This window comes from Candidatus Zixiibacteriota bacterium (assembly GCA_034439475.1).
Taxonomy (GTDB): Bacteria; Zixibacteria; MSB-5A5; order GN15; family FEB-12; genus JAWXAN01.
Window position 1 is genome coordinate 1 of sequence record JAWXAN010000031.1, and the last position, 57,671, is coordinate 57,671.

Here is a 57,671-nt window from a genome sequence, read left to right on the forward strand (position 1 = left end):
CACTGCTTGCGGTGTGATCTTTATCTTGGCGAATATCGGACGTCAGTCCGCCGCGGCGGGACTGACCTACAAATATCGTTAGTGTGGTGTCGGGCGCCCCCTGCTGGGGATGCTATCCCTCGCCCGACTCTATGGTTGAACTGTCAGGCGGGGGCTTTCAAGTCCGCCGAAGGAGGACGCCTGACTGCATTTCTGTAAATCTGTGCAGACTAGAGATTTTCGAATCCGCCGACGGTGGACGGCTCGCACGAAGATGAATTCTCCGCCACGGAGGACGGTGGGTTCTTTTATTTCCCCCTCTCCCACTGAGAGAGAGCGGGCTGATTTCGTATTTTCTTGACATGTCCCGCGCCCTGACGTAGTTTTATCCAATTGCCGGAGTGGTGAAACTGGTAGACGCAGAGGACTCAAAATCCTCCGGTAGCAATACCATGTCGGTTCGATTCCGACCTTCGGCATATTTCAATATACACGGACACTCCAAATTTCTATATACTAACGCGTATGCTTGAAATTAGAATGATCGAGAAGCTTGGGAGGGGCGTGTTTGCGACCGAAGCCATCGCCGAAGGGCATATTCTTGAATCTGTCCCTACGGCATTTTTGTCGGCGGATCAACGCGGTATAATCAAGAGCACGGTCGTCTTTCAATACTGCTTTGTGGAACCTGATTCCTATAAAACGAGAGGCGAAAACAACGCCTATCTGGTGTTTGGGTTGTCATCGCTGTGCAATCATTCGGACCAGCCTAATGCGTCGATGAAATGGGAAAAAAGAGAGACCGGAATGTGGGCGAGCCTTGTTGCTTCGCGCGATATTGCAGTTGGCGACGAGATAACGCTTTTCTATACGGATATAGACGAGTATCCCGATGCCGAGCAGTTTGTCTGAGAAAGAAATCTCATTCCCCATGTCATTCCAGTCTGCCGAGGCGAGAATCCATTTTAATCTTGGTGCAGGCCGTCCACCGTCGGCGGATTCGAAAATCTCTGGCCTGCACCAAAAATACAAAATATTTGTAGCCCGCCTAACAGGTGGGTTTTTGTCAAAACCGCGTTCGCTCTTCGGTAGAATCAAGAGACTCCACCACTCGCGGTTCATCGCGGGGCACATATCGTCTCGACGACGGATGAAGCGAGCAGGTCTTATTGGGCTGATTGTCGAGAGTAAAAACCTCATAGCCCACATTCATGCATTTATCCGTTGCGACCTCGCCTGATTCGAGGCAGGCATAGGCATGGACAATGCCTACCGGCTCCTCAAAACCTATCAGAGGAAGAGAATCATGAGCGGCAATCATAAAGTCAGTCCAGGTCGGAACCGCGTTACGACCGCCGTCCTCGCTTGACCCGAGGGATGTTTTGTCATCAAATCCAACCCATGTTCCGGCGGTGAATTGCGGTGTAAAACCGACAAACCAGTTATCGCAGAAATTGTCCGATGTGCCTGTTTTGCCGCCAGCAGGGCGAGTGAAACCCATTGACCGAGCGCGACGGGCTGTGCCGTTATCGACAACCGAGCGCATCATATCGGTCATGATGTAGGATGTCTGTGCCGAGAGCACTTCTTCTTTTTGTACGGCGCCGTTATCTTCAAGTACCCTTCCGTATCGGTCGATGACTTTGAGCACCATTCGGTGCGGGATATGCAGGCCGCCGTTTGGATAAACTGAAAACGCCGACACGAGTTCAATCAGCTTAACTTCGCTGGCTCCAATGGCAAGCGACGGAACTGCTGCAAGAGGGGTTGTAATCCCAAGTCGTTTCGCGTAAAAAATTACTTCCTGCGGCGTGATCTTCAGGATAAGCCGAATAGCCACGAGGTTGCGGGATTGGCGCAAGGCATCGCGAAGCGTGATCGGTCCCAAAAATTTATCGTCATAATTGTGCGGTCGCCATTCTTTGGCGCCTGGAATTTCAAGCACAATAGGATTGTCATCAATTATATCTGTTGTGTGGTAGCCGTTATCAATACAGGCCGTGTAGACAAATGGTTTAAAAGATGATCCGGGCTGGCGCAAAGCCTGAACGGCGCGATTAAACTCGCTCTCCTGAAATGAGCGTCCGCCGACCATTGCGATAATATCGCCGTTGGCGTTATCAATCGCAACAAATGCTCCCTGGACTTTCTTATAGACCCGTATCGAATCGCCCGGCTTGCCATTGGTATCTGGGACAAATTCTGAATAATTCGGATTGGTGACCGGGTATGTGCGTTCAATCTGCGCCCGGAGCGAATCAATCCGACGGTGGATAGAACTCTGGGCGACTTCTTGCAAGCGGCTGTCTAGTGTTGTGAATACTCTCAGCCCGCCCGAGTAGAGAACTTCTTCGCCGTACTTTTCGAGCAGATATTGTCTGACCGCCTCGGAAAAATATGGAGCAGTGCCGGCCTTTTCGCCCGGCGATGCCAGCTTGATCGGTTCGCTGCTGAGTGAATCATATTCTTCGCGGGAGATACCCCCGACATCGAAATACGAATATAACACCCGATTCCTTGCTAAGAGTGACTTATCTATATTATTCAGCGGCGAATTTATATTCGGTCCTTTGAGCAGGCCGATAATTGTCGCGCATTCATTTTTGTCCAACTCAGCGACAGACTTGTCAAAAAATAATCGCGCCGCTGCTGCCACTCCATACGCTCCACGACTGAAATAATGTTGATTGAGATACATCTCCATTATCTCTTCTTTGGAGTAAGTCCGTTCAAGTTTCACGGCAGTCAGGGCCTCTTTTACTTTTCGCGACAAAGTCTGTTCAGGAGTTAGAAAGAGCATCCGCGCAACCTGTTGGGTAACTGTCGAGGCGCCTGCACGAATATCCCAATGAACAAGGTTTGTGACGGCGACAATGGCAGTCCGCCGAATGTTTAGTCCCCAATGGGTACTAAACTCGCGATCTTCGCTCGCCTGAAGCATACCGGTCAGGTACGGGGGGAATTCTCGAAACGGTGTCAAGGCGCGGTTTTCAGAGAAGAATTCATCAATGATATCGCCGTTTCGGTCATATACTTTCGTATTGACACTCGGTTCGATATTATGTAACTGTTCAAACGAAGGCAGGTCTGATTGATAAATCTCATACGTCCGGTATAGCAGAACGCCAAAGAATACCAGAGACAGCATCGCCAGTGCGACTAATGAGTTGCGAAGCCTATGGCTTTGCTTGTGGGGAAAGATTTCATTGGGCATTTTAGTTTCCATTGGGCGCCAGTATGAGGTAGGACATGGCAGAAGTCAACTTAAATTGAAAATTCGAACTATTGTCTTGTCGTTGATTTTTGCCGATTAATTTGGTATTGTCGAGGCATGAAAGTAAGCATATATCGTTCGTGACGATTGTTATACTCTTAGTCTGTTAAAAAGTCTTGTTTGAAGGAACTAATTTGAGCGTCTCGTTTGATGATAAAGCGGTGAAAAAGGAGTTGGAACAGCAACTTTCGATATTGGAAAGGGGTACTGTTGACATTCTTCCCATGGATGAATTCAAACAGAAAATATACTTCTCGATAGCTCAAAAAAAACCACTCCGCGTCAAGCAGGGTTTTGATCCGACATCGCCGGATATTCATCTGGGACATACAGTAGGCTTGCGGAAACTTAAACAATTTCAGGAGCTTGGCCACCAGATCGTCCTTATCGTTGGCGATTATACTGCCGCGGTAGGAGACCCATCGGGACTGTCTGCAACTCGACCGACACTCTCCTATGATGATATTATGCGGAATGCAGAGACATACCAGACACAGTTTTTTCGGATATTGGACAAATCCAAAACCGAAGTCAGATTCAACAGCGAATGGTTCAAGAAAATGGAGTTTCTTGAGGTTATCCATCTGACATCCAAATTCACAGTCGCGCGGCTGTTGGAAAGAGATGACTTCACCAAACGCTTCAAAGCCAATATTCCCATCTCAGTTCATGAACTTCTGTATCCGCTCATGCAGGCGTATGACTCCGTCGCTATAAAGGCCGATATCGAGCTTGGAGGCACCGAGCAGAAATTTAATCTTCTTGCAGGCCGGACAATTCAGGAAGCGTATAGTGTGATCCCGCAGTGTATTATGACACTGCCCATCCTTGTTGGTCTCGACGGTGAGAAGAAAATGTCGAAATCACTCGGCAACTATATCGGAATAACCGAATCGCCAAAAGAAATATTCGGCAAAGCGATGTCAATCCCCGATAACCAGATCATTAAATATTTCAAATTGGCGACCACCCTTGCCTCAGGTGATATCGATAAAATCGAACGGAGTATGAGCGTCTCAAATGCCAATCCAATGCCGTTCAAAAAAGAACTGGGGGAGACGCTGGTGGATTTGTTTCATCCTGAAGGGTCAGGGAGAGCCGCGAGGGAGGAATTTGAGCGGGTCTTCTCAAAAAAAGAACTCCCCGATGAGATTGAGCAGATTGATATCTCTGGCCTAACAAAACATGAAATAAACCCTGAGAAAATTTATTTGGCCATGCTGATGACCAAAACAGGCATGACCAAATCCAACAGCGAGGCTCGCAAACTCATCGAAGCAGGTGGTGTGACGCTCGGAGCTGAGAAAATCACTGACCCGGCATATGAATTCGGTATCAAAGAGACCACAATTTTGAAGGTCGGCAAACGGCGATACCTGAAGATAGTGGTATAAGCAGATATTGATTCATTGTATGAAACTATTGAGGGAAGCCGATGAGATTTGAGATAACCGCGGTGAGTAAAAAAATGATAAATCCTGCCTTTAAAATAGTGGTTCGTCTGATGTTGAGTCTCATTCTGGTCTTACTGAGTGTGAGTTGCTCGAGAACAGCTTCCAACCAACCCGAGATCGCGGAACAGACTCGAGTCATCACTCAGTCCTCTAACACCGAGATACGGAATCCGGAGAAGCGATCTTCAGTCCCCCTTGAGAAAATTGACGTAACGGCATATAACTATTATGTGAACGGCCTTATCTTCACCGACCTTGGAGATATGAACAATGCCGCTGAGAGTTTCCGGCAGGCCTGGACGCTCCACAATGATTCCTATGAGATCGGCCTTGCTTACGCGCAGGCCCTGATACAGCTCCGGAGGGTCGATGACGCGCTTGGTGCGCTCTCCAAGATCCCAAACCCCGATGCCGAAATATATCTGCTCAGCGCAAATTGCTATCGAATGAAGGGGGATGACCTCAACGCCCGTAAAGCCTATTTTAACACAATCAAAGTCGACCCGAAGAATGTCATGGCCTATTCCTTTCTGGCAGGATTTTACCGAAACGAGGGTCTGCTCGATTCGACACTGTGGGCCTTTGAGAATATCGCCCGGCTGGTGCCGGATAATTTCAGAATATGGAATGACCTCGCCGCAATTGCCCTTCAAAAAGGGGATATTGAAAGAGCCAAATCAGCCTATCTGAAGTCATTGGATGTCAATGCAGGCATTACCAACACTGCCGTCTATTTTAGTCTTGGGAAAATCCATCAGGTAAGCGGGAAGGTGGATTCGGCCGTTACGCTTTTCCAAAAAGGACTTCAGCTTGAGCCTGATAATGTCCAGTTCATGTCCGAGCTCATACCAATTTATGTGAGCCAGGATTCTTTGACATTGGCCCTCACGTATGCGCGAAAAATTACTCAGATTGCCCCAAGCGACCGCGTGGCTTCTCGACGACTCGCCGCGCTCTATGTGGCGGTCGACTCGCTTGATCGGGCCGACTCTCTATTTTCGGAACTCATATCGAATGGCGACAAGGCTACAGTGAATTACTATTATTTGGGAAGAATTGCAATACTGCGTGAAGATTACGAAGCCGCCCTGCCGAATCTTGAGCAGGTCGCGGCTATGGCAGATACCATTCCTGAAAGCTGGACCGACCTTGCTTTTGTCCACAGACAGCTTGGCCGTATAGACAAAGAGATCGAGACCTACAAGTTCGGGCTGAACCGAATGAGGGCGGAAAGCTCGGCGGTCATCCTCTCACTTGCCCTCGGTGCCGCGTACGAACGCTCGGGACGAATCGAAGACGCTGTTGTCACATTCGAAGAGATACTCACCCATTCGCCCGACCACGCCCAGACCCTTAACTATCTCGGTTATATGCTTGCCGATCGGGGAAAGCGACTCGATTATGCCCGCGATCTTATCGCTCGAGCAGTAGAACTCAACCCCAAGAATGCCGCGTTCCTTGACTCTTATGGCTGGGTGTACTATCGTTTGGGAGATTATGAAAAGGCCGTCATGTATCTCGCCAAAGCAATTGAACAAAGTTCTGATCCGGTCATCTTTGACCATCTCGGCGATGCCTATGCCGCAATGGGCAAAAAGCAGGAAGCGAAGCAGTCGTGGGAAAAAGCGCTAACGCTTCAACCGACAAACACAAAGATAAAAGAAAAGCTGGAACACTGAGACCCACTTATGCTTCCGGGGCCTCCTTCGCTTTATTTCTATCAATTATCTGCATTAGCTTGGTTTTGGCCTGCGCTGAAGTCATTGCTCCTCCCGGCGGAGAAGTTGATACCACTGCTCCGCAAATTATCAGTTCATCCCCCGAGAATGGCGCAACCGGCGTTACAAATGTGGAGACAATTGAAATTGTTTTCTCTGAAAGAATTACCCGGCCCAGAACGGGCCGCGCTGTTTTTATTTCCCCGCGTCAGGCCGAAGCTCCAGAGATAAAATGGAAAGCAGACAGATTGAGTATTACGCTGCCTGACACTTTGAAGCCTGACCAAACTTATGTAATTTCCTTCAGCAGCACCGTTACCGACCTGCGTAATAATCAAATCGACAGCGTTACCTCAGTCGCCTTCTCAACCGGCTTAATGCTTGATTCCGGGGTTGTCACGGGTGTTGTTAGCGACATCTCAGGCAAACCCCAACCGAGTCTGTTCGTGGGACTGTACGATTTTCCGGAGGGTGACACAGTGCAGTCATTTGATTCCCTTTTCCCCGAATATGCGACCACAACAAATAAAGCCGGTGAATTTTCTTTCAGATATCTGCCAATGAAAAACTTCTTGCTGGTGGCTTTCAATGATAAGAACAAGGATGAATATTTCAAACCCCGCACAGAGTCCTACGCTCTCCCCGACAGGCCGGCTAATTTGGATTCAAATTCGTCGCTCACCGGGCTGAATCTCTTGTTGGCGTTTGCTGATAGCGGCGCTGTGAGAGTCGTTTCCACAGAGTTTACTGCCGACAAAGTCATCCGCGCGAGGCTCTCGTCTCCAATCCCCATGACATATCTCAGTGATCGTTACGACGGTGTACAACTGTCTCCGGTAAATGATTCTCTGCGAATTCTCTCTGCAACCGGTTTGCTCGAACAAAATGAACGCGAATCGTCTACGCTTACTTTCGCCTTTCCGCCTCTTGACTCGGGTCAATACAGGCTGGTAGTTCCATACAGCGAAGATATCGCTCCGTTGGTCGTCGACACCTTTACAATTCGATTCAAGACGGATAAGACCATGCCGACGCTCTATACCTTCCTGCCGAAGGAGACACCCGTGTTCGAGGGAGGGAAGAAGATAGAGCTTGTATTCAGCGAACCCCTCGATACTGCGGCAATGGATGCACAGACTATCCTGTTATCTCAAAGTGACAGCATCCCGATACCGATAGTTCCTCGATGGATCGACCCCTTTCATCTTGAAGCTACGCCGCCGTCTGTTGTTGTCGGCGAAAGCTACCGGATAGATCTGAACGAATCCGAAATCGTGGACCTGAGCGGCAACAGGCTTGGGGATTCAATAATTACTCGTCGCTTCTCAATTTTTGACCCCGATTCACTTGGGTTGGTTACCGGCGAAATAATCAGCCCGCACTTAGCCGACACGGGCACACAAACTATTCTCACCTTTACCCGAATAAGTGATAAACGTGTTTTTGAATCGAATGAAGACGAGCGCATTTTTTCAATAGATCTTCCTGCCGGCAGATATTTGCTTCGGGCGATCCGTGATAGAAACGCAGACGGTCGGTTGACCGCAGGATCGCTCAGTCCGTTTCGGTATTCTGAACCGGTCTCGTCACATCGCGATACAATCGCGGTGCGGGCGAGATTTGAGACAGGCGGAATTAGAGTGGAGTTCAAATAGTTTATGGAATGGCTCCTGAAAGATATTCCGATTGAATCAGGTCTTCGCCCTCTCTTTGGCGCCGGGTTCATTGTCGCGGTTACCATCCTTGCGGCCTTAATCGTACGTTTCGTGATTTATGTAGTGGTCGTAGGATTGACCAAACGAACCAAGACCGAACTCGACAATCTTCTTCTCCTCGGAACGCGATCCTATGTTAATTTGCTGGTCTACCTGTTTGGTATGTCGGTTCTGTTTAATTATCTGGAGTCCCTTTACGGCGAATTATACGGAGAGAAAATTTTTATTGTAATCGACGGGATAAATTATGCGGCGGGAGTGATCGTCGTTGCGCTAATGCTCGTCAATATTCTCACTATCAGCCTACGTTGGAAAAGCGCTCGTTTGGTTGATCAGACCCGGAGTGCCGTGTCCGAAGAGCTTGTGCCTTTGATTGAGCGGGTCGCTAAATTAGTCGTCTTCATTGTCGCGTCGCTGACGATTCTCGACTATTTCCATGTCGATGTAAAGGGGTTGGTGGCGGTTCTCGGAATTGGCTCATTGGCCATTGCGCTGGCTTCTCAGGAAACAGTCGCAAATATGATTGGCGCTTTTGTGATTATGATCGACCGCCCCTTCCGAATCGGTGACAGAATTAAAAGAGCCGATGGGACCGTTTGCGTTGTTCAGCAAATCGGCATGCGCTCAACTCGCATGCTCACCTTTGATAACAGTCTAATAATCATCCCGAATGCAGAACTGATGAAAAGCACGATACATAATCTGTCCTATCCTACGCTTGAGTCTCCGGTGAAGATAGAACTTGCAGTCGCCTACGACTCAGATCTATCAGTCGTCAGGAAGATTCTGCTTTCGGAGGCGGCCCAGCACCCCAATGTATTGACGTCACCCGCCCCGGATTTTGCCTTTCGGTCTTTTGGAGAAAACGGACTCAATGTCACTCTTGTGTGTCGGGTGGCCGATATCGCCCAAGATTACCAGACCGGCAACGAGCTTCGCGAGTCTATCCTTGCTGCTTTTAGAGCGCAAGGTATCGAGTTCGCCTTGCCGCATCGCGTTGTCACACTTGTTCAGCCTGACGGTACGCCGGACTCCAATAAAGCATAAAAACCGCACTGTATTGATGTCAAGTCAATACAGTGCGGTTTGAAATTATGTATTCCGTGCTGGTGTTGTTTAGTTGATAGGAAGCGCGCTCTGTGATCCATCCGAATTCGGAGCAGGTCCCCAGACCTTGACTTCGACTCGGCGATTACGAGAGTTCGATCCACGTGAGTCTGCCATGGTTATCGGTTTGCTTTCGCCGTAAGAAATATCAAACATGCGATAGAGCATGACCCCAAACTGGTCGGCCAGGAAACGCTTCGAGGCATCGGACCGCCTTTGACCCAGCATCAGATTATAGTTCTGCGAGCCAGTGGCATCGGTATAACCGCTAAGTTCAACAATGGATTTCGGGGTTTCTTCCAATTTTCTGCCAGCTTCGGCCAAAACGCCTTCGCCTGTCTCACCGAGTTCATCTGAATCAAAACCAAAATTTATTTCGCCTGTCCAGAGAACAACATAATCCTCGAATCCGGTGGCCTTGTTTATGGCTTTATCCGTTTTGGCATCGAGTTCAACTGCTAGCCTGTTGAGGCGTTCGACTTCGGCAGCAGTCGCAGCAGCCTGTTGGGCTACGGTCTGCACGCGCTCTGATGTTCGCGATTCTGACGAAGAGATTTGCTGGTCGACATACGACTTTTTGACGCCACAACCCGCAAACAGGGCGAGCGCCAAAGTAATACCTATCAAGGTTGTTTTCATACTGTAGCGTCCTTTCATTAAAGAGCTTGTGTAAAGATTTCTCATAAGTGGCCGCAATAGTACCTATTGGCCTTTTGGGTTATACCCCTGGTTTGCCGTCTCCGAACCAAGAAAAATGCAAACCGGCAGCGGCAGACTATTGTTTGATGGCCCCGGCAGTGATACCGGAGACAATATATTTTTGCAATATGACAAAAAGAAGCAGAATTGGGAGGATTGCCAAAGTCGAGCCGGCCATAAGGTGTTGCCAATCAATTGCCTGATGCCCTTGGTACAACGCGAGCGCGACCGGGAGTGTGCGTAGATTTTCACTTGATGTCAAAATAAAGGGGAAGAAAAATGAATTCCAATTCGTAAAAAATACCTGTATTGCCAAAACAATAAGAACTGGTTTGCAGACAGGCATCACGACCCGCATAAGTATTCGCATCTCTCCAGCTCCGTCTATTCGAGCGGCTTCTTCCATAGCTGTGGGAATTGAATCAATATATTGCTTTACAAGGAATATCCCGATCGGAGTCACAAGCCAGGGGATAATAAGCACGGTATACGAATCATAAACCCCTGCTTTGATTGACATCAGATACAGCGGAATAATCACAATATGCGACGGAATAAAAAGAACAGCCAGTATAGTGACGAAAAGTAACTTATTCATAAACATTCGGTGTCTGGACAGGCTGTAGGCGGTCATAAAACAGAAGAGAATGTTCCCAATCGTGACCGCCAGCGCAACCACCACCGAATTGATGAACGGGCGTGCCAGATTATGGGTGGTTAGCAAATCGTGAAAATTAGACCATGTGAAAAGCGAACTGACCAGCCCATCAAAATTGAGCGATGTCCCAGTTGGCAGGAAAGCCACACGGACCATCCATACCATCGGAAAGACCATCCCCAAAAAAAGAAGCGAAAGCGACGAATACTTTGCGATATTCATAGAGAGTGAGGACTGTCTTATCATGGTTGCCCGCCCCTGCGCATGAGGAAAAACTGAATCATCGAAAAAACGGCAATAATAAGAAAGAGTATATAGGCCGCAGCTGAGGCATAGCCGAATTTGAAATCTGTAGTCAGACTTGTTTCATAAATGAAGTATACAAGCGTCGCGGTATCGAATTTTCCTTTGGTCATGACAAATATCTCAGTGAAGACTTGAAATGACTTAATCGTATTGATGACAATTATATAGAGTCCGACCGGCCTCAAAAGCGGCAAAGTAATAGAGACAAACTGTCTCCATCGGCTCGCCCCTGCTATCTCTGCGGCCTCGTATAATTCAGTCGGAATAGCCTGAAGTCCCGCCAGAAATATTAACATATAATATCCGACTGACATCCAGACATCCATCCCCATAATTGCATACAGAGCCGTCCCGTAATCGTAGAGGAAGCCATGCTCGGGAGGAGTTAGGTTAATCAATTCGGCCAGAAGTGATATGTAACCGCCACGCTGAAAGAGATTGCTGAAAACCAAGGCGATAACAACGATAGAGGTTAGCCAAGGGAGAAAGAATCCGGCTCGAAACAGGGTACGACCTCTAAACGGCTTATGTACCAACAGCGCTAATCCCAGCGCTATGACAGTTGTTAGTGGAACTGTCCCGCCGATAAAAATGAAAGTATTCTTCATTGCCTGCAAAAAACCGGAGTCCGCAAAAAGATTGCGGTAATTTTCCAAACCGATATAGTGCGACTCACGAAACAGCTGATAGTCGGTGAAGCTCAATACAAGGGAATATCCGATAGGGAAGAGCCACAACAAGAGGAAGGCAATGATCCAAGGGGAGGAAAACCCGAGAGCGGCAAGTTGCCGGTGATTCATTCGGCTTTAATCTTCGAGATGGCAATGCGGGCGTTGCGAAGCGGAGTCGCAATCAACCCGGAACCGAAAAGAGCATCTTCAACAGCTCTTTCAATTTCCTGCTCGATGGACGACCAATCAGGGTCAACCGGCGGGTATTTGCTCATTCGAATCTGACTGATGAATGACTGAAAATGGTTGTTCGAGCTGAAATATGGGTCGGCTTGGGCTTCAATGCTGGAGGGACAGGCCGCAAAGGCGGCTTTGCAAAAGCGGACCTGATTTTCAGCCGATGTAACAAATGCGATGAATTTGGACGCGGCTTCTTTATTTTCGGACGCTTCATTAATTGCCAAAAATTCACCTCCCAAAAATGATCTACCGGGAAAATTAAGTCCGGGCATGATCGTCGACATTAAGTTAATCTTCCTGTTCTCCAGCGTGATACGCTTCAAAAGCCAATCACCGGACATGACATAGCCGACCTTGCCGTCGAGAAAAGCGTCTTCAATCCCGCGCTGGTCCGCGACATAACCGCATGAGTCATGAAGCATTTTATAAAAGCGAAGCGATGCAATGGCCATATCCGACGCCACCAAACAATATTTGTTGTCTTCACTGAAAATCTGCGCTCCGGCTGTCCAAAAGAAGGGCAAAAACTTTTTATACAGTCGGTGCTTCTCGGCCGTATTTGAACCCCATCCGTATATTTCCTTGGAAAGCTGGTCGATCTTAAACGCGGATTCGCCGAGCTGAATTAAAGTCACCGGAACAAAATCCTCTCCATAGCCAGCTTTGGCTAAAAGGTCGCGGTTTCCAAAAATTACCCGCGTGCCGAGGATCCAAGGTCTTGCGTAGACAGTGTTCTTATATGTTGCGAGACCCCAGCCCTGGAATTTGTTGCTGTCGGCGGCGATAAACTGTCCCATCTCAGCCAGTTGACCAGCATCGGCAAATTTCGCTATCCAGTCAGAACCAAGCTCTACAATGTCAGGCCCGGTTTTCGATGCAAAGGCTATCGCAATCTTTTCCTGTCCATTGGCCCAGGTCAAATCAGTGATATTTATTTGGATGTCTGGATTCTCACGTTCAAAATCGCTCACCATCTCCTGTATCGCCGGTTTTATATCAGGATCAGTCCAAAATTGCCACCATTGCAGTGTTGTTTTTGCCTGAGCAGTATTAGTGATGCTAAAGGTGATAAACGCTGCCAGAAACAACGCAGATTCCATGGTGATTCTTTTAATCATAAAGTAGAATATATTCTGGTGAGACTCTTGGTCAAATAAAAATTAGTTGATTCGGCGGATAGAGCAGATAGTTTATATGTATATGTCTTCAAAGCAAACTACAGGCATCAAACAATTTAGAGTTTATTTGGGCTCGCATGTCTGAATGGTTTGATATAACAAAACTTCCAATCCTTATCGCAACGGTGGTTTCTGTCGCGATTGTGCTTTATACGACTTATCACTCTAAAAGCCGTGACCGATTCACAATCCGTCAAATCCCCGGTCTGAAAGCCGTTGAGGAGGCTATTGGCCGCGCCACAGAAATGGCACGTCCGATTCTATTTACCCCCGGTTGGGGCGGAGATATCCAAAGACCAACAACGATCGCATCGCTGAATATCCTCTCAAGCGTCGCCGAGAAAACCGCCGTCTATGATTGTGAGCTTATATTTCCAACCCATGACCCGGTTATTATGACAGTCGCCCAGGAGGTTGTCAGGGAAAGTTACATTCGAGCCGGAGTGCCGGAAAGGTTCAAGGAGAACAACATCCGTTATGTATCATCGTCGCAATTCGGCTATGCTGCGGCTGTCGAAGGTATAATCAGCCGCACTAAGCCAGCCTCGATATTCCTTCTTGGCACATTCGAAGCCGAGTCCCTTATAATGGCCGAGACCGGCAACAGCGTCGGTGCCATTCAAATAGCCGGCACAGATTCAACAATCCAATTGGCCTTTTTTATCGTGGCCTGTGACTACACATTGATAGGCGAGGAGCTATTTGCCGCTTCCGGCTATCTTTCAAACGATCGATCAATCCTGGCATCAGTGAGAGCGCAGGACATTCTCAAAGTGATTCTGGCCGCGCTTCTGGTTGTCGCGATGATTTCGGCTTCGTTCTCCCCGACTTCGAACTGGTGGAAAATCTGATGCGCCGTAAAATTCCGCAAATAATCTGCTCTGTGGTCGGCATCCTGATGCTCGCATTATTTTTTAGCCGCCATCCAACCGCGCAAGCAATTAGCCAGACAATTCTCGTGGAATACTGGCAGATTATTTTCGCCTTCACACTTATCGTTGGTGTATTGAGCTTCATGCTCGGCCAGCTCCGCGGTATTGAGCGGGGAGAAGACCGCTTTTATAAAATTATCTCCTTGTCCGGTGTGGTTCTCATGCCCGTTCTGGCTCTTATTTGGGGTATCCGCGGCGGCACGCCATTTGTCTGGATATTTGACAATGTTCAGGCGCCTCTTCAATCCACTGTATTTGCGCTCCTCGCTTTTTTTGTGGCTTCGGCCTCGCTCAGAGGCTTTCGGGCGCGATCTCTGCCTGCCGCGATTCTTCTTTTTTCTGCCGCACTGATTCTCTTTAGTCGCTCGTATTTAGGCGACTCAACCTTCGCGCCATTGTCAGAATTCTCCGATTGGATTCGCTCGTATCCATCAATGGCAGCCCGTCGCGCCATTCTTATCGGTATCGGACTCGGATCTCTGACAACATCCCTGCGCGTTATATTAGGAATTGAACGCACATGGCTGGGAGGGGAGAGATGAAAAAGCTCGAAACCCGGCACTATGCCTTCCTTGGTCTATTTCTTGTTGTCTTAATAACCATGCTTCTCAATATTTCCCCCGGGGTTGCCGTCTCGCCAGAGACGCAGAAACTGTATGATTACATCGACTCCCTGCCGCCAGCATCCACACTGATAGTCTCATTTGATCATGAGGCGTCTGCTTTACCCGAAATCAATCCACTCTCACTTGCGATATTGAGGCATCTGTTCAGCAAAGGGCAGAGACTTATCGGTGTTTCTCTTTTGGCCGAAGGAACCGCCATTGGCTACCAGATAATTTCACGCACAGCCGAAGAATACAAAAAAGTCTACGGACAGGATTATGTATTCCTGGGATTCAAATCGCAGCAGATTGCGGCTATACTATCCATGGGCGAATCTATTGCCGCAACATATCCCCAGGATTATATGGGTACTCACTATGCTGAACTTCCCCTGCTTGATAGTGTGAAGGACTATAGTGATGTTGCGGGGGTAATATCAATTGCCGATGGCTCTCTGACTGTGCAGTGGATAGAATACGGCAAAGCCCGCTTCAACGTACCCATACTTGGTGTAGTCACAGCCGCAATGGTCACAACCTATGACCCGTATTTGTCTTCCGGACAGCTCACCGCCTTGCTCGGAGGACTCCGTGGCGCGGCTGAATACGAGACTTTGCTTGGGACAAAAGGGGGAGGGGTGCGAGGAATGGTCGCTCAGTCGATCTCTCACCTATACATCATAGCCATGATCATTATCGGAAATATCCTCTATTTCAAATCCCGTCGGGTGGGAGGTCGAAGCTGATGGACTGGGGAACACTTGTCGCTGGCCTGCTGACTCTGGCAATTCTAACATTTTTGTACGGGGATAACCCGATCTATAAATTTGCCGAGTCGCTTCTTATAGGCGTCTCGATTGGCTACTTTTTAGTCATTACATGGACAAACACGCTCATGGACCTGCTTTTTGATCCTCTCCTTAACGAGGGCCGGCTCATGTTGTTAATCCCGCTTGTGCTTGGAGGACTCATGTTCCTCCGTTTTAATAAAAAAACCGCGAGTCTGTCCCGAATTCCTATTGCCATTCTGATCGGCTCCGGGGCAGGTGTGGCCATACCTGCGATGCTTCAGGCCCGCACCATGTCTCAAATCTCTGCAACAGTTGCCCCGCTATGGAGCCCGTCGGGAATTCCTGATTATAACGCAATTGTTGTTCTGATTGGAGTGTTAGCCACACTATCCTATTTTTATTTCAGCCGCGAACACAGCGGGGTCTTAGGCAAATCAGCCAAAGTCGGGATTTATTTCCTAATGATTTTCTTTGGGGCGACTTTCGGATATACCGTCATGTCCCGAATGTCTACATTCATAGGGCGCATGGAATTTCTCTTGACGGACTTTCTCCATTTAGTCGGATGACCTGCCCGCGATGCAAAGTGGCAATGAACGAGATGAAGCGTAGCTTCCACAAACAGCGCAAATGGGTCTGTAAAGCGTGCGGAAAAGTCCGCTTTCAGCGGCCAAAACAAATCAAAAAAACCGACTGAATATCGAAGTTATGCCGAAACAACCTCATACTTATGACGTTGCATAGACCGTGCAAACTATGCCGGATAAGATTCAAACTAATAATACGAGTGATTCGCAGCCTAAAGCCGACCGGCCAATTGGCTCTGTCCAAATCGGAACCTCAGGCTACAGCTTCGAAGACTGGCGCGGAAGCTTCTATCCTGATAAAATCGATAAGGGGAAAATGCTTGATTACTATGTTCAACATTTTCCCACTGTCGAAATAAACTCAACCTACTACGGAATCCCGCATCCGCGCGTGATGGCAAATCTGATAAAGAAAGCCCCTGATGGTTTTGATTCTCTTGCCAAGCTTCACCAGTCGTTTACCCATCGAAGATCTGACCTTGAAACCGACCGGAAATCTTTCAGCGAAGCGATATTGCCGCTTGTAGAAGCAGGGAAGCTCTCTGGACTCTTGGCGCAGTTCCCGTATTCATTCAAATACAGCGCCGATAATCTCGACTATACCTCTATTTGCAGGGAGGCCTTTCCTAATGTTCCTCTCTTCGTCGAATTCAGACATAATAGCTGGGTAAACCGGACAATGTATGAGAGATTAAAGGGAGAAGGCGTAGGATATGTCTGCGTCGATGAACCTCAGCTTGACGGATTGCTCAAACCTGACGTTTTTGCAACCACAGAGACCGGCTATATCAGACTCCATGGACGCAATGCAGAAAGCTGGTGGACCGGGGGAAGTCTTCGTTATGATTACCTGTATTCAAATGACGAGCTTCAGGAGTGGAACGCTAAAGTCAAGAGACTCACCGCCAAGGTGAACAAAGTCTATGTTCTATTCAATAACTGCCATCAGGGGAAAGCTGTCTCAAACGCCCGCCAATTTGTCGAAATGACAAAATATCTTTGAGAATAAATGTTTTGGTTGACGACGACTACCTTATATTGGTATCTGTATTCAATGATCTCTGAAAGGCCGAAATGACATACCTATCTCTCGAAAACGTTCGTAAGGTTTACGACGAAAAGGTCGCCGTGAACGATCTCTCTCTGCAAGTCCCAAAAGGCGTGATTTTGGGAATCATTGGCCCAAACGGCGCAGGAAAGACAACCACAATTCGGATGGTCATGAATATTACCGCTCCGGATTCCGGTTCGGTTCTCTTTGAGGGACGTAAGATAGATGAATCCTTTAAAAATCGCGTGGGCTACCTTCCCGAAGAACGGGGCCTCTATAAAAAGATGACCCTTGAAGAAATTATTCTCTATATGGCCCAACTCAAAGACTGTCCTCGAGCTGTCGCTCAAACTCGTATTGCTCCTTGGCTTGAGCGGATGGGACTGTCTGATTACCGCCTCAAGAAAGTTGAAGAGCTTTCCAAGGGAATGCAACAGAAACTGCAGTTTATCACCACGATCCTTCACGATCCCGATATTATTATTCTCGATGAATTATTCTCCGGACTTGATCCCGTCAATATGGAGCTTATGAAAGGTGTCGTTCAGGACTTGAAACGCTCAGGAAAGACCATCTTGTTCTCGACCCATGTTATGGAGCAGGCCGAGAAGCTGTGCGACCATATTTGTATGATATCGGGTGGGAACAAAGTCATTGATGGAACAATGGCTGAGGTGAAAGCCCGATTCGGGAAAAACTCAGTGCAAATCGTTATTGACGGAGATGGTTCATTTATCCGTACTTTGCCGGGAGTAAAATCAGTGATGGAGTTCGGCACGTATCACGAACTCAAACTGGTCGAAGGAGCCGACACACAGGTCATTCTTCGCTCACTTATCGAACGAGTCAATCTCTACCGGTTTGAAGTCGTTGAACCGTCTCTCTATGATATTTTCATCGACATGGCCAAAGTCAATCCAGCCGAGATGACTCAGGATGCGGTAGAAGCGAATGTCTAAGTTTTGGATAATCTTCAAAAGCGAATACGGACAAGTAGTCCGCAAGAAGAGCTTTATTGTCGGAATCTTCCTCACGCCCCTTCTCATGGCGACATTCACAATATTGCCAACTCTCCTGGCTGACACTAAAGCCACTGAGAGCGAAAAATTGGCTATCATTGATCAAGGTGGCCAAGGCGTAGGGAAGGCCTTTAGCGAAGGACTTAATGAATATAAGCTCGAGGATTCTGTCGGGGCCTACTATTCAGTCACAAATATATTCACCCTTGAATCGGGTGACAGCGAGGAATACCAAAGGCTTCGTGATTCTCTCGATGCAGAGATTAACGAGAAGAATATCTTGTATCTTCTGGTTGTCCGACCTGACGCTCACCTCAATGATAGTAACGTGTTCTTAGTTACCAACAGCGATAAAATAAAAAGCCTCAACCGATTCGAGCGCGTCCTCACAGACATCCTCTCATCCAAACGACTCTCTGAGTCAAATGTCAACATGCCTGTCGATTCAGTGCTCCACTTGACTCGTCAACTTGAACTTGGCCTGCAGGACACTCAGGGAGAATCCATTCCATTTTTTGTCAAATACATGGGCGCGATTGTTTTTGTTATGCTGACCTTCACCATGATTATCACCTACGGCCAGATGGTCATGCGCTCGGTCATCGAAGAGAAGAATTCGAGAATTATGGAAGTTCTTATCTCATCGGTCAGCCCATTTCAACTGATGTTTGGCAAATTGATGGGACTTGGCGCGGCGGCCTTTACACAAGTGCTCGTCTGGGTTTCTCTCGGAGCTCTTTTATTCGTCTCCCGTGGAATGTTGGGACTCAATATCGACTCTTCAATAGACCGATTGTTGTTTAATCCTGTAATAATATTCTTCTTTGTCGCGTTTCTGATTACCGGCTATATCATGTATTCATCGATATTTGCCCTAATAGGGTCGATAGTTAACACCGAAAAGGAAGCGCAGAACTTCATTTTCCCTATAACAATGTCGTTGATTCTGCCGATGATGGTAGCAATAGCCGTAATTCAGGAGCCGCATTCGGTACTCGCGATGACACTTGCTTTCATTCCCTTTTTCACACCAACAATGATGATTATGCGGATTATATTTATTGCGCCGACTGTCACTGAATACTCGCTCTTTTCAGGAATTGTAGGGGAGGCCCTCTTAGGCCTGATCTTAGTTATTCTCACCTCTATGGTTATTGTATGGCTCACTTCCCGAATATTCCGCGTCGGGATTCTCATGTACGGCAAGCGCCCAACGCTTCCTGAACTTGTAAAGTGGGTTAAGTATTAAACCTATGCATATTTCATTTATCCGACCGCTCTCATATCTCAAACTTCTGCTTTTATCGTGTTGCTTTACACTCTTCATGGCCGGCGGAACGTACTTTGTAGAACTCGACGGCGGCCAATTGCAGGCATCGGAGACAGCTGACACGCTTGCCAGCTATAAACTGAGCTTCGACACGGCCTGCAAACTTGATAAATTTGCTCCAAAAGTAAATAGCAAATCAGCGATACTTGTGGACTGGAACACTGGTAATGTGCTCTACGCCAAAGGTGCCGAGGAAACTAGGCCAATTGCTTCGATCTCAAAGCTCCTCTCTGCGATGGTAATTCTCGATAAAGGCACCGACCTCGCGCTCACTGAGGTTATCACAAAAGAAGATGCTCGCCGATCGTCGCGTTCAAGATTGCCCGTCGGCACCAAGCTCACCTTGAGAGATTTCCTCAACGCCTCGCTTCTGGTCTCTGATAACCGGGCGACCCGTGTTCTTGCCCGAGCCACATGCGGCTCAATCGATGCCTTCGCGATTGAAATGAACAAGAAGGCCAAAGAGCTTGGACTGACCCATTCTCTGTTTTTTGAGCCTACTGGACTTGATTCAAGGAATGTGTCTACAGCCCACGAAGTGGCAATGATTCTCTATCATGCTTCCAAATACAAACTCATCACATCGATCACTTCGAGCAAGTCGAGCAAGATTCGTCTGCTTAACCGCAAGAATCGCTTCATGACCCTCACTAATACAAATCGCCTGACCCTGTCCAAGATGAAAGTTCTTGCGGGAAAGACCGGCTACATCAACGAAGCCCAGCACTGCCTGGCGACTATTGTTCAGAACAGTAAAGGGGAGAAGCTCTCGCTTGTTGTGTTAGGTGTCCCGGGCGATAAGCTCAGGTTCCGCGAGGCTCGTAAGCTTGCGGAATGGGGCTTTAAATAGTCCTGAATCTTCTCAAGATATAATTTCCATCCAGTCGTAAACCAATGTCTCATCACGCCAGAGTGTTTGAGATATGTTTATTCTTTCACCTAACCCATAATAGGCAGCCTGTAAGGCGCCCCATGCGGTAACCCACCGCTGAGAACAACAGATCGTTGCGAACCGAAGAGGGTCTAACTGCCCTCAGAATCTAAGCATATTTAAAGGAGTAACGTCCCATAAGATATATTATGTTAACTAATGCGTCAACTATACAGAAATGCCTCTAATATCATGTTGCTTGTCACTTCACAACTATGTTTAGTAGCCTACTTGGGACATAGATTTTGCGGATGATTTCCTTGCCTAAGGTCTGACTCTTCACCTTTTCTGTGGCCATAGCAACCTGTTCTATCAATTCCTGGCCGGCGTTTGTGGGTACGGTCACTGAATCGCGGAGCTTCCCATTCACTTGAATCGCTATGACAATCGTCTCACCTACACTTGCATTCTGGTCAGCCACAGGCCAGTTCGATTTGAAAATTGAAGTGGTAAAGCCAAACGATGCCCACATCTCTTCCGCCATATGGGGCGCAAGCGGCGCTATGAGTTGAACGGCTTTTAGGATAACCGAGTCATTCAACTTGTCGGTTGGAATAACATTTGGATCGTAGTCACGAATCAGCTCCATAAGGGCCGAGACGACGGTGTTAAACTGCAGACGTTCAGAATCATCGGTAATTTTTTTAATAGTCTGATTAAGCCTGATATAGATTTCTTTCTCGGCTTCGCTCAAATCCGCGAGATTAAAGCGTTGCTTTAAGTCCGGATTACTCCGGCGATACATATCCTTCAGTGGATAAAACTTCGAGAGCACAAACTTCTCTACACCAGTCAACGAATCACTGCTCCACAACACAGGCATCTCCGACGGAGCAGTGAAAAACATTCCGAGCCTCGTAATATCGACCCCGCGCGACTCCATAAGCGCAATCGGAGAAACGACATTCCCTTTTGATTTAGACATGACCTCACCTTTTGAGTCGGCAACCATTCCATGGTTAAAAAAGCGTGTGGCAGGCTCAGAAAAGCTCAAAAGACCGAGATCATGCAGAAACTTGGTGAAAAAGCGGAAATAGATGAGATGGCCAGTTGCATGAGTAATCCCACCCACATAGAGATCAATAGGCATCCACGATTTGGCTTTTTCGGCATTTACCGGAGATTTATCGTTATTGGGATCCATATAACGAAGATGATACCAGGACGAACAGGTGAATGTGTCCATCGTGTCCGAGTCCCGTTCAGCCGGGCCACCGCATTTGGGGCACGTTGTATTTATATACTCCGGGACATCGGCAAGCGGCGAGCGTCCTTTTGGCATGAAGTTATCCACTTTGGGAAGAATCACGGGAAGCTGGTCATCTGGAACGGGAATCTCTCCGCATTTTGGGCAGTGAATTATTGGTATCGGGCAACCCCAGTAACGCTGGCGTGAAACCGACCAGTCTTTTAGCTTATAATTAACCCTAATCCGCCCGATAACTTTGGACTCGGCAAAGCTATTTACCGCCGCTATAGCTGTCTCGCCGGACAATCGGTTAAAGTTGCCGGAATTGACCATTGCACCATAATCGGTAAAAACCGTTGATGGCGATTCGAGACTTTCTCCAGTAGATGCTGGACCTTGAAGTACTACTTTAATCCCAAGATTGTACTTTGTTGCAAATGAGAAATCCCGTTCGTCATGCGCCGGAACAGCCATGACTGCGCCGGTTCCGTAACCGGCCAGAACATAATCGGCAACCCAAATCGGGATTTTCTCTCCGCTGAATGGATTGACCGCATACAGCCCGGTAAATACTCCGTCCTTTTCCCTGTTGGCAGCAACGCGTTCGATATCAGTTCGGCCAGCCGACTTTTTGATATAATCTTCAACTAATACTTTATATTCACCGGCTAATTGCATGCGGGACAAACTCTCAGACTCCGGCGCAATTGCCAGATATGTAACTCCATATACCGTATCCGGGCGGGTTGTAAAGATTGGTATCTTCTCCCCTGTTGATTCAACTTTAAAATCGATTTCAAGTCCGTGCGACCGTCCAATCCATTCCCGCTGCATAGTTTTCACATTTTCAGGCCAACCGGGCAGTGTGTCCAAATCATCAATAAGCCTGTCAGCATACTCGGTTATTTTGAAATACCACTGAATCTGGACCTTCTTTTCGACAAGACTTCCGCAACGCTCGCATTTGCCGTCTTTAACTTGCTCATTAGCAAGCACGGTCTTGTCTTCGGGACACCAATTGACAAAACCGCGCTTTCTGTAAGCCAATCCCTTTTTAAAGAGCTGAATGAAGATCCACTGCGTCCATTTATAGTACTCCGGGTCGCAAGAGGCTACTTCCCGCGACCAGTCGTATGATATTCCCACTTTTTTGAGGGTATCTCGCGACACTTTAATGTTGCTGTACGTCCAATCCGCAGGATGAATGTTGCGCTGAATTGCCGCCCGTTCTGCAGGAAGTCCAAAGGCATCCCAGCCAAGCGGGTGAAGAACATCTTTGCCAAGCATCATTTGCCTTCGAGCGACAGCATCGCCGATTATATAATTGCGGAAATGACCCATATGGATGTCACCCGACGGATAGGGCCACATGACCAGCATATAAAACTTCTCAGCCGGTCGGGCGATTTCTGGCGCTTGGAATGTCCGATTCTCTTCCCAATACGTTTGCCATTTGGCTTCGATTGATTCAAAATCGTATTTCCGGGCGGGTTTTTCGGTCTGTGGCTGTTCTTTTGGAGTTTCCATAACTGGAATTATAGTAAAGAAAATTTGCAGGACAGGCAAGAAGTTTGGCGTGTCAATCGATCGGCTTGAATCCACGCAGACGGTGTAATAAAATTGTTCCGCCGGAGAGTTTGTTCGTCACCAGCGCCTTTGCTCGTTCCAGATGATATGGCAAGCCGTCCCCGAATTTGCAATCAATCGTGTAATTGGTGTCGTAGCTATAAATCGGAAATCGCCCTCTGGATAGTGAGGTATCGTTACTCATCGGAAATTGCATTCCGAAACCGCTCGTAAAACTAGCTTCTTCAACAAATTCGAGCACCCGACTATCAAATCGACCAAATGGATAACTGATAGTTTGGACCTCCCGGCCGGTAATATCCTCAAGTATTGCTTTTGAACAGTACAGCTCGTCTCGAAGCCTGTCGTTAGAGAGAGTTCTGAGGTCACAGTGAGTATGCCCGTGAGAGCCAAAATTGACACCTTGAGAACTCAGCGTCATAATCGCTTCTTTTCCGAGGTGCGGGGTGGGCGCGAAATGAAAGCTGTAATCCCAACGGTTGCTCTTTCCAATCAGCGCAGTGGGGATGAATATAGTCGGTCTGATTCCGAATTCCTCTATAAACGTCGGCAGAATGTCTTGAAGATGAGCATAGCCATCATCGAAAGTCAGCGCAATCTCATTGATTTTTGCCGTATTGTGGGCCTGAAATAAAGAAGCGAAGATCCATCCTTCGCTCCGCAATGTGCTCAATAATTTTATAAGCCGCTTCGGTGAGAAATTGGTGACTCCATAGCTGAACGACGGAATCAGCTTATGAAAGGCCAGTACATGCGGCATACTTGCAGCGCTTCGTTTGCTTAAGCGACGTGGGCAAGCGCCTGTTTGTCGGCCGGGCCAAGCACCGCGACGGCCATTTTAGAATCGTCAAAAAGTCGGTTGGCCAATTCAAGTACCTGACTCGGGGTCACACGATCGATCTCTTTGAGTGTCTCAGATAAGGGTTGGAAGCGTCCCAAGAGAAGTTCGAGGCGGGCGATTCGGTTCATGCGGTTTGAGGTTGATTCCAGTGACAGCGTCAATTGACCTTTAATCTGCGCTTTTACAGGGTCGAGCTTTTCAGCCGTAAGCTTGGTGCGTTTCATGCGCCGACATTCGGCCAGAACGATGTCGCTTGCTTGTTGCAAGTGGTCGACGTCAGTACCGAGGTAAGCGCCGAAGATTCCCGTATCTCGTTGGAAATCATGAAAAGTATAGACAGAATATGCCAATCCCTTTTCCTCACGGACTTTCTGAAAAAGAACTGAGGACATTCCGCCGCCAAGATAGGCATTTAACGCAAGCGCCGTCATGCGGTCTTTTGATCCATAGCTTACGCCCGGAAATCCAAGACAAAAATGGGTCTGGTTGTTTGTGCTTGAGGTTATGCTGATATTTTTCTCAAGAGATCTTTTTGCGGCTACCGGCGCTGCCGCAACACCCATGGGAAAGCTGAATTTATCCCGAACCAATTTCACGAGCCGGCGATGAGAAATCGAACCGCTGGCTGCGACAACAATTGAGCCCGAACGATAGTGGCGCTGAACATATTCAAGCATAGTCGCACGATTGAAGCTCATTATGTTTTCCTTGGGGCCGAGAATCGGAGCTCCAAGGGGATGGTCCCCCCAATATGTCTTGGCAAATAGGTCATGGATCTGGTCCGATGGATTGTCGATTGATTCTTTTATCTCTTCGCAAATGACCAAACGCTCACGGTCCAAATTGATCTTGGTATAGGTCGAGCAGCAGGTGATATCAGCGAGGACATCAATGGCCTCGTCGAGATATTCATCAAGCACACGAGCGGTATAGCACGTCTGCTCGCGAGAGGTGAAGGCGTTCAGTCCGCCGCCAATGGATTCAAGCGAATAGGCAATCTGTTTGGCGGTGCGCCTTTTGGTTCCTTTAAAGAGCATATGCTCGATAAAATGAGATATCCCGTTTTCTTCACGAGTCTCGTTTCGAGAACCCACCTCTACCCACACGCCAATTGAAATCGACCGAACGGAGGGGATTTCCTCTGTGACTATACGCAATCCATCACTTAATGTCGTCTTTTGAAAGAGACCGCCACCAATAGCGGCTGTTCTAATCGCCATATCTGATTCCCACTTTTATTGCTGTTGCTCGACAAGGAGGGCTCTTCGTGAAAGTCGGATTTTACCATCATTGTCGATGTTTATTACTTTTACATCGATTCTATCCCCGACCTTGACAACGTCTTCTACCCTGCCCACACGCTTCACATCCAGCTCTGAAATATGAACCAAGCCATCTGTTCCTGGGAATATCTCCACAAAGGCGCCGAAATCTGCCACACGGCGGACTGTGCCATTGTAAACGCGTCCCATTTCAGCTTCGGCGGTAATCTCCATCACACGGGCAAGAGCCGCGCGTCCGGCATCGGCATCGACTGATGCAATAAGCACTGTGCCGTCATCATTGATGTCAATTTTCGCGCCCGTTTCCTCGACAATTCCACGAATGATTTTGCCGCCAGGGCCAATCAACTCGCCAATCTTGGAAGGATTAATTTTGACGGTGATAATCCTTGGGGCAAACTCTGAGAGTTGATCGCGATGTTTCGGTAGAGCGGCATTCATGACTTCAAGTATCTTCAGTCTCGCCGTGCGTGCCTTGTCGAGCGCAACTCGCATTGTTTCAATATCCAGCCCGTCGATTTTAATATCCATCTGGATTGCAGTCACACCATTAGCCGTTCCGGCAACTTTGAAGTCCATATCGCCAAAATGATCCTCATCGCCGAGGATGTCGGTCAGAATGGCGACTTTGCCATCACCTTTGATCAGACCCATTGCAATACCGGCAACCGCAGTCTTGATGGGAATACCCGCATCCATCATTGAGAGCGAGCCGCCGCATACCGTAGCCATGGAGGATGAACCATTGGATTCCATGATATCCGAGACAACGCGAACCGTATACGGAAAGTTCGTCTCGCTGGGTATCACAGGAATCAAGGCGCGCTCGGCAAGTGCGCCATGGCCGATTTCTCTGCGGCTTGTGCCGCGAAGCGGTTTGGTTTCTCCGGTGCTGAACGGCGGGAAATTGTAGTGGAGCATGTAGCTTTTGGTCGATTCACCCTCGAGTTCATCAAGCCGTTGCTCGTCAACCTTTGTTCCCAAGGTCACAGCAACAAGTGCCTGCGTTTGACCGCGGGTGAAAAGCGAAGAGCCGTGGGCGCGAGGAAGAACACCGGTCTCGCAGCTAATCTCACGAATGTCATCGGGCTTGCGACCGTCGATTCTCACATTGTCTTTGAGAATCATATTACGCATGGAAAGAGAATCAAGATCATGAAGAATTGTCTTCGCCTTGCTACCCATGTCGGGGAACTCATCTTTCAGTTTTGTAACAATTGATTTATCGAACTCTTTCTTTTTCGTCCGACGCGTGTCCTTATCAGAGATTTTATTGAGGTTGTCATACTCATTTCCGACGAGCGAAGTCACTTTGGCTGTCAGCTCAGGATTTGTAGCAACAGGAGTGTAGGTAAATTTCGGCTTGCCGGCTTTTGAACGAAGCTCATCGATTTTGGCAACTATGGTTTTGATATGCTCATGCCCAAACAGAAGCGCATTGATGATATCCTCTTCTGATATCTCATGACCGCCGCCTTCAACCATCGTGATGTCGTTCGCCGAGCCAGCCATAGTGATTGAAATATCGCTCTCTTCCATTTGCTGAATTGTCGGATTGACAACAAATTCGCCATCGATTTTGCCGACTCTGCAGCCAGCGATCGTTTTCAATGCGGGGACATCGGAAACTGCGATTGCTGCGGCGGTGCCTATCAGCGCAAGGATATCGGTGTCATTCTTCTGATCGTGAGAAACGACATAACTGATGCACTGTGTCTCTCCAAGAAAATCATCAGGAAAGAGCGGCCGTATGGGCCGGTCGATAATACGCGAGGAGAGGATTTCCTTTTCGGTGGGACGTCCTTCTCGTTTGAAGAACCCGCCCGGAATCTTTCCGGCGGCATACGATTTTTCTTTGTATTCAACAGTAAGAGGGAAAAAGTCAAATCCCTCTTTCGGCTCTGTTCCGGAGCAGACAGTGGCAACTACCATTGAGTCTCCGTACCGGACAGTTACCGCACCGTTTGCCTGTTTGGCAATTCGGCCGGTTTCGATGATCATGCGGCGTCCACCGAGATCAAATTCTACAGTATGAACCATTCACAACTTCCTTTTCTATTTAGCGACGTAGCCCCAACTGAACCAGCATATCGCGATAACTTTCGATATCGCGGCTCTTAAGATAATCAAGCAGGCGGCGTCTTTGACCGACCAGCTTGAGCAGCCCATGGCGGCTGTGAAAATCCTTCTTATGTACCTGCATGTGACCCGTTAAATGATTTATCCGTTCAGTCAGCAGGGAAATTTGCACTTCGGGTGATCCGGTATCTTTCTCGTGCAAACGGTGTTCTGCCATAAGCGCAGCTTTGCGCTCCTTTGTTACTGGCATGTCGTTTCTCCTTTACTTATTATTTCCAAAACATGTTTCTTATCTAATTCAATTTGAGCAATCAGAGCTTCGGTGGACTCGAATTTACGGCTCTCCCGAATATAATACATGGGACAGACAGTAATTATGGAATAATATATGTCCTTATCAAAATCAAAAAGATTTGCTTCAACCGTCACTCCGGAGACGGGATTTAAATGATTTTGCCCGATAAAGAGCATTCCGTGCTTTTCCTCCCCTTCAACAAGGGCTTTGCATGCATACACGCCTTCTTTGGGCAGTAGTTTCCGATCATGACAGCGGACATTTGCCGTCGGGTATCCCAACTTTCGTCCCATCCCAATTCCTCGCTCGACGGCGCCGGTGATGGCATAGGGATGGCCAAGCATTGTCAAAGCGTCTTCCAGATGACCATCCATAAGCGACGAGCGAATCCGAGAGGAAGAAATAGGTTTGCCGCTAAACAGGACAGGCTCTACGACCTCAACTTCGAAGCCAAACTCCCGGCCAAGTCTCTGCATCTCCGGAATCGTGCCCCCTCTGTTCCTTCCAATGAAGTGATTGAATCCAACAATCAGGCGTTTGGTCTTGAGCTGAGCGACCAATATCTCCCGAGCAAAATCTTCATGTGTCAAATTCTTCACAGTTTCGGTAAACTCTATTACAATCATGCGTCCGGAAACAGAATCACCCATAAAGTTCTCTTTTTCTGTTGGAGAAGTCAAGAGGCGAGGCGCTTTGTCCGGGACAAGAAGCTCCAAAGGGTGATTTAAAAATGTCAGTACAACCGACTCAAGATCTTCACTTTGCTCGGATTCCCTAAGCCGGTTGAGGATGGCCTGATGTCCTCCGTGGACTCCATCAAATACGCCAATCGTCACAACCGAGCCATGTTTTTTGCTTTTGCCGATATTATTCAAGCCGTGGACGACTTTCAAGCTCATGATAGCACCCGCTCGTAGCTGAGGATGGCGTTTGTCGTGCCAGGCAGGCGCATCAAGTCCTCTGACGAATAGTTGGCTTTGGCCACAGCCAAAGCCTTTCCGGACTGGCTCTGAAGCAGTATTCGTTCGCCGGTACTGAATACGCAATTTATTTCGGCTATGTCCTGGGGCAGAGGCACCACGCCGTTCGCCACACGGGAGAGAAACGTGTCATGGATTGTAATTGCGCCGAAATGCAGAACATCTTCTGCAGACAGAAGTCGACCTTGGAGTAACTTATCCTGATGGAGGGCTCTAATTTCTGAAAGATTCACCGATTTCGAGAGGGAAAGCATTCCCACATGACTGCGTTTTAGGCCTGAGAGATATGCGCCACATCCGAGCTTTTCACCAATATCCACTGCCAACGATCGGATATATGTCCCCTTTGAGCACCTTACGAAAATAAAAAGACGATTCTCTTCGTGTCCCAGAAGCTGAAGCTTGTGAATACAGACCTGCCGAGACGGCCTTTCGACCGTTTCGCCCCGTCTGGCCGACTTGTAAAGCCGTTCCCCGTCGACTCTGACTGCCGAGTAAAGAGGAACCTGCTGCGTGATCTCGCCTCTAAACGACCCTAATACTTCGCTTATTTGGTATGGTGTAATATGTGAAATATCCAGTGATGTTTCATTGGGAGAAACACCTTCTGCGTCGCCTGTTTCTGATCGGATACCCAAGGTTATTTCGGCCTCATAACACTTATCGCAGTCTGAAATGAATTGGCTCAGACGGGTCGAACGACCCAAGCAAAGAACAAGAAGGCCCTCTGCCAGGGGATCCAATGTGCCAGTGTGACCGATTGATCTCTGTTTTATTGCGCGTCGAACCATCACCACCGCATCGTGGCTTGAGATTCCACGCAGCTTATTAAGAAGAAGCACTCCGTCGTATTGCTCACTCATGAGGGCTGAATTGCTCCTGAAGGTGAGTGAGGATTTCCAATTTTGCTTCTTCTATCGATTTCGGGAGAAGGCAACCGGCGGCATTGAAATGCCCCCCTCCGCCATAAATTGCAGCTATAATTGAGGCATTGACATGATCTTTTGTTCTCAGAGACACCTTGGTATGGGATTTGTCTACCTCTTTGAAAAGCGCGCCAGCTTCGACTCCCTGAGAATAGAGTGTGTAATCCACAAGGCCGTCAGACTCAGACTCCTGTGCCCCGTTTTTTTTGAGCATTTCTTTTGTCAGGCTGAGAAAGCATGCCTTTCCCTGGGCATGAAATTCGAGGCTCTGCAGAACCACGGCGAGGAGCTTTGTCCATGACTGGGGGGTGTTATAGTATATCTGGTCACAAATATGTCTTGGATTCGCACCGCATCGTACAAGTTCAGCGGCAACTTCAAATGTTCGTGCCGAAGTTGTGCCATAGCGAAAACGGCCGGAATCTGTCAAAACGGCAGTATAGAGATGCTCGGCCACAGATTGCGGAATCCGATAGCCAGTCTGCGCAAAATATTCAAACATCATCTGCCCGACTGACGATGCAGAGACATCCAGCCAATTAATGTGGCCGTAATGGTTATTGTCTCGATGGTGATCTATATTTATGATAGTGTCTGACTGAGCGAGATAGTGTGCGCTATTCCCGGCTCGGTCAATGACCGGACATTCAAGAACTAATGCGACATCAAAACGTTGTGTTTTGTCCAATGTGTCGGCCCGAACTATCTTTTCGATTTCCGGCAAAAAGTGATATTTCACTGGAATATTGGAATCATGCGTCATGACGACGGTCTTGCCAATTTCGGTCAGATAATGACCACAAGCCAGTTGCGTCCCAAGCGCGTCACCGTCGGGGTCAATATGGGAGACGACCAAAACCGTCGATGCGCTGGCAATGCGATCATGGATTTCATCGATCTTGGCGACGGCTTCCGATATGAGTGCTTCAGGGTTTACGTTTGTCATTAACTTCATTCAATAACCGTTCAATTTTTAAACCGGCCTCTGTCGAAGGATCGAATTTGAAGAGGAGTTCGGGAATGTGGCGGATGCTCAGATTCTTTCCGATTTGGCCCCGGAGCCTGCGAGCTTCGCGAAAAAAGAAATTATCAATTAAAATACGCGACTCTTCGCTTCCCAAAAACGAATAAGAAACCTTGGCATGCCGAAGGTCTCTGGAAAGCTGGACAGCAGTTATCGTGACCATTCCATAACCGAAATCTTTCAACTCGTTTTCAAGTAAGATTGAAAGATCCCGGCGAATCTGTTCACCTAAGCGGTCTGAACGCTGAAATTGTTTCATAATATGATTGCCTCCGTTTAGAGTAAGAGACGGTGTGAGATCAGGATGTGGAATTAAATCCGGCAAACTCGATAGCTCGCCCATACCTGCCAACTGACATACGCGCGGCATATTGAAGAAAAGGCTTTGCAATGTATCAATATGCGGAAACATAGATCAACTAAGCGTTCGAGCTGTCTCGACAAGCTCTATCGCTTCTATAATATCTCCAACTTTCAAATCGTTATAATTCTCGATCCCTATTCCGCATTCAAAGCCTTCCTTGACTTCGCGCGCATCATCTTTGAACCTTCTGAGCGATCCAACCATACCGGAATAGATAATTTTACCATCTCGAAGTAGACGCACACGGTCTTTGCGGTTCATGCGGCCTTCTTTGACATAGCATCCGGCGATGACGCCGATTTTCGGCACTTTAAAGAGGTCGCGCACTTCAGCCATACCGACAAAACGCTCGGAGACTGTCGGAGATAGAAGTCCCTCAAGGGCTTTTCTTACATCGTCCTCAGCTTCGTAAATGATATTGTACTGGCGAATATCCACCTTCTCGCGTCGGGCAACTTCGCGGGCGCGAGGGTCGGGAGCGACATGGAATCCGATAATAATGGCATCCGAAGCCGCAGCAAGCAGAACGTCCGATTCAGTTATCGCACCTACCCCCCGGTGAATGATTTTTGTGGCAACTTCAGTTGTCGAAATCTTTCCGAGTGTGTCGGCAAGGACTTCGACCGAACCATCGACGTCCCCTTTAATAATAAGTTTAACTTCCTTGATTTGCCCTTCCTGAATTCGGTCGAAAACCTTTTCCAGTGATACAGGGGCCGAAGGACGGCGGAACTCATATTCGCGCTTCAACTGGCCTCGTTTGAGTGTGATTTCTTTGGCTTCCTGATCATCGCGAACACCCAGGAAGCTATCGCCAGCCTGGGGAACACCGGAAAGTCCAGTTATCTGCACTGGGGTGGAAGGACCAACCACCTGAAGGGACTGGTCTTTGTCATTGACAATTGTTCGCACACGCCCACTATAAATACCGGCAACGATAGGATCTCCGATTCGGCAAATACCTCTTTGGATCAGAACAGTCGCAACTGGTCCCCGTCCTCTTTCGAGCTTGGCATCGACAATTGCACCTTGAGCGCGAATCGATGGGTCTGCCTTGAGCTCCATAAGCTCGGCTTGAAGCAGGATCATATCGAGAAGCCTATCTACACCCTGACCCGATTTGGCGGAAATCTCAACCATGATCGTCTTTCCACCCCAGTCTTCAGCGAGAAGATTAAGCTCGGCAAGTTGGCGTCGTACATTTTCCGCATTGGCTTGCGGCTTATCAATTTTGCTCAAGGCAACGATAATAGGCACGCTGCCTGCTCGAGCATGGTCAATAGCTTCGACGGTCTGAGGGCGAACACCTTCATCTGCGGCTACAACTAATACGACAAGATCGGTCAGCTGTGTTCCTCTGGCGCGCATCGCGGTAAAGGCCTCGTGACCGGGGGTATCAAGAAATACAATTCGTTCATCACCGTGAGAAACTTCATACGCGCCGATATGCTGTGTAATTGCGCCGGCTTCGCCCGCGACAACATTCGATTTGCGGATGTAATCGAGTAGCGAAGTTTTTCCATGATCGACGTGCCCCATAATCGTCACGACAGGTGCGCGGACGGTAAGCTCTTCTTCCCGCTCGGCTTCGCGCGAGGATTCTCCAATTTCGGCAAGTTGTTTGGTTTGAAAACCAAACTCAGAGGCGACCATGCTGATGGTATCCATATCCAGCCGCTGATTGATAGTTGCCATGGAGCCCATCGAGAATAGTTTCCCGACAACTTCGACTGCCTTCACATCCATCAACTTTGCGAGTTCGGCGACCGACATATACTCGCTGACTTCAATTATGTTTTCGTCAGCAATTTCAACACCACCCTCTTCTCCATCACGTCGGAATCTCTTTTTGCCCTTGGCGACGCCAAGGGTGGCCATTGTCGCTTTGAAACTTTTTGCGACTTCGCTCTGATCTACTTCGCGCCGGTCTTTCTTCTTACGACGGTCTTTTTTCTTCTGCTTCTTTTCGATTTTGCGCATGATACCGGTAACTTCGGTGTTGACCTTGGCGACTTTGATACCGCCAATCGACGTGTTATCAGAAGATTGTGATGATTGAGTAGGCGGAGGCGGCTGATGATGCTGCTGTTGCTGTGATGGCGGCCTGACACGCGAGGCCTGAATTTTATGTTCCATCTCTTTTTTCGCTACAAGACGCTCCTGAGCGAATTTTATGTTTACACCAGCAATCATTTCCGGAGTTGCGAATGACATATGGGATTTTGGTTCAAATTTTAAATTTCGCAGAATCGTCACCATGGCATTCGAAGATATTTTATAATCTTTCGCCAGCTCATGAATTCGTTTTGGTTTTGAAGCCATCGCTCATCACCTCCTCTATACTGTAAATAGATGTACCGTCAGAAAGACTAAAATTACTATTCATCAGCTCTTTTTCTGTTCGTCGTCGACATTATCCGAGGCCGGCGGGGGTACTTCCATTTTCGCGTCTTCTTTTGCCTCTAGATCGGCGTCACTTTCAAAGAGATCGTCGCCAAGGGTTTTATCACCCTTGCTCTTGGCTGTTTGCGTCTCCGCGCTCTTTTTGACCTTTTCAATTTTCTTGTGCGTCTTTTCAAGTTCTTCTATTGTTGCCTTGGCGCGCTCAAGCAGAGTTTCCGCGGTCTTCTGGCCGATACCTTCAATCTTCACCAATGTTTCAATCGGGGTCGCGGCGAGACGCTGGATGCTGCTGATATCGGCTTCGATCAATCGATCCCGGATCTTTTCGCCGACTCCTTCAAGCTGTCCCACAGGCATAAGCATTTCAGCTTCGCGTTTACGGACATCGTTATGCTCGGACTCAGAAAGTATGTTGACTTTCCAGCCTGTCAGCTTTGAGGCAAGTCGGGCATTCTGGCCGTTGCGACCAATAGCAAGTGAAAGTTTGTCGTCTTCGACGACCACTGTCATCTTCTGTTCAAGTTCATAGGTTTCTATTGAGGTAACTTTCGCAGGCGCGAGGGCCCGTGTGACAAATACCTCAGGATTTGATGAGTATGGCACAATATCAATTCGCTCGTTATTAAGCTCGCGTACTATAGCCTGAACACGCACGCCTTTGATGCCCACGCAGGCGCCAACCGGATCGATTCGGTCATCTGATGAATACACCGCGATCTTTGCCCGTTCACCTGGTTCGCGGGCAATAGCCCGAAGCTCAATGATCTTTTCGTAAATTTCCGGCACCTCCATCGCAAAAAGCGCGCGGAGAAATTCATTGTTCACACGAGAGAGGGTTATCTGTGGGCCGCGCGGCGTTTTCTGAACGTCCTGGATATATGCCCGGATACGATCCCCTTGGCGAAACTTTTCTCTCGGTATTTGCTCGCGAATAGGCATGAACCCCTCGCCGCGTCCGAGATTGACGATAATATTTCCCTTTTCGATATGCTGAACAACTCCGGATACAAGGGTTCCGACTTTGTCAATATATTCTCCGTAGATTCTCTCATGTTCTGCATCGCGAATTTTCTGAGTCAATATCTGCTTGGCCGAAGCGATTGCATTTCGCCCAAACTCGGCTTCGTAATCAAGATAGATATCGAGCTCGTCCCCCTCCTCGGCTTCCTTGTCTATTTCTTTGGCATCTTTCAATCCAATTTCCAAATTCGGATCAGTCACACTCGACACCACTTTCTTGGTGGCCATCATGAACAGTTCATTGGCTTTTCTATCAAACCGAAATGAGATGTTGTCGGAGTGCGCATATTTTTTCTTAGCCGCAGCGAGCAAACTGCTTTCAAGCGTCTCGACGACAGAATCAAAGTCAATGTTCTTCTCACGCGCGATAAGTGTCATTGCCTCGAGCATATCAAATGCCATTCAATCACTCTCCATTAAAAAACTATTTTAGCTCGGCTGATTTCTAATATCTGACAGGAAATCATGCCTGACTCATTCTCAAAGCCAACCGACAGATCGTCGGCGGATATTATACGGGCGGTTATCGCTTTCCTTGTGGTATCAGCAAATTCAACCGTTACAGTCTCGCCTATCCGGTACCGAAAATCCATAGAGTTTGTCAATGGCCGATCCAGACCGGGGGATGAGACTTCAAGGGTGTAGCCTTGGTCGAAAAGATCAGTAGAATCGATGGCATCGCCGACAAGGCGCGATACATGGGTACACTTCTCAAGCGATACCCCTCCCTCGCAATACACAAACAATCGTACTGTGGCATGGTTCCGGTATTGTGAAAACGACATATCGGCCAACTCACAACCGTGCTCCGCCAAAGGCTGTTGAACCAATACCTGAATCCTCTCTTTTAACTTTTCTGACATCTCCAGCAATCCAAAAACAAATGGAGTGGGCGCGGCCCACTCCAAGAACCTGTTATAATAGGGTTTAAGTTCTTACCACGCAACTAAATTATACCTTAATTGAGCTCATCCGACAGTTTTTTGACGGCTTGAACGATATTTTCAACCAAAACAAGCGTAACATTCGCCTGACTTCGTGCTTTTAACTCCACATGACCATCTTTCAACGACTTATCTCCTATCACGATTCGGATGGGCAATCCGATAAGATCGGCATCGTTTAATTTTACTCCGGCCCGGTCATTTCGGTCATCGAGCAGGACATCAATGCCCGCATCGATCAAATCTTTATAAATCCGCTCAGCGGCCTCTTTTTGAGGCTCCTTTTCTATGTTAAGAGGGATAAGTTCAACCAGATAGGGTGCAATGTTTTTAGGCCAAATTATCCCTTTATCATCAGAGTATTTTTCGAGCGCCGCCTGAGGCGTCCGAGTGATTCCTATTCCGTATGAGCCCATGAGCATCGGTTGCTCTTTGCCTTCAGCGTCAAGGAATTTTGCTTCGAGAGCAGATGAATATTTAGTCCCGAGCATGAAGGTATTGCCGACCTCAATCCCTCGTCGAACCGTCAATGTCCCGCCGCAATTGGGACACATATCTCCGGCATTGGCCTTGGAGATGTCTTGCACTTTGGTGGCAGCGAAATCACGCTCGATGTTGGCGTTGACAATGTGATGCTCACTCTTGTTCGCGCCAACAACAAAATTTTTCATCCTGACTATCATCGGGTCAACATAGAGCGGTATATTTTTGAGTCCAACCGGACCGGAGAAACCAACCGGCGAACCGGTATGTAGTTCAACCTGAGTGGGATTGGCCATTTCAAGTTCAATCGCGCCCGCTACATTTTTTAGTTTGACCTCATTGAGTTCCCTGTCACCCCGAACCAGAGCCGCTATCGGTTTGCCATCGGCCATATAAATGAGTGTCTTCACAAGCTGTGACGATCGAACTTTAAGGAATGCCGCGACTTGTTCGATTGTCGATGCACCGGGAGTGTGAACGGTTTCCTTTTCATTGAGGATTGAATCCTGATCAGCGAGACGGGATAGGCCAAACATTGCTTTCTCCACATTCGCCGCATAGCTGCATGTCGGGCATGATATGATGACTTCTTCACCCGCACTTGTATCGACAAGGAGCATGAACTCATGGGCCAGCTTCCCACCCATCGCTCCGGTGTCCGATTCAACTTTGAGTACATCAAGCCCGGCGCGCTTGAAGATGGAGAAATAGGCATCGACCATTTTCTGATACGATTTGTTAAACGACGTATCGTCGGCATCGAAGGTATACGCGTCTTTCATAAGAAATTCTCTGCCACGCATGAGGCCAAAGCGCGGACGAATCTCATCTCGAAACTTGACTTGTATCTGATAGAGATTTAACGGAAGCTGCTTGTAGCTTTTCACTTCGCCTGCAACCAAATCGGTAACAGTCTCTTCGTGTGTGCCGCACAGGACCATATCATGCTGATGGCGGTCTTTCAGACGCATCTGCTCTTTGCCAATAGAATTGTACCGCCCCGAGCGCTGCCAGAGTTCAGCAGGACAGAGGACCGACATTGTTATCTCCAAACCGCCGGCTTTATTCATCTCCTCGCGCACGATTGAGCTGAACTTATCGATGACCCGCTGCATAAGCGGCAGATAAATATAGATTCCTGCGGCGAGTTTACGAATATAGCCGCCGCGAAGAAGCAGTTGGTGGGAAATCAACTCGGCGTCGGTTTGTTTCTCTCTTAAAGTCGGTATATATGTGTGCGACCAGCGCATGTCACATCCTTTACTTTTAACAGTTGCGAGCTGCATCCGGTGCGCTCGTTCAATCCTCAGGCTAAAATGAGAATTAGATTGAAGTTTATAAAATAGCTCACAATGTGAAGATAAATCAAATGAAAATTTGACTGATTAAAAACTAAGGGAGTTCATACGAGGAAATATCCCGCGTTTTTGCTCGGTTCAGACCCACCAGGTAACTAAGACGCCGACCCAAATAATACCTGTTGCGACGAAACCGACCGACCGCCCATTACCGACAAAGAGGGCAAGCGCGGAATATAGAAGAGCGATTCCAAGTTTAGCCGTGGTCTTCATCATGGGATGATAGTCAACGGCGTCGGCCACGAGAATCAATCCGGCAATAAGCAAAGCCAAATAAACCAGCCAGTACGGTTGTATTGGGACAGCTTTAGTCTTTGTTTTGTCATTTGCCATCATTGAACTCTTTGAGAAAAGTCTCGATCCCTCTCACTACAGCACCGGCTGCTTTTTTGCGAAAGTCATCGGTCTTAAGCATTGCTTCCTGGTCAGGGATAATCATGAAGGCGCATTCGACCAGCACAGCCGGAAACTGTGTGGGACGATTCACCGCGAGGTTGCCATAGAAGAGCCCGTAATCTGGAGATTTTGTCGCTTTAAGCAGTTCCGTCTGGATTGCTTTGGCAAGGTTTATCGAATGCGGATGGTAATAATATGTCGAGACGCCGTTATTCGTTATCGGATTAATGCCGTCGGGAAGAGCGTTATTGTGTATGGAGACAAACAAATCGGCATTGTTCGCTCTTGCGATGGCGGGACGGTCAGCCAGGGCCACATGGCTGGTATCAGAACGAGTCATGATTACATTAGCCCCTTTTTGTTTGAGCATCTTTGCCAGTATCAGGGAAATGCCAAGATTTGCATCGGCTTCAGTATATCCAGTGGGGCCAATCGAACCCGGGTCAGAGGAATGTCCCGGATCAACGATTATTGTTTTGCCGCGAATTGACTTGGTGTTTTTCGGGGGCTTATGGAGGACAAATGAAAACTTGCTTCCATTGTAATAGCCATCGTAGCCCCATACGTCCTGAGATATGTTCAAATCAAGCTGATACAAATTCGGTTCAGGCTGTGACCATTGGGCGCTCTCGACCAAACTGTCACCGAAATCATATCGTATCCAGTCGGTGTTACTGGTAACACCGAATATTTGAATGCGAATTGACCGCGAGTCGAGCTCTGTAATTCGAAAGGGATGTTTGCCGCTCAAGGCAAAATCTATTTTCACGCTGTCATCATAGCTGTGGCTTCTAATGACGGACAGAAAAGACTTGGGCGGTCGTATGCCGCTGGGCAGGGACACAACCGATATTTTATTTACCCATGCAAATTGGTTTTCAGACAGCCGAAGCTTATACCAGTCCCCCTCTGCACCGACTGCCAGTGCTTCAACTCCCTTGGGCTGTAAAATTGAGAAGTATCCTTTTTGCGGAGCGTGGCGCAAAACCAGAACAGAATCATTGAAGCGAATCGTGAACGGATATTCGGGAGGATTGATGCTCACTTTATAGATCGATGCGCTGACCAACGGATCGAGGGTCCCCGGAGTGATCGACGGCGGTGGTTTTCTGATCGGAACAGGATGCATTGATGCTGAATCCATGCTTTTTGGAGGCTCCTTGAGTTCGCCGGTAAGCAGTTGTTCGTGAGTCGAGGTTCTGTCGCCAAGGTGATATGTGATAGGCGATTTCTCGACAACTACGGAAGAAGGAATTGTATAAAAACCTGCGTATATTCCTCGTATCAATACCGAGTCAGGAATCCTTCCTTCGCCGAACACGGCTTCGCCCCAATATGGCTGTTGACGCGGCTCCGTCTCGGACATGGGAACCGAATCAATTACCCCGGGAATCGAGAACCATGCTGTGTGGCCGGGAGTTGCCAGAAATGAAACTTCCAATACATCTCCCTCAATCAGCACGAGATCCCCAAGGGGAGCGCGATAGTCGCCGGCGATTGCCAGGCTATCCTCGGGAATTGACTTCAGCGGTTCGGGAACCAACACAAAAAGGGAATCGATGCCAATTGGGTCCTGGACAACGACCACACTTGACTTTTTTGATACACTTAGATGAAAGACAAATTCGCCCGGAGTTATTGGAAGAAACGCCAAAAATCCGCCGTCCTTATGGATAGGAATTTCGTGACCGTTTATGTCAAGTCTGTAATCTGAGAGATTGTTTCGATCGACTGAGACACTACCAAGAATAAAGGTCGAATCAACAGCCGTGATGATCTGGTTTGGTTTTGGGTAGACAACGCGGATTGTTGCCGAAGGCGGTTTTGGCGGCATGGTAGCCAATACGCCAAATCCGAGAATAAGCGCAAGACCACTACTCGCTAATATATTTTTCGACAACGTCCCGAAGAAGGCGCGGGCCGCCGATAATTTCTCTGTCGACTTCAATTGATTCCCGATTGTAATTTATTCCTTGGGCTATATCATGTTCAAGCAGATGCGGTCCATCAAGGTCATAATAGTCAGCCAGCGACGACATGTAAACGGATTGAGCAATACCGACCGAAGATTCAACCATACATCCAAGCATGACTTTCTTTCCGTCTTTTCGGGCATTGATGGCAATCCGCGCGGCTTCAAGTATCCCACCTGACTTCTCCATTTTGATATTAATGCCGTCGACCGATTCGAACGCATTTTGGTAGTCCTCAAAGGAGTTCAGTCCTTCATCCATGATCAGTTCAACGTCGCACTTCCCTTTCAGGTGTGGCCATTCTTTGACAAACTCAGCTGATGTCGGTTGCTCAATGATTCGCACACCGGCTCGTGAAAGAAAAAATATCATCTCTTCGGCCTGCTCACAACTCCAGCCAGCGTTAGCATCGACACGAATCTCTTTATTTTCGATAGTCTGAAAGGCTTGAAGCAGTGTGGCGTCTCCCTCACCCCCCATTTTCACTTTGATAATTGGAAAGTCGCTCTTTCTGATGGCCTCTATCATCGCAATCGGATTGTCAATGGCTACTGTCATGGAGCTTTTTATTCCGACCGGAGTGCTCAGCGAAAGGATTTCCCATGGATAGCGCTGGGTTTCGCCGGAAATATAGTTGAGCACCATGGCTATGAGAGCCGAACGAGCGATGGGGTGAATATCAAATTCATTTATGTCCAAAAGTGTCTGGGTGTCGAGGCTCTTGCGGCTGGCAAGAAGTTCGATGCCCTTGTTGACATCTTCTTGAAGCTTTTCTATTCCGGGACCATACTTTACCGATGCAGCAGCTTCGCCAAAATAGCGATTGTTAAGGACGGTTAAGACGTTTGTTTTAATGTCCGCTGAGCCGCCCGATACCGCGAAGGTCTTTTTGAGCGGAAGACTTACCTTTAATGTGTCAAATTGTATCATAATACTCTTCTCGCTTGTTGAAAATTTCTGTCCAAATCTTCGCGATATTCCGGCATGCCCGATTTCAAGCTGTTTATCCTGACACCGCCGCCGCCAATTGACGCATGGATTATGCTTTCTCTGTCTATGACGATTCCGACATGACGTTTGAAAAACAGCAGGTCCCCCTTTTTGGCTTCGTCACGACTCACTTCTTTCCCCGAGCCAATCTGATCTTTTGTATCACGCGGCAATCTCACTCCCACAGAACCATATATCGTCTGGACAAATCCAGAGCAGTCAAAACCAAGAGTTGTGATGCCGCCCCAGAGATATGGAATGCCAAGAAATTTCCGAGCATCTCTAACAATCTGCACAGCCAAACTTTTATCGTTCTTCTGTTTTACCGGACGTGTACTTGACCGAGACAAATAAATTGCTGAGTCATCGGGTAAAGAAAACTTGTTCCGCTGTGAAGCTACATTCTTTCCATGCAACTTTGTTCCGTAGAACAGCGAAAAAGGGGAAATGACATCTCCTTTTGATGTTCCAAAAGTCTTGGCGAACGGCGTTTGCACGACATTCTCACTATCAGCCCGAACAGCTTTTTGGGTTTGCTCACTGGCTTTTAGAAATCGTTCGTCAGCCCAGCCGCTATAACCGTCATTCTGCTTCACAAATACATAACCGTCTTTTGAATCGTATAGTTCAAGCTCTTCTCCGAAGAACAGCTGGGACACCCGCTCGCTGTTGTATTTCGGCTCGGCCCATAGGTCAAGCAGATTGGTTGTAACAAATGCTCTGTTCATACACCTATCCTACAGCTTGTGTCGGATGAATCAATTAAAAAATGAATAGCTGTTTAAGATGGAGAACCTGATGGGATGAGGGGCGGATGGAGAGATCGGTGTAAATCCGCCGGCGCTGTTAAACCAGAAGGTTTAAGCTTTGCGGACTCCGGCAAGGGCCTGCTTGAGCAACGCTACAGCTTTTCGGATATTCTCGGCGGAATTGGCGTAAGACAATCTGATATACCCCTCGCCGTGCCTGCCGAAGGCAGTTCCGGCAAGACCGGCAACACCGGCCTGCTCCAACATCAGATCGGCAAACTCTTGTGACGTCAAACCGGTTCCGGTGATATTGGGAAAAACGTAAAAAGCGCCTTCGGGACGAAGACACGTTATCCCCTCGATTGAATTCAGGCCATCAACTATAATATCCCGCCGAGAACGAAACTCCTCGACCATTTTATCGATAGCAACCTGCGGCCCCTGCAAGGCTTCGATAAGCGCGTATTGAGAGAATGTCGCTGTTGAAGAAAAGTTATTTATTGCAATGGTAAACATGTAGTCGGCCAGCTTTTTGGGCATGACCCCAAATCCAAGACGCCATCCGGTCATGGCATAGGTCTTGGACATCCCGTCAATCATAATCGTCCGTTCCAAGGCGCCGGGGACAGAGCCCACGGACTGAAACGCGACATCATAGATAATTCGGGAGTATATTTCATCAGACAATATCCAGAGGTCATGTTTTTTTGCAAGCGTGTACACACCTTCGAGATCTTCATGAGTCAAAATACCGCCGGTTGGATTGTGCGGAGAATTGAGTATTATCATTCGCGTTCGAGTTGTAATCGCTGTCTCAACATCCCTCAGTGAGAATCGAAAATTATTCTCTTCACGCAATTTTACGGTAACAGGCTTGGCTCCAAGAAAGTTGGTGACAGACCGATAAGTCGGATAGCCTGGGTCCGGAATGATGACCTCGTCTCCTGGGCTTATAAGAGCAAGCATCGAGCAGAAAATCACCGGCTTACAGCCCGGCATAATAATGGAGTGTTCGGGACCAACATCGATTCCCCGTGTTCGGCTCATATAATCTGCGACAACTTTACGGGCAGCGGGTATCCCTCCCGATGGGGCATAATGGGTATGGCCATCTCGGATGGCCTTTATTGCGGCCTCGCAGATGTTGGGGGGGGTGTCAAAATCTGGTTCGCCAATCTGGAGATGAATAATGGACTTGCCTTCGGCTTCCAATTTCTTGGCTTTGGCAAGAACAACAAATGCGCCTTCGGATTCAAGCAGGTCGACTCGTTCAGGATAGTGCATCAGCTGTTTCTCCACATTTGTTTCATGTTGTCCTCGAATGCAAAAATAGCAATAATCGGAAGTCTGTCAATGCTTTTCGTCCGTTATCTGCTTCCACACAGACCTCACTTTTCGACCGAGAGCATCTTTAGTCGAATCATTGATAATTATGAAGTCAGCGGCTTTGTTAAACTCCCTCACGGTCGGGAGTCGCTTCATTCGCTTTTTGGCATCGGATCGTGAAATTCCGCGTCCTTCCAGTTGCGCGAGACGCTGCTCTCTTGGTGCCTCGACAACTATTACAAAGTCGCACTTATTGATTATATCCCAATCCAACAGAAGCGCGGCATCGATGATTATGTATGAATGTTTCTCTTTGGCAGCAGCCACTCTCCGGTTCAGTTCTTTGAGCAAATAGGGCTGGACGATGCTGTCCAGAAGGGCCTTTGTGTCATCGTCGACGAAAGCCCGTCTTGCAAGCTCGCTCCGGTTAAGGATGCCGGATTCATCGAGTATGTCTTTGCCATATTCACGCGCCAACCTGTTCAGGACGGTTTTTGACGAGACAACCACCTCGCGGCCTATCTGGTCGGCTTCGATTATATGCGCCCCACGCTTTGTCAACATTTCTGCCACAGTAGATTTACCTGCGCCGATCTGTCCGGTAAGGCCAATTAGCATTTATTAACAACTCCGGGATTCATTAAGCCACCCACAGAATCAGGTATGAGATCGCCAGCAAACCATAATTGAGGCGCATGAACCACGGCACGCCCCAGCTGATACCATCGACAGTAAAGCGGGAAATTGGCCACAAAAACGGTGTCGGAAAGAAACGTTTGGAGTGTGTTGGAATATCCACCAGGATATGCCCAAGCCAGCCGAAAGCCTGCCAGGGCATCTCGCCTAACAACGCCCATGCTAAACCAAAGGCAAGGCTCCAGAGCGGAATGCTGTGCGTAATATCATAGAGAAGATATACCCACCAAGGGATTGAGCGGTTTAGTTCCTCAAATGACGACGGATCAACTTTCTTCCATTGTGATATTTTCTTTTTGGCGAAAGAATGAATTAATGCCGGGGCAAAGGCTGCCATATCCGCCGCTACTGAATATGCGATTGCCCAATAACGGGTTGAGTCTTCTGCTTTTTGGCAGGCAAGATTTGTCCAAAGGGCATGAGCAAAAATATCCATAGAATACCTTCAATATTGACTTCAGTGCGCTTCAGGTCAAGGAAACTGTTTGCTGTCATTATACGTTTTGATGGTACAACCTTTATATTGCAGTCCGTGAAACAGGACAGGTATATTTTGGCAGTGTTTTAGCCGATAATAACTGCGGAACAGAATCGGTAGGTCTTCTGTGGAAAGAGTCGCTGGGTATGGGCATTCTCGTCAAAAGATTTCTTTTCATAAGCGTCGTTCTTATTCTTGCTGGAGCTGCCTTCGCAGGAGATAAGCATATTTGTTCGTCCTGTAATCGAACTATTGATGGCGGGCGGTATCTGGAAGTTGAAGGGAAATATTTCCACCCCGATCATTTCAAATGCGCCAACTGTAAAATCGCAATCGGCAGCAAACGCTATTACGAAAATGACGGAAAGTTTTACGATGACAAATGCTACACTGCCCTCTTTGTACCCCAGTGCGGTTATTGCCATGAATCAATTGTCGGCCGATATTTTGAAAACAGTGGCAAGCGCTATCACGCGGAATGTTTCCAAAATAATATCGCCCCGAAATGCGCCGAATGCAGAAAACCGATTTTAGCCGAATACACCGTTTCTGACGCCAAAAGTTATCATGCCTACTGTTATAATCAAAATGTCGCTCTCCGCTGTACCCTCTGCGGCGATGTAATCGAAGGCGCCTATCTCAAAGACAACTGGGATAATGCGGTTCACAAATCCCATCAGGGGGAAATCCCCCAATGCGAATATTGTCACCGCTTCATCTCGGAATCATCCGACGGTGGCCAAAGATATGCCGATGGCCGTCATATCTGCGGTTTGTGCCATAAATCTGCGGTGTCCACGCCTTCTGAAGCTAAGCAGATCATGTATAACGTCATAGCATCACTCGCGAACTACGGCATTGTTATCGACATGGAAAAACTGCCGCTCCAGTTAGTTGACAAAGATGATTTGGTGACCGAGGCGCGCAAAGGCCGAAGTGACCTGCTTGGATTGACAAAGTACGACGAAGCCGGCTGGCTGGGCGGGCTGGTGAAGACAAAAAATCTGAACATTCTCATGCTTGATGGTCTCCCCCGCACGCTTTTCACTTCGGCGCTTGCTCATGAACTAATGCATGTCTGGCAATATATGAATGCCCCGCTCAGAAATAACCCAAGCCTGTGCGAAGGCAGTTGCAACTACGCGGCGTATCTGATACTCCGCGAGATTCCAGGTTCAGAGTCACGGTTCTACGCGGAGAATATGATGAAAGATAAAGACCCCGATTATGGCGAGGGCTTCCGGCAGGTGAAGGAATATGTCGAAGCCAACGGCATCCCGGCATGGCTTCACTGGCTCAAAGAGAATAAAGAGAAGATGTGGTAGGGGGTTACGTTGACTTTCTCAATTCTTTGAATGCTACTATCAACGAGAGTGCTCCAACTAACAGAGTATATACAACAAATCTCTCACTCTCACGAGACTCATTTACCCACTCAATTATTTCACCGAGAGAACCAAGAGGTAATCCTTTTCCGCTATCTCTATCTTTTCGAGTGTAATCAAAACCAAGAATAAGCGGGCTAGAAGGAGATGCGTAGAAACGTGTTATCTTATCTTGCAAGTCTGTCATGTTTTCTGTACCAGGTGGCCGTGCCACTCCCCCTACTCTTGCTATGGCGGAAAACACAATTCCCTCATCCTTGTATTTCCTTATCTCAGCATTCTGGCTATTCGTTATTAAAAACTCTATACCTTTACCAAAGCACGGCTCGTCATTAAAGACGATTACCGAGTCTCCAGATTGAACGAGACTCAATCTTTCCCAAATCTCAAGCGCACCTTGTCGTCCGCGCAACCAATCCATAATCCCGGAATAGTCAGCAATTGGGTAGCCAAAGCTAACTGCTGCTATTATGAAAGACCAGAATGTTGACTTACTAATCTTCATTGTATTATTATTCCAATCAACGTAGTAACCTTGCCCGGCTTTCGTGGACAATTAGGTTTTGTGGGGGAGAAATCCTTAGGACGAATATGAACAAACAATACCTCGGTAATCCAAATATTTCTACCCCCGCCAGGAATCGAACCTGAATTTCCGGCTTCGGAGGCCGACGCGTTATCCGTTACACCACGGGGGCAAATCTTGTGTCGGCTCAGAAGGCGTATGGTATGTATGAGAAGCGTGCGAGGCAATAGATTTTTAGGCGGCATTCGCTGTGGGGGCGGGCGTCTTAGAGGGAGTATCCAGCCTTGATATTCGTGCAGTCCGCCGCGGCGGACTGCACCAGCCGCGGATCAGTGCTCTAAGATGCTGTGCGGGGCAGAGACGCCCCACACGAAAAGAACTGGATCGCAACGACGAATCAGAAGATTCGCTCCAATCCCTCTAATGCCCAGTGTCTCCGTTGCGCTCGGCTTTATGAGCATCAATAATCTTTTGCGCCGTCTCATGCGGGACCTCTTCATAATGCGAGAAAGATGTCGCATAGACACCCTGCCCCTGAGTCATCGACCGTAAATCAACCGAGTACTGATACAATTCCCCTTGAGGAACAAGGGCCTTGATCTTTTGACTATGCCCCTCAGGCTCCATCCCGGCAATCTTGCCGCGCCGAGATGAAAGATCTCCCATGACATCGCCGGTATAGGTGTCCGGCACGGTCACCTCGATACTATAAATTGGCTCGAGAATCACAGGCTTCGCTTCAAGAAATCCTTCCCTGAAAGCCATCATCCCGGCAATTTTGAATGCCATATCGGAAGAATCAACATCATGATAGGAGCCAAAATAAAGAGTGGCTTTGACATCCACGATGGGCGCTCCCGCAAGCGAGCCATTCTGCAGGGCCTCTAGTACGCCCTTCTCGACTGCCGGTACATATTTGCCGGGGATAACCCCGCCCGTGATGGCATCTACAAATTCAAACCCCGCCCCTCTTGCATTTGGCTCGAGTCTGAGATAAACATCGCCGTACTGTCCGCGCCCGCCGGACTGCTTTTTGTGTTTGTGCTGTTTGTCAGCTTTCCCTTTTATAGTCTCGCGGTATGGGATTTTCGGTTTCGCCGTCTCAATCTCAACCCCGAAGCGTTTTCGAAGTTTTTCCATCAATATCTCAATATGCGTCGAGCCTTGAGCGTAAAGCACCTGCTGATGAAGTGCGCCATCCTGAACGATCTTGAAAGTCGGATCCTCCTCATGAAGCTTATGAAGTCCCGCGGCAACTTTTTCCTCGTCTCCCTTATGCTTAGGCTTGACCGCGACGTCCATTACCGGTGTGGGGTAAGCAATTTGGGGAATAGTCACGCCAAAATCTTTATCAGCCAATGTATTTCCGGTGTGTGTGCTCTTTAGTTTGACGAGCACGCCAATATCACCCGCTGGAGTGCCATGAGTATCTATTCTATTTTTGCCTTGGAAAGTATAGGTATGGGCTACCCGCTCAAAACTGCTGTTGACCTGGTTGACAACATCGGCTCCCTGCTTGACTGTGCCTGAGAATACGCGGTAGAATGACATATCGCCAAGATGCCCTTCAGACATCGTCTTGAAAATAAAAGCTACTGTCTTGCCATTCGGATCGCATGGTATGCTCATCTCAGTTGTCGTGCCGGTCTTGAGCACCTTGACCGGGGGCATATCTTTGGGCGAAGGAAGATATTCGGCTATAAACTCAAGCATTGTCTGTATCCCGACATTCTTCTCAGCCGAACCGAAAAGTACCGGATAGAGTGATTTGTTAATAAGTCCGCTCAGGATACCCTTTTGAATGTCGGCATCGTTCAATGTGCCATCGGCGAAATATTTCTCGATGAGACTGTCATCGGCTTCGGCGGCAACTTCGATAAGTTTCGCGCGCTCGTTCTGCACTTGGTCTTTCATATTGTCAGGAATTGGAATTTCAATTCGCCCGCCTTTGTCATCAAAAGTATATGCCTTCTGATGAAGCAAGTCGACGATTCCCTTGAAGGTCGCGGCTTCGCCAATTGGTAATTCCACGGCCACTGCTTGTTTGCCGAAGGAATTAGTTATCGAGTCGAGATTTTTCTGCAAACTGGCATGTTCTTTGGCCATCTTATTCACAAAAAAGAAACGGGCAACATTACTCTTTTCGATTGCCCGCCACTGCAACTGCGTTCCGATCTCCACCCCTGCGGTGGCATCGATTACAATGCCGACGGCATCGCTCACTTTGAGCGCTGCAAGCAATTCACCGATAAAATCGGCATGGCCGGGACAGTCAAATAAATTAAGCTTGATCCCTTTACATTCACAGGCAAGCAATTTTGATGATATCGATGTGCGATGATTTATTTCGGCATCGGTGTAATCAAAGAGTGAACTGCCATCATCGACACGGCCGATTCGGTTATTGACTCCGCACGTAAATGCAACCGCATCGGCCAAACTCGTCTTTCCCGAACCTCTTTGTCCGGCAAGACAGACATTTCTGATTTTTTCCGTTGGATAATCTTTCATTGAGCTACCTCCGAACAGTCTTTACATTAGCCCGCATTGCGAAGCGGGATACAATCGAAGTTCCAAGTGTCATTTGAATTATATCATACTGTGCGAGATTTGTCAAACCGATTCGTTCAAGGTCTCCTGTCTGTTCCAAAAAGGGCAAAAAAACACCCCATTTGGCAGTTCTAAGTCGCAAAATGGGGTGAAACGATCGGGAATGACTCTTACTTACTTTTCTTGCTTCGGGCCTCTACCTCTAAAAATAGGGAGACTTCATCCCCTACGGTGAAGCCGCCGCCCTCAAGCGGTTGGTTCCATTTCACGTTGAAATCCTGGCGGTTTATCTTGCCAACAGCCGAGAATCCGGCCACGGCAGTTGTGTCCGATGTGGGTCTTGAACCATTATATTCGGCTTCGAGCGTGACGGGTTTGGTTGTCCCTTTCATGGTCAAATCACCAAAAATGGTAAACTTGTTATCCACGACAGGGGTAATCTTGGTTGACTTGAAGGTTATAGTCGGGAAGGAATCCACCGCAAAAAAGTCAGGTGATTTCAGATGTCCATCACGGTCTTCGTTGTCGGTGTTAATAGAAGCGGCTTGGATAGTCACTTCGGTTGACGCCGCGCTGAAATCTTTTCCATCATAATTGATGGTTCCTGAAAAATCGGTAAAGTTACCGGTGGCCTTCGCTACGAGAAGGTGCGAAACTTTGAAGGCGACCGAAGAGTGCTTGGTGTCGATTTTCCACTCTGCGGCCTGTGCGGATAGACCGAGCGCGAAAATCGCTGCGGTTGCAAGGGCAACACGTTTAAACATTGGACTTCCTCCCAGAATTATCGTTAAGTGTTTTTCCATATCAGCCAGTTTTAACAGCAATCAGGTTAATTGGTTCTGGATTGACCGGCAAGCTTTATATTTATCGATGTTTAATTGAGAATCAGCTAAAGCCATACTTTTACTGCTTAAGCGCTTTCCTTTGTCGAACAGCTTCAAATAAGGTAACTCCGGTCGCAACGGAGACATTAAGGCTTTCCACAGACCCCAACATTGGAATACTCGCCAGAAAATCACATTTATCAGCTGTCAGTCGCCGTATCCCCTCTCCCTCTGATCCCATAACTATGGCCAATGGGCCTTTGAAATCAATATCGTAAATTGATTTGGTCGCTTGGTCTGTAGTCCCGACAACCCAGATATTTCTCTTTTTGAGCTGATCGATTATCCGGGCAAGATTTGTCACTTGGACAAACGGGACATGTTCAGCTGCCCCACAGGCGATTTTCCTGACAGTGTCGGTCATGGAAACCGAGCGATCTCTTGGGGCCACAACCGCGTGTACCCCAGCGGCATCGGCGGAGCGTAAACAGGCGCCTAAATTATGCGGGTCCTGTACCTGATCCAAAATCAGCAGGAACGGCGGAACAGCCAATTTGTCCAAAATCGAAAATAGCTGATCATCGATTAGCGTATCTATTCGCGCCGTTAGATCAACATGACGATTGGTTCTTGCGGTTTTCTTCGGACCACCGGCTGGTTTGGCAAAGGACTTTTTAAACATAACTTGGCTAATATCAGTCATCTGCAAAGGATTGTAAAGAAATGGATTACAGGCGCAAGAAGAATTAAGCGCAAATATCCATAATTCTTTTGTCAGATATTGCTGTATTTCCTGTATATTATGCCAGATGTACGAACGCCTCCAATTCAGGGTTATCTCATGATATTAAGAATACTTACTACGCTATGCTTCTTTTTAGTTTCTGTTTTGTTCCTATCCTGTGATGGCAGTAAGCCTCCCGATGGGCCCGTTGACCCCGGTCCTGATACTACGCCGCCGACAGCCTCTTTATCAAATCCAAGCGATGGCAGCATTATCGGAGACAGCGTGACTATTATTGTCGACGCTGCTGATAATGTCGGTGTCAGTTTTGTAGAATTTTATCTCGATGGGTCGCATGTTCCTGGGGCAACTGACAGCCTCGCTCCGTTTCAGTATCATTGGGATGCGTCGTCGCTTATCCTCAGCAGTGCGCATGTCATAATCGCACGAGTGTATGACGCCGCTGACAATAGTAAAACGACAACACCCATAACCGTCTATTCAAAAATGAAAGATCCCGACGCGCCGCTTGTATCTCAATTCGCCTATCCCCCGGACAGTTCAGTCATCGGCAATTCGGTACTTGTGCAGGTGGCGGCAAGTTCCGGTGCCGGCATTTCCCGTGTTCAATTTTTTGTGAACGGAACTGCCCCTGTTCTGAATGGTATCGACAGCATCGCTCCGTATGAATATACATGGAACACAATGAATCATCCTCTTGCAAGCGCCAACTTGCTCTCCACCATTACGACAGACTTGGCTGGTAAAAAGGATACGTCCGAATCGCTTGTGCTATTCGCAGAGTGGCGAATGATGATATCCGATGACGATTCCGCCCTTCCGCGCGACCTGAGCGCTTTGTACATCAGGAGCACCTTGACTAACAAACTTCAGTTCAGAGTTGAAATAAAACCGGGCTGGGGACAATACAAAGACACTGCAACTGGAATTGATGTTGCTCTCTTTTTTGATACCGACCGCAACGCCGGGACAGGAGCCTTCACAGTTGCAGGCGGAACGATTCCGATAAATGATATCGGAGCCGATTACAGAGCGGTTGTCGGATTTCATGGTGATGTTGTGGATCAGTTTTCAGGGACTTGGGGCTTCATACGGAACATAGCTCCTTTGTCCGTGCCCAATAACGGCAACGCCTTTGAATTTTCGCTTCTGCTTCTCGATCTTGGCAACCCGGCGGCCATTGATATCGTCGGAGCTAATGTGAATCTGATTGCCAATCCTGATACTTGGGACTGGGCTCCAAATCAAGGCGCCGGACATGTCACATATTTTGTCGACAAGAAATATATCTCTCAATAGAATATTATCTTAAATACCATTACCGAATAATCAAAAAGCTTGGCAGTTATCATACTGCCAAGCCAATTAAATTAGCGTGTGACCTTGTTGGATCGCGTACTAGTGACGACGAATGTCGGGAGGTGTCTGCAACCTCGGGACTGTGGCATTTTTCACTGCTTCGGCCCATTCACCGGAGAGATTCTTGCTCAACTGGGTGAAGCGCTCGACGCCGACAGCCGTCTTGGCAGTCTGCCAAACGGTGTTGACTAATTCCAGAGCCTGTGTATCATCAAGCTTGAACTGACGGCCGACAAGTCTTACATACTCACCGATCGGAAGTTATTCGGATCGGACATGTGACCGCGAAGTCTTTCAAACGAAAGCTCCGAAGGAAGCTTCTCTGTCAAATTGCGGGCCTGTGGCTCCTGAACATAGGTTGTCAGCAGACCGAGAACAGTCTTGACTGCGGCATCGGCTGTTCTGTCATCCTGGATATAGCCAAGCTGACGCACTTTCTGGGTGAAATTTTGATATTCCATTAAGAATCCTCCTTGAAAAATGACAGGTAGTAAAATCAAGGCGGGAGCTTTGTTTTTACTGGTTAAAAGAGAGAACTACCTGAACTGTCACTGCCCGCCCAACTCTTTCTCTAATCTTACTCTTTGGATAAAGGTCAGGTTCCAAAAGATTGACGTGCGATGTACGAATAGATTGAGAACTTTAGAAAACGCGCCGACCCGGCAACATTTCGCAACTGTGTTAGTCTGAAGGTAGTAATACTTTGCCACCGGGATTCCGCGGATGTCGATAACAACAAAGCAAAGTATTAACAAAGAAAAAGCGCGGGGCCGACAAAAAAGACCCCGCACTTGTATAAGAAACCGATTCCGATTGTTAGATCGTCGATTCCGATTTCACACAACAGCCCTCGCATGATTCACAAGGACCATCGCATTTATCTTCACAGACCATCGTGCAGACTGCCGCCTCAGTCGCTACTGCCAGAGTAGAGACTTCCGTAGAAGCAGTCAGCGAAGCGCCAGCTCCACACTGGCTCGGATCACATGGCTGACACGGCCCAACACACGAGCCGGGCGGACATGGTTCGCAGCAGCAGCCGCCATCTGATGCGGCGCCCGAAGTTGTGGCTGTATTCATAGCACAGCCGAGAGCGGTTGAGCACAAGGTCTCAGTTGTCGAGGTGGATGACTTCGATGCGCCCAAAGCTACGAATAAACCGGCGCAAACGATAACACCAGATAGGATGTTCTTAAATGACATATATTCTCCTTAGATGTCCGCCAAGGCAAAAGACCACGCGAACATTCAATCGATTATTTTCTCAAGGCCCTACTCACATACATGTGTAAGGCCGTACTTCAATTTGGAAAAAGAAAATTAAACGGTGGTCGGCGGACCACGGAGAGTAAATGAAAAGTCATAGAGAAGCTGATTGCTGAGCGGCGGCGCGTGGGTATCATAGCCATGAATATCAAAAACCGGCCGCTCGATGAATATCTCGGAATAAGTAAAATCAAGATCGTCATTTGAATCTGTCTGGAGAGTCAGGACAAAAGAGGGCGTGAAAGTGACTTCAACCGAAACAAAACAACAGGAAGTAACACCCGAAGACTGTTCGGATTTTGAACAATCGTCCGCCATAGCGGCGCTACAACTGGTGACTCCGCACTCAAAGTTGTCAGCCGACTCGGGAGCAAACTCGCAACTGCCTTTGGGACATAGCACTATTCCGCCATTCACGGCTTGCAGTGAAATCAGAGAGAATACCGCAATAGCTATAAGCGTCATTAATGAAGCCGATTCAGTTTTTGGTCGATTTGTCATACCATTATTAAACATTAAATATTTTCAAACTGGTAATAGTTCCGCTTTTGGTCGATTTGTCATACCTGTCTTATACGCTTTCATACTGGTACAATATCGGCGAATTTAGAACTTTCGCAAGATAAAAGTGAGTGGTCTTGTTCACGTGCCAGAAATCGACTATCTCCTCTACCGGCACGTCTCAAGTATAAATCCAAGTTGGAAGGCGTAGCGGGCGTCTTTCCTGCAATCCGAGCAAGCATGATATCATTCCAATAGACAGTGTGCGCCAACTGCTCCCATATTGTCGCGACACTTTCCGCAACACGCTCACACGCCTGTGCTGAGGTAACTGCTTCAAGGGCGATCATTGGGTTGACATGGGAGTGTTGAGCAGTGAGCGTTTCGAGCGCTACTTTGCGAAGTTCGGCTGATATGTTTTCTCCTGTGTGACAAAGCTCATTTTGATGCTGCTAATTTATCGTGAAATACATCCTGATTGAACAAATGTCAATCAGAAGTTGGTGCGCGCAAAGCAGAGGGTAGTGCAAAGTTGAGAGAGCTTAACTTCAGGGCTTATATGCAGACACTTCCCGCTCCGTCATTGTGAGTTTCGCTTCGGAGTGAAACGTGGCAATCTCAGTTCGTCTTCCGTGCAGTAAGACCTCTATTCTGTCATTCCAGTCCGCCATCGGCCGGGAATCCAGGGTAAATCATCGTGCAGGCCGTCTTCGATCGGCACAACCTCATCTTAGATGGCTGTCGGGCAGAGACGCCCGACACCACTTTGATCCGCTACCCCTTAAACTTCAGCCGCTCGGCCCCCCTGTCTGACATGAAATGATAATGCAAATACTCGACCTCCTGCCCGAATCCATTGTTTATCTGGACGCGGAAGTGATCCTCGATTCCAAGCTTTGTCGCCACATCTTTGACGGCTTGATCAAGCAAGGCAATCACATCGGCTGGGGTTTCGAAAAAGTTCCGATATTCCGCTTTGGGAATAATAAGCAAGTGAACGGCTTCCTTGGGATTAATATCGGCGATGACAATGACATCACCTGTCTCATGAAAGATTTTGGCCGAAATCTCTCTATTTATAATGCGGGTAAATATAGATGGCATGGTGGATGTTATACCTCCGTTGTTCAATTATTGTATTTTCATGATTTCCAAGGACTTAAAGTCAAATTTCGAGGATGCTTGTGTAATCTCCCAATCTTTAGATTTAGGATTAAACCAATACACTTCACATAACTCAAAAACCGGAATAGCATCAATGTTTGGTATGAACGGATTTAAAATCAAAGATGGGATTTCAGTCGAATCATAATGAGTTGAACCTATATTATGAAAAAACAACACCGCTGGGACTCTGGTGTTCTGAGCTACGCCTCTGTGCTGCCAAAATCCGTTATGTGCTCTGCTTGGCTCGGTACTTATAATCTCGCCTTGAGAACTTATTCCGCAATGTAGCACAGTGTCGCCGAAAAGAGCATCGCATACACTATCGAAGTCAAATCCCATTGATCCCACAATGTTGCAACAGAGAACTGTCCGCAATTCCGCAGCATAATGAGAACCTTTTTTCTGCAGAGCCTTTCTCACCAATTCATGAGTGTTATCTAAGTGTGCTGAAGAGCCCATTCTTACACCTCTACCAAGTGAGCTAGACATCATTCCGTCGGAAGCAATGTGAGGATAGACCTTCAAAACTAACTCATCAATCTTACACGTTTTCGCATGCTCCCAGCAAGGACCGCTCAAGTTCTTTTGAGAAGTAAACATCTCATCGAAGATACTTATGACATTACCAAATCTTAGAATTATACCAGAAAGTGATAATGTCCGATTTACCTTATTCATAAATTCTATAGACAACGTGTACTGAAGATTAGGATAACGCTGGTTTATTGATTTCACCAGGGAATATTCAAACAAGCGAAAGGCATTTGTTTCATTTGGGCTAAATACACAGTGTGCTTCAAAAGACAATTTACCGCCTTGATCATTCTGAAATAAAAAATCCGGTCTCCCTCCGGGTGTTTGATCGGCGACCGTTTGTGTGACAGGGATTAATCCGCAAGTTAGAAGCAAAGAATGAAGATAAAGCTCAAAAGCGGCAGATTGATGCTGTTCAAACGATTTGCTCTTGAAGCGTGCTCGTACATCATTTTTAGAATATTCCGGAAAGCTTTTAAATGCGGTTTCCCATGCAGAACGCATTTCCGGGTAGCCTTCCCTTGAACAGCCATTTAGAAAGTCATAATGGGCTATCCCATACCATGGCTCATCGATTACTCTGGTTGGCTCATTAAATAGGGTTCCCAAGAATTATCCCTTCTTCTTCCCCACCGTCACAACCTCAACTCCCCGACTGCCTTTTCAACAGCCTCAACTATCGAACCATCGCGGACCATCTGTGTGACCAACTCAATATCGGGATAGAGCGGACGGTCATTGATGAGCCGCGTCAGTTTCGCGCGAATGACTTTGTATGCGGCTTCGGTCCCCTTCCCGGCTTTTAGCGGACGTCGGAAATCAAGCGCCTGCGCGTTGCACATCATCTGAATGCCAACCACAATCTCTGTATTGCGAACAATCTCAGTGAGTTTCTTTGCCGCATAATATCCCATGCAGACATGATCTTCCTGGTCGGCCGATACCGAGATATTATCCACCACTGCGGGATGGGCAAGAATCTTATTTTCCGAAACAAGGCAGGCCGCAGTGTACTGCGAGACCATGAGACCCGAATTGAGACCCTTGCCTTCGACCAGAAAATCCGGCAACCCGGATAGCACGGGATTGAGCAGACGGTTTGTATGCCGCTCGGATAGGTCGGCAAACTCGGCGACTGCAATCGAGAGAAAATCCTGCGCCATCGCGGTAGGCTGACCATGAAAATTTCCGGCGGCGATATAATCATCATCTTCGGTGAAGAAAAGCGGATTGTCCGAGACTCCGTTCATTTCATTTAAATGCGCCTCTTTTCCATAGCTGATGGCGTCGAGCGATGGCCCCAATATCTGCGGACAACAGCGAAGCGAATAGGCGTCCTGCACTTTTGTTTTGTTGGCTGGAATCGTCGCCGAACCCGCGATGAGCCGTCGGATATTCTCTGCCACAACCTGCTGGCCCCGATGGTTGCGAATTTTGTGCGGACGCGGATCATATCCTTTTGTGGTCGCCCCGACGGCATCGATTGTCATACCCGATGCAATGAGCATATTTTTGGCGAGCCTGAATATATCAAAGAGCGCCAATGCGCCGACCCCGGTAAAGGCCTGAGTACCGTTGATTAGCCCAAGTCCCTCTTTGAAAGACAAAACCACCGGCGCAATTCCGGCCGCTTTCATTGCCTTCGCGCCAGTCATCTTTTTGTCTTTATAATGCGCGAATCCTTCACCCATGACAACCTCGGCCATTTGAGAGAGTGGAGCAAGGTCTCCTGATGTTCCAAGCGACCCTTTTTCATACATGATCGGGTGCACTCCCTTGTTAAGCATCTGCACAAGGGTATCTACAAGAATCGGACGTACTGCCGAGTAGCCTTTGGAAAGTGTATTGACCCGGAGCAACATCGCGACTCTTGTGTCGGCTTCGGAGATTGTATCTCCGACAGCCGCGGCATGTGAGTAGACAATTCTCTTTTGCAGTTCCGCGCTCTCAGCTACCGAAATGCTGATTCTTGCAAACTCTCCGATTCCGGTCGTCACTCCGTAAATTGCCTCGCCTGCTTTGACTTTTCTTTCGATAACCGCGCGGTTTGCCTTGATGGCCGCCTGTGCAGTTTTGGAGAGTTTAATCTTCGCGCCGTTGCGGCAGACATTGTTGACATCATCGAAGGATAAACCTTCGCCTGTTATAGTAATCTCTTTCATAGCCATTTCATTATTCCATCTATAAGATTGGTTCTTCGCCCGAGGCCGATCGAACTAACGCCCGACAGACACTATTATCAAAAGAGCCGTAAAAACACGGTTCCTCGTGGCCGAAGCAATTGCTATTCGTCCTGAAGACCTGAGGCGTCGAGCGAATTATACCGATGAGCAAACGAGTCGAGACTTGACGCTTGTATCAGCGGATTGAGATGGGATGTGTCGATATCTTTCATAAAATCACGTGCATATATAATACCGTATCTAAATAATGATTGTCAATCTCAAAGGAATGTCCCTATTTTTCCACTTATGAATCCGGCTGAACTAAATGACTATCTAAAAAGAGTGCGCTTTGTCGCCTTTGACTGCGAAACAACCGGTCTCTGGGCGGCATCGCACCGAATGGTGGAGCTTGCTGGAGTCAAATTTTCAATGGGCATTGACACGGTCGAGACTTTCCAATCCCTCATCAATCCTGAGCGGACTATCCCCCGCGAAGTTATCCCCGTACATGGCATCACCGATGAAATGGTAGCCGATGCCCCAATCGCCAAAACTGTCTTAACACAATTCTCCGATTTCTGCGGTACAGACACTATTCTGGTTGCGCACAACGCCCCTTTCGATATGTCATTTCTCGGCCACGAACTTCAGCGCGCCGGGCTGCCTCTCGGTTCGAACCTTATTCTTGATTCATGCGATATAGCTCGAAGGATTTTCCCTGGCCTGTACTCCTATTCCCTGTTATCGCTTGCTCAGCATTTTCAAATAGCCGCCACTCAGGACCATCGTGCGCTTGGCGATGCCCTGCTCGTAGGATCATTGCTTGCGACTTTCCAATCCAAATTTCCGAAAATAGAAAAAGAAGACGACTTTGCTGTCCATTTTATGTCCTACCGAATGTCAGCATGGAAATCATCGGCAGTCGAGCTCCCCGATAAGTATTCTGACATTTCTCTTGCTATCAAAGAAAAGCTGGAGATTGAGATTATCTACCAATCGCAGGCATCAGGGAAAGCGGCT

Annotated in this window: 50 protein-coding genes, 2 tRNA genes and 1 pseudogene (1 of these 53 running past the window's edge); 17 read left to right on the plus strand and 36 right to left on the minus strand. The window is 47.9% G+C overall.

The genetic code is table 11. From position 1 onward, the window contains the following. The first annotated feature begins 374 nt into the window (after nucleotides 1-374). Both SGI97_03745 and SGI97_03750 read left to right on the plus strand, forming a co-directional pair. Nucleotides 375-458, plus strand: a tRNA-Leu gene (locus SGI97_03745). 61 nt (nucleotides 459-519) lie between these two features. Continuing rightward, on the plus strand, nucleotides 520-891 hold the full coding sequence (locus SGI97_03750) for an SET domain-containing protein-lysine N-methyltransferase (GenBank protein MDZ4723005.1): 372 nt from the start codon (nucleotides 520-522) through the stop codon (nucleotides 889-891). Nucleotides 892-1,045: 154 nt separating this feature from the next. On the opposite strand, the gene SGI97_03755 is transcribed toward SGI97_03750, so the two are convergent. Then, the gene (locus SGI97_03755) at nucleotides 1,046-3,193 is read right to left on the minus strand and encodes a PBP1A family penicillin-binding protein (protein ID MDZ4723006.1); all 2,148 of its coding nucleotides are present in this window, start codon (nucleotides 3,191-3,193) and stop codon (nucleotides 1,046-1,048) included. A gap of 194 nt (nucleotides 3,194-3,387) precedes the next feature. On the opposite strand from SGI97_03755, the gene tyrS reads away from it, so the two are divergent. The 4 genes from tyrS to SGI97_03775 are packed head-to-tail and all read left to right on the plus strand — an operon-like array spanning nucleotide 3,388 to nucleotide 9,187. Beyond that, the gene (gene tyrS, locus SGI97_03760; protein ID MDZ4723007.1) at nucleotides 3,388-4,647 is read left to right on the plus strand and encodes a tyrosine--tRNA ligase; all 1,260 of its coding nucleotides are present in this window, start codon (nucleotides 3,388-3,390) and stop codon (nucleotides 4,645-4,647) included. 41 nt (nucleotides 4,648-4,688) lie between these two features. Further along, entirely contained in the window at nucleotides 4,689-6,386 is a 1,698-nt protein-coding gene (locus SGI97_03765; GenBank protein MDZ4723008.1) for a tetratricopeptide repeat protein, read from the plus strand. Then, a complete protein-coding gene (locus SGI97_03770; GenBank protein MDZ4723009.1) occupies nucleotides 6,323-8,080 on the plus strand; it encodes an Ig-like domain-containing protein in 1,758 nt (585 codons plus the stop codon). The genes SGI97_03765 and SGI97_03770 overlap by 64 nt, the downstream gene beginning before the upstream one ends. 3 nt (nucleotides 8,081-8,083) lie before the next feature. Continuing rightward, a complete protein-coding gene (locus tag SGI97_03775) occupies nucleotides 8,084-9,187 on the plus strand; it encodes a mechanosensitive ion channel family protein (GenBank protein ID MDZ4723010.1) in 1,104 nt (367 codons plus the stop codon). Between the two features lie 69 nt (nucleotides 9,188-9,256). On the opposite strand, the gene SGI97_03780 is transcribed toward SGI97_03775, so the two are convergent. The 4 genes from SGI97_03780 to SGI97_03795 form a co-directional block, all read right to left on the minus strand. After that, nucleotides 9,257-9,886, minus strand: a complete 630-nt coding sequence (locus SGI97_03780) for an OmpA family protein (protein ID MDZ4723011.1) — start codon at nucleotides 9,884-9,886, stop codon at nucleotides 9,257-9,259. A 136-nt stretch (nucleotides 9,887-10,022) separates the two neighbouring features. Beyond that, nucleotides 10,023-10,850 (minus strand): carbohydrate ABC transporter permease, encoded by an 828-nt coding sequence (locus SGI97_03785; protein ID MDZ4723012.1) that lies wholly within the window; start codon nucleotides 10,848-10,850, stop codon nucleotides 10,023-10,025. Further along, nucleotides 10,847-11,710: a sugar ABC transporter permease gene (locus SGI97_03790; GenBank protein ID MDZ4723013.1), complete on the minus strand. Its 864-nt coding sequence runs from the start codon at nucleotides 11,708-11,710 to the stop codon at nucleotides 10,847-10,849. The genes SGI97_03785 and SGI97_03790 overlap by 4 nt, the downstream gene beginning before the upstream one ends. Further along, nucleotides 11,707-12,939 carry an extracellular solute-binding protein gene (locus SGI97_03795; GenBank protein ID MDZ4723014.1) on the minus strand — a complete coding sequence of 411 codons (1,233 nt, stop codon included), beginning with the start codon at nucleotides 12,937-12,939 and terminating at the stop codon, nucleotides 11,707-11,709. Before SGI97_03795 ends, SGI97_03790 begins: the two co-directional genes overlap by 4 nt. 137 nt (nucleotides 12,940-13,076) lie before the next feature. Here SGI97_03795 and SGI97_03800 point away from each other — a divergent pair, with 137 nt between their 5' ends. From SGI97_03800 to SGI97_03835, 8 genes are all read left to right on the plus strand, one after another. Further along, nucleotides 13,077-13,850, plus strand: a complete 774-nt coding sequence (locus SGI97_03800) for a DUF6754 domain-containing protein (GenBank protein MDZ4723015.1) — start codon at nucleotides 13,077-13,079, stop codon at nucleotides 13,848-13,850. Then, nucleotides 13,850-14,473 (plus strand): hypothetical protein, encoded by a 624-nt coding sequence (locus SGI97_03805; protein MDZ4723016.1) that lies wholly within the window; start codon nucleotides 13,850-13,852, stop codon nucleotides 14,471-14,473. The genes SGI97_03800 and SGI97_03805 overlap by 1 nt, the downstream gene beginning before the upstream one ends. After that, the gene (locus tag SGI97_03810; GenBank protein MDZ4723017.1) at nucleotides 14,470-15,282 is read left to right on the plus strand and encodes a hypothetical protein; all 813 of its coding nucleotides are present in this window, start codon (nucleotides 14,470-14,472) and stop codon (nucleotides 15,280-15,282) included. The genes SGI97_03805 and SGI97_03810 overlap by 4 nt, the downstream gene beginning before the upstream one ends. Further along, nucleotides 15,282-15,896, plus strand: coding sequence for a hypothetical protein (locus SGI97_03815; protein MDZ4723018.1), 615 nt, complete (start codon nucleotides 15,282-15,284; stop codon nucleotides 15,894-15,896). The genes SGI97_03810 and SGI97_03815 overlap by 1 nt, the downstream gene beginning before the upstream one ends. A gap of 187 nt (nucleotides 15,897-16,083) precedes the next feature. Beyond that, nucleotides 16,084-16,917: a DUF72 domain-containing protein gene (locus tag SGI97_03820; protein ID MDZ4723019.1), complete on the plus strand. Its 834-nt coding sequence runs from the start codon at nucleotides 16,084-16,086 to the stop codon at nucleotides 16,915-16,917. Between the two features lie 71 nt (nucleotides 16,918-16,988). Next, complete coding sequence (locus SGI97_03825) at nucleotides 16,989-17,924, plus strand: ATP-binding cassette domain-containing protein (protein MDZ4723020.1); 936 nt, start codon at nucleotides 16,989-16,991, stop codon at nucleotides 17,922-17,924. Then, nucleotides 17,917-19,233, plus strand: coding sequence for an ABC transporter permease (locus SGI97_03830; protein ID MDZ4723021.1), 1,317 nt, complete (start codon nucleotides 17,917-17,919; stop codon nucleotides 19,231-19,233). Before SGI97_03825 ends, SGI97_03830 begins: the two co-directional genes overlap by 8 nt. A gap of 4 nt (nucleotides 19,234-19,237) precedes the next feature. Next, complete coding sequence (locus tag SGI97_03835) at nucleotides 19,238-20,164, plus strand: serine hydrolase (GenBank protein MDZ4723022.1); 927 nt, start codon at nucleotides 19,238-19,240, stop codon at nucleotides 20,162-20,164. Between the two features lie 283 nt (nucleotides 20,165-20,447). Here SGI97_03835 and leuS read toward each other — a convergent pair whose 3' ends face one another. The 20 genes from leuS to SGI97_03935 form a co-directional block, all read right to left on the minus strand. Beyond that, a complete protein-coding gene (gene leuS / locus SGI97_03840) occupies nucleotides 20,448-22,961 on the minus strand; it encodes a leucine--tRNA ligase (protein MDZ4723023.1) in 2,514 nt (837 codons plus the stop codon). 52 nt (nucleotides 22,962-23,013) lie between these two features. After that, nucleotides 23,014-23,781: a polysaccharide deacetylase family protein gene (locus SGI97_03845; GenBank protein ID MDZ4723024.1), complete on the minus strand. Its 768-nt coding sequence runs from the start codon at nucleotides 23,779-23,781 to the stop codon at nucleotides 23,014-23,016. 20 nt (nucleotides 23,782-23,801) lie between these two features. Continuing rightward, nucleotides 23,802-25,082, minus strand: coding sequence for a pitrilysin family protein (locus SGI97_03850; GenBank protein ID MDZ4723025.1), 1,281 nt, complete (start codon nucleotides 25,080-25,082; stop codon nucleotides 23,802-23,804). Between the two features lie 15 nt (nucleotides 25,083-25,097). Further along, the gene (gene pnp / locus SGI97_03855) at nucleotides 25,098-27,185 is read right to left on the minus strand and encodes a polyribonucleotide nucleotidyltransferase (protein MDZ4723026.1); all 2,088 of its coding nucleotides are present in this window, start codon (nucleotides 27,183-27,185) and stop codon (nucleotides 25,098-25,100) included. 19 nt (nucleotides 27,186-27,204) lie between these two features. Then, on the minus strand, nucleotides 27,205-27,474 hold the full coding sequence (rpsO, locus tag SGI97_03860) for a 30S ribosomal protein S15 (GenBank protein MDZ4723027.1): 270 nt from the start codon (nucleotides 27,472-27,474) through the stop codon (nucleotides 27,205-27,207). Next, nucleotides 27,465-28,418, minus strand: coding sequence for a bifunctional riboflavin kinase/FAD synthetase (locus tag SGI97_03865; protein MDZ4723028.1), 954 nt, complete (start codon nucleotides 28,416-28,418; stop codon nucleotides 27,465-27,467). Before SGI97_03865 ends, rpsO begins: the two co-directional genes overlap by 10 nt. Further along, complete coding sequence (gene truB / locus SGI97_03870; GenBank protein MDZ4723029.1) at nucleotides 28,415-29,362, minus strand: tRNA pseudouridine(55) synthase TruB; 948 nt, start codon at nucleotides 29,360-29,362, stop codon at nucleotides 28,415-28,417. Before truB ends, SGI97_03865 begins: the two co-directional genes overlap by 4 nt. After that, a complete protein-coding gene (locus tag SGI97_03875) occupies nucleotides 29,355-30,371 on the minus strand; it encodes a bifunctional oligoribonuclease/PAP phosphatase NrnA (GenBank protein ID MDZ4723030.1) in 1,017 nt (338 codons plus the stop codon). The genes truB and SGI97_03875 overlap by 8 nt, the downstream gene beginning before the upstream one ends. Continuing rightward, complete coding sequence (gene rbfA, locus SGI97_03880) at nucleotides 30,352-30,708, minus strand: 30S ribosome-binding factor RbfA (GenBank protein ID MDZ4723031.1); 357 nt, start codon at nucleotides 30,706-30,708, stop codon at nucleotides 30,352-30,354. Before rbfA ends, SGI97_03875 begins: the two co-directional genes overlap by 20 nt. Nucleotides 30,709-30,864: 156 nt before the next feature. Further along, nucleotides 30,865-33,135 (minus strand): translation initiation factor IF-2, encoded by a 2,271-nt coding sequence (gene infB / locus SGI97_03885; GenBank protein ID MDZ4723032.1) that lies wholly within the window; start codon nucleotides 33,133-33,135, stop codon nucleotides 30,865-30,867. Nucleotides 33,136-33,198: 63 nt separating this feature from the next. Further along, on the minus strand, nucleotides 33,199-34,638 hold the full coding sequence (gene nusA, locus SGI97_03890) for a transcription termination factor NusA (GenBank protein MDZ4723033.1): 1,440 nt from the start codon (nucleotides 34,636-34,638) through the stop codon (nucleotides 33,199-33,201). A gap of 14 nt (nucleotides 34,639-34,652) precedes the next feature. Then, nucleotides 34,653-35,099, minus strand: coding sequence for a ribosome maturation factor RimP (rimP, locus tag SGI97_03895; GenBank protein ID MDZ4723034.1), 447 nt, complete (start codon nucleotides 35,097-35,099; stop codon nucleotides 34,653-34,655). Between the two features lie 95 nt (nucleotides 35,100-35,194). Next, the gene (locus SGI97_03900) at nucleotides 35,195-36,913 is read right to left on the minus strand and encodes a proline--tRNA ligase (protein MDZ4723035.1); all 1,719 of its coding nucleotides are present in this window, start codon (nucleotides 36,911-36,913) and stop codon (nucleotides 35,195-35,197) included. Between the two features lie 186 nt (nucleotides 36,914-37,099). Further along, entirely contained in the window at nucleotides 37,100-37,354 is a 255-nt protein-coding gene (locus tag SGI97_03905) for a hypothetical protein (protein MDZ4723036.1), read from the minus strand. Beyond that, on the minus strand, nucleotides 37,344-39,365 hold the full coding sequence (locus tag SGI97_03910; GenBank protein MDZ4723037.1) for an N-acetylmuramoyl-L-alanine amidase: 2,022 nt from the start codon (nucleotides 39,363-39,365) through the stop codon (nucleotides 37,344-37,346). Before SGI97_03910 ends, SGI97_03905 begins: the two co-directional genes overlap by 11 nt. Continuing rightward, complete coding sequence (locus SGI97_03915) at nucleotides 39,292-40,320, minus strand: enolase C-terminal domain-like protein (GenBank protein ID MDZ4723038.1); 1,029 nt, start codon at nucleotides 40,318-40,320, stop codon at nucleotides 39,292-39,294. Before SGI97_03915 ends, SGI97_03910 begins: the two co-directional genes overlap by 74 nt. Next, on the minus strand, nucleotides 40,317-41,108 hold the full coding sequence (locus SGI97_03920) for an NlpC/P60 family protein (protein MDZ4723039.1): 792 nt from the start codon (nucleotides 41,106-41,108) through the stop codon (nucleotides 40,317-40,319). Before SGI97_03920 ends, SGI97_03915 begins: the two co-directional genes overlap by 4 nt. Nucleotides 41,109-41,240: 132 nt before the next feature. Continuing rightward, entirely contained in the window at nucleotides 41,241-42,428 is a 1,188-nt protein-coding gene (locus tag SGI97_03925; protein ID MDZ4723040.1) for a pyridoxal phosphate-dependent aminotransferase, read from the minus strand. A gap of 51 nt (nucleotides 42,429-42,479) precedes the next feature. After that, on the minus strand, nucleotides 42,480-43,073 hold the full coding sequence (gene coaE / locus SGI97_03930; protein ID MDZ4723041.1) for a dephospho-CoA kinase: 594 nt from the start codon (nucleotides 43,071-43,073) through the stop codon (nucleotides 42,480-42,482). A gap of 22 nt (nucleotides 43,074-43,095) precedes the next feature. Further along, nucleotides 43,096-43,587, minus strand: a complete 492-nt coding sequence (locus SGI97_03935) for a hypothetical protein (protein ID MDZ4723042.1) — start codon at nucleotides 43,585-43,587, stop codon at nucleotides 43,096-43,098. A 188-nt stretch (nucleotides 43,588-43,775) separates the two neighbouring features. On the opposite strand from SGI97_03935, the gene SGI97_03940 reads away from it, so the two are divergent. Beyond that, nucleotides 43,776-44,954, plus strand: a complete 1,179-nt coding sequence (locus SGI97_03940) for a protein DA1 (GenBank protein MDZ4723043.1) — start codon at nucleotides 43,776-43,778, stop codon at nucleotides 44,952-44,954. A gap of 4 nt (nucleotides 44,955-44,958) precedes the next feature. On the opposite strand, the gene SGI97_03945 is transcribed toward SGI97_03940, so the two are convergent. From SGI97_03945 to rlmB, 5 genes and pseudogenes are all read right to left on the minus strand, one after another. Beyond that, nucleotides 44,959-45,519: a hypothetical protein gene (locus SGI97_03945; protein ID MDZ4723044.1), complete on the minus strand. Its 561-nt coding sequence runs from the start codon at nucleotides 45,517-45,519 to the stop codon at nucleotides 44,959-44,961. A gap of 121 nt (nucleotides 45,520-45,640) precedes the next feature. After that, nucleotides 45,641-45,712 (minus strand) — tRNA-Arg (locus SGI97_03950). Between the two features lie 248 nt (nucleotides 45,713-45,960). Continuing rightward, a complete protein-coding gene (fusA, locus tag SGI97_03955) occupies nucleotides 45,961-48,051 on the minus strand; it encodes an elongation factor G (protein ID MDZ4723045.1) in 2,091 nt (696 codons plus the stop codon). A 209-nt stretch (nucleotides 48,052-48,260) separates the two neighbouring features. Further along, on the minus strand, nucleotides 48,261-48,854 hold the full coding sequence (locus SGI97_03960; protein MDZ4723046.1) for a YceI family protein: 594 nt from the start codon (nucleotides 48,852-48,854) through the stop codon (nucleotides 48,261-48,263). Nucleotides 48,855-48,993: 139 nt separating this feature from the next. Continuing rightward, nucleotides 48,994-49,548, minus strand: a pseudogene (gene rlmB, locus SGI97_03965) (23S rRNA (guanosine(2251)-2'-O)-methyltransferase RlmB). 207 nt (nucleotides 49,549-49,755) lie between these two features. Here rlmB and SGI97_03970 point away from each other — a divergent pair. Next, nucleotides 49,756-50,958 carry an Ig-like domain-containing protein gene (locus SGI97_03970; protein MDZ4723047.1) on the plus strand — a complete coding sequence of 401 codons (1,203 nt, stop codon included), beginning with the start codon at nucleotides 49,756-49,758 and terminating at the stop codon, nucleotides 50,956-50,958. 299 nt (nucleotides 50,959-51,257) lie between these two features. On the opposite strand, the gene SGI97_03975 is transcribed toward SGI97_03970, so the two are convergent. The 6 genes from SGI97_03975 to hutH all read right to left on the minus strand — a co-directional run bounded on the left by SGI97_03975 (nucleotide 51,258) and on the right by hutH (nucleotide 56,648). Further along, on the minus strand, nucleotides 51,258-51,479 hold the full coding sequence (locus SGI97_03975) for a hypothetical protein (GenBank protein ID MDZ4723048.1): 222 nt from the start codon (nucleotides 51,477-51,479) through the stop codon (nucleotides 51,258-51,260). Nucleotides 51,480-51,834: 355 nt separating this feature from the next. Continuing rightward, complete coding sequence (locus SGI97_03980; GenBank protein MDZ4723049.1) at nucleotides 51,835-52,221, minus strand: hypothetical protein; 387 nt, start codon at nucleotides 52,219-52,221, stop codon at nucleotides 51,835-51,837. Between the two features lie 117 nt (nucleotides 52,222-52,338). Beyond that, on the minus strand, nucleotides 52,339-52,785 hold the full coding sequence (locus tag SGI97_03985; GenBank protein MDZ4723050.1) for a hypothetical protein: 447 nt from the start codon (nucleotides 52,783-52,785) through the stop codon (nucleotides 52,339-52,341). A gap of 774 nt (nucleotides 52,786-53,559) precedes the next feature. Further along, a complete protein-coding gene (locus SGI97_03990; protein ID MDZ4723051.1) occupies nucleotides 53,560-53,889 on the minus strand; it encodes an HIT domain-containing protein in 330 nt (109 codons plus the stop codon). A 27-nt stretch (nucleotides 53,890-53,916) separates the two neighbouring features. Beyond that, a complete protein-coding gene (locus SGI97_03995; GenBank protein MDZ4723052.1) occupies nucleotides 53,917-55,095 on the minus strand; it encodes a hypothetical protein in 1,179 nt (392 codons plus the stop codon). A 26-nt stretch (nucleotides 55,096-55,121) separates the two neighbouring features. Then, a complete protein-coding gene (gene hutH / locus SGI97_04000) occupies nucleotides 55,122-56,648 on the minus strand; it encodes a histidine ammonia-lyase (GenBank protein MDZ4723053.1) in 1,527 nt (508 codons plus the stop codon). A gap of 309 nt (nucleotides 56,649-56,957) precedes the next feature. On the opposite strand from hutH, the gene SGI97_04005 reads away from it, so the two are divergent. After that, nucleotides 56,958-57,671 carry the 5' portion of an exonuclease domain-containing protein gene (locus tag SGI97_04005; protein MDZ4723054.1) on the plus strand. The gene runs 141 nt beyond the window's last position, so 714 of the gene's 855 nt are visible here — the first part of the coding sequence; the start codon lies at nucleotides 56,958-56,960; its stop codon lies off the right edge, out of view.

What these genes read in the sequence shown, in the direction of transcription:
- rbfA (MDZ4723031.1), bottom strand. Translation starts at nt 30,708, where the DNA reads ATGAAACAATTTCAGCGTTCAGACCGCTTAGGTGAACAGATTCGCCGG.
- SGI97_03780 (MDZ4723011.1), bottom strand. Translation starts at nt 9,886, where the DNA reads ATGAAAACAACCTTGATAGGTATTACTTTGGCGCTCGCCCTGTTTGCG.
- SGI97_03845 (MDZ4723024.1), bottom strand. Translation starts at nt 23,781, where the DNA reads ATGCCGCATGTACTGGCCTTTCATAAGCTGATTCCGTCGTTCAGCTAT.
- SGI97_03875 (MDZ4723030.1), bottom strand. Translation starts at nt 30,371, where the DNA reads ATGACAAACGTAAACCCTGAAGCACTCATATCGGAAGCCGTCGCCAAG.
- SGI97_03755 (MDZ4723006.1), bottom strand. Translation starts at nt 3,193, where the DNA reads ATGCCCAATGAAATCTTTCCCCACAAGCAAAGCCATAGGCTTCGCAAC.
- SGI97_03835 (MDZ4723022.1), top strand. Translation starts at nt 19,238, where the DNA reads ATGCATATTTCATTTATCCGACCGCTCTCATATCTCAAACTTCTGCTT.
- SGI97_03935 (MDZ4723042.1), bottom strand. Translation starts at nt 43,587, where the DNA reads ATGGATATTTTTGCTCATGCCCTTTGGACAAATCTTGCCTGCCAAAAA.
- SGI97_03830 (MDZ4723021.1), top strand. Translation starts at nt 17,917, where the DNA reads ATGTCTAAGTTTTGGATAATCTTCAAAAGCGAATACGGACAAGTAGTC.
- SGI97_03980 (MDZ4723049.1), bottom strand. Translation starts at nt 52,221, where the DNA reads ATGTCATTTAAGAACATCCTATCTGGTGTTATCGTTTGCGCCGGTTTA.
- fusA (MDZ4723045.1), bottom strand. Translation starts at nt 48,051, where the DNA reads ATGAAAGATTATCCAACGGAAAAAATCAGAAATGTCTGTCTTGCCGGA.
- leuS (MDZ4723023.1), bottom strand. Translation starts at nt 22,961, where the DNA reads ATGGAAACTCCAAAAGAACAGCCACAGACCGAAAAACCCGCCCGGAAA.
- SGI97_03850 (MDZ4723025.1), bottom strand. Translation starts at nt 25,082, where the DNA reads ATGGCGATTAGAACAGCCGCTATTGGTGGCGGTCTCTTTCAAAAGACG.
- SGI97_03825 (MDZ4723020.1), top strand. Translation starts at nt 16,989, where the DNA reads ATGACATACCTATCTCTCGAAAACGTTCGTAAGGTTTACGACGAAAAG.
- SGI97_03790 (MDZ4723013.1), bottom strand. Translation starts at nt 11,710, where the DNA reads ATGAATCACCGGCAACTTGCCGCTCTCGGGTTTTCCTCCCCTTGGATC.
- rpsO (MDZ4723027.1), bottom strand. Translation starts at nt 27,474, where the DNA reads ATGCCAGTAACAAAGGAGCGCAAAGCTGCGCTTATGGCAGAACACCGT.
- SGI97_03940 (MDZ4723043.1), top strand. Translation starts at nt 43,776, where the DNA reads ATGGGCATTCTCGTCAAAAGATTTCTTTTCATAAGCGTCGTTCTTATT.
- hutH (MDZ4723053.1), bottom strand. Translation starts at nt 56,648, where the DNA reads ATGAAAGAGATTACTATAACAGGCGAAGGTTTATCCTTCGATGATGTC.
- SGI97_03820 (MDZ4723019.1), top strand. Translation starts at nt 16,084, where the DNA reads ATGCCGGATAAGATTCAAACTAATAATACGAGTGATTCGCAGCCTAAA.
- coaE (MDZ4723041.1), bottom strand. Translation starts at nt 43,073, where the DNA reads ATGCTAATTGGCCTTACCGGACAGATCGGCGCAGGTAAATCTACTGTG.
- SGI97_03970 (MDZ4723047.1), top strand. Translation starts at nt 49,756, where the DNA reads ATGATATTAAGAATACTTACTACGCTATGCTTCTTTTTAGTTTCTGTT.
- SGI97_03975 (MDZ4723048.1), bottom strand. Translation starts at nt 51,479, where the DNA reads ATGGAATATCAAAATTTCACCCAGAAAGTGCGTCAGCTTGGCTATATC.
- SGI97_03865 (MDZ4723028.1), bottom strand. Translation starts at nt 28,418, where the DNA reads ATGAGCTTGAAAGTCGTCCACGGCTTGAATAATATCGGCAAAAGCAAA.
- SGI97_03795 (MDZ4723014.1), bottom strand. Translation starts at nt 12,939, where the DNA reads ATGATTAAAAGAATCACCATGGAATCTGCGTTGTTTCTGGCAGCGTTT.
- SGI97_03945 (MDZ4723044.1), bottom strand. Translation starts at nt 45,519, where the DNA reads ATGAAGATTAGTAAGTCAACATTCTGGTCTTTCATAATAGCAGCAGTT.
- SGI97_03805 (MDZ4723016.1), top strand. Translation starts at nt 13,850, where the DNA reads ATGCGCCGTAAAATTCCGCAAATAATCTGCTCTGTGGTCGGCATCCTG.
- SGI97_03750 (MDZ4723005.1), top strand. Translation starts at nt 520, where the DNA reads ATGATCGAGAAGCTTGGGAGGGGCGTGTTTGCGACCGAAGCCATCGCC.
- SGI97_03785 (MDZ4723012.1), bottom strand. Translation starts at nt 10,850, where the DNA reads ATGATAAGACAGTCCTCACTCTCTATGAATATCGCAAAGTATTCGTCG.
- truB (MDZ4723029.1), bottom strand. Translation starts at nt 29,362, where the DNA reads ATGAGTGAGCAATACGACGGAGTGCTTCTTCTTAATAAGCTGCGTGGA.
- SGI97_03815 (MDZ4723018.1), top strand. Translation starts at nt 15,282, where the DNA reads ATGGACTGGGGAACACTTGTCGCTGGCCTGCTGACTCTGGCAATTCTA.
- pnp (MDZ4723026.1), bottom strand. Translation starts at nt 27,185, where the DNA reads ATGGTTCATACTGTAGAATTTGATCTCGGTGGACGCCGCATGATCATC.
- SGI97_03810 (MDZ4723017.1), top strand. Translation starts at nt 14,470, where the DNA reads ATGAAAAAGCTCGAAACCCGGCACTATGCCTTCCTTGGTCTATTTCTT.
- SGI97_03765 (MDZ4723008.1), top strand. Translation starts at nt 4,689, where the DNA reads ATGAGATTTGAGATAACCGCGGTGAGTAAAAAAATGATAAATCCTGCC.
- SGI97_03920 (MDZ4723039.1), bottom strand. Translation starts at nt 41,108, where the DNA reads ATGAACAGAGCATTTGTTACAACCAATCTGCTTGACCTATGGGCCGAG.
- SGI97_03800 (MDZ4723015.1), top strand. Translation starts at nt 13,077, where the DNA reads ATGTCTGAATGGTTTGATATAACAAAACTTCCAATCCTTATCGCAACG.
- SGI97_03915 (MDZ4723038.1), bottom strand. Translation starts at nt 40,320, where the DNA reads ATGATACAATTTGACACATTAAAGGTAAGTCTTCCGCTCAAAAAGACC.
- SGI97_03985 (MDZ4723050.1), bottom strand. Translation starts at nt 52,785, where the DNA reads ATGACAAATCGACCAAAAACTGAATCGGCTTCATTAATGACGCTTATA.
- SGI97_03900 (MDZ4723035.1), bottom strand. Translation starts at nt 36,913, where the DNA reads ATGCGCTGGTCGCACACATATATACCGACTTTAAGAGAGAAACAAACC.
- rimP (MDZ4723034.1), bottom strand. Translation starts at nt 35,099, where the DNA reads ATGTCAGAAAAGTTAAAAGAGAGGATTCAGGTATTGGTTCAACAGCCT.
- SGI97_03775 (MDZ4723010.1), top strand. Translation starts at nt 8,084, where the DNA reads ATGGAATGGCTCCTGAAAGATATTCCGATTGAATCAGGTCTTCGCCCT.
- SGI97_03905 (MDZ4723036.1), bottom strand. Translation starts at nt 37,354, where the DNA reads ATGGCAAATGACAAAACAAAGACTAAAGCTGTCCCAATACAACCGTAC.
- infB (MDZ4723032.1), bottom strand. Translation starts at nt 33,135, where the DNA reads ATGGCTTCAAAACCAAAACGAATTCATGAGCTGGCGAAAGATTATAAA.
- SGI97_03990 (MDZ4723051.1), bottom strand. Translation starts at nt 53,889, where the DNA reads ATGCCATCTATATTTACCCGCATTATAAATAGAGAGATTTCGGCCAAA.
- nusA (MDZ4723033.1), bottom strand. Translation starts at nt 34,638, where the DNA reads ATGGCATTTGATATGCTCGAGGCAATGACACTTATCGCGCGTGAGAAG.
- SGI97_03960 (MDZ4723046.1), bottom strand. Translation starts at nt 48,854, where the DNA reads ATGTTTAAACGTGTTGCCCTTGCAACCGCAGCGATTTTCGCGCTCGGT.